Below are 54,775 nucleotides of genomic sequence, written 5' to 3'. Positions count from 1 at the left end.
GCGCGGCCGCCTGGGCCGCCGTCTGGATGGTGCCGCCCACGAGGTTGCCCGCCCCGCCGAGCGCGCCCGAGACCGTGCTGAGCGTGCCGCCGACCAGGCCGCTGGCGGCCGAGGTGAGCAGGTACAGGACGACCAGCGTGGTCAAAGCCCAGGAGACCAGCCCGTGCAGCGCGGCCGCGCCCGGCAGGGGCTTGCCCGAGAGGCGGCCGGCGATCAGGCCGCCGGCCAGTGAGGCGACGATGCCCGAGCCGACGAACCACAGGCCCGCGCCCATCGACACGGTCGAGGCGGAGGGATTGTCGGCGGCCTGGGTGCCGACCGAGGCCAGCCCCACGCCGACCCCGACGAGGTTGACGATCACCTGCGTCACCAGCGCCGTTACCGCGCCGGCAAAGATCGCGCCCCATGACACTTGCTTCAGCAGGACGGCGCGCGTGTCGGCTTGCGCCTCGGCGACGGTCGGTGTTGCAACGGTCTGGATGCTGGTCACGCTTTTACTCCGGTTCAGGGTTCGTCGAACGGTGGTGAGACTCAGTCGCGGGTCGCGTTGACCAGCAGTGCGAGGCCGAAACCGACGGCGCCGGCGATGAGCAGCGACGCGAGCGGGTATTCTGCAACCTGATGGCTCACGTCGCGGGTGCCCCGGCGCAGGACGTGGCCGCCGCGCTCATAGGCGTCCTCGGCGAAGTCGTAGGCCGCATCGGCCGCGTCCCGGAGGCCGTCCTTCGCCTGGCCGTAGACGTTCTCCGCCACGCCCTCCGCCTGACGGACGCGTCCCTCCGCGGAATGGCGGTGCGATCCGGTGAGATCGCCGACCGCGCTCTGGACCTTGCCGCCCAGTTCCTTCGCAGACCCCGTGATCCGATCCGTATCAACCATGTCGTTCTCCCGTTTGTAGAAGTGGTCCGCAGCGGCGTGATCAGAGTTCTGCCGCTCGCCGCTTGAACTTGGCACCGCCCCTCGGCTTGGCCTCGCGCCTCTCGCGCTGCCCCTCGGTCACCGTCCGACCGTCGCTGGTCAGCTTGCCGATGGCCTCCTTCGCCGACGCCGTCGAAGGGTTCCCCGCGTCGCGGTCCTCGTTCTGGGCCATCGGCGCATGCCTTCGGTCCGATCACGATTGCTGCTGCGAAGATGTGCTGCCAACCCGACCGTTCAATGATCGATTTGTACTGGTACGGTAGTCATTTCCCATCATGAGAGTTCAGCGGAAAGCCATTCTCCCGGCCCCAGATCACGGCTTCGCTGCGTTTATGGATGCCCAATTTGCGGTAGAGCGCGGCACCGTGGTTACGCACCGTGTTGCGGGACAAACTCAGCTTTCGCGCGATCGCGTCGTCGCCGAGGCCGGAGCAGATCAGGTTAAGGATCTGCCGCTCGCGCACCGTCAGGTTCGGCGTCGATCCATCCGCGTTGTCCCGCCCGGGACGACGCAAATTGGCGAGCTTCTCGATCAGGCCGCGGCTGAACCAGGAGGTGTCGGCCATCACCGCCTCGATCGCGTCGAACAGTTCCCGCTCGGTGTGCTTGCGATCGGTGATGTCCTGCAGCACCATCAGGACGAACTCGGTGTCGTCGATGGTGACCCGCTCGGCCGAGACCAGGCAATCGAGGCCGCTCCCGCTCTGGTGGCGCAGGCAAACTTCGACGCCGAGCACGAAGCCGCTGCCGGCCAGGGCGGTCTCAAAGCCCGCGCGCTGGGCCTCCTTCATCCACAGACCAGCCTCATCGAGGCTGCGCCCGACGATCTGGTCCTGACCGAAGCCGAAGACGCGTCCGAAGGCTTCATTGACGCCGGTCACACAGAAATTCTTCGCCCGCGCCAGGACGGTCGGCACCGGCGTCATGCGGAACGCCGTGGCGAAGCGCGCCTCGCTGTGGCGCAGGGCCGTCTCGGCTTTCCGGCGCAGATCCAGGTCGGCAAAGGTAAACAGCATGCACGGCGCCTCACCCAGCTCGATCGGCTGGCCGGCCACGATCACGAAGCGCGAGCCCCCTTCGGGCAGGTCGAGGCAGGCCTCCATCTGCGGGATCGTCCCGCCCTCGTGCAGCCGCGAAACCGCCAAGTCGCGATTGCGCGCATTGGCCAGAACGTCGAGTTCGTAGACGCTGCGGCCGATCACGGCGTCGCGGGTGAAGCCGGTCATCTCGAGGAAGCCGTGGTTCACCTTCACATGGCGCAGATCGGAGAGCCGCGTGATCACGGCCGGTGCCGGGTTTGCGTTGAAGGTGGCTTCGAAGCGCTCCTCGGCCTCGAACTGATCCGAGACGTCCTTCAGGATCAGCGCAAGGCAGCTCGGCCTGCCGTCATGATCGGTGGCGACCAAGCTCCGCAGGGAATGGACGTAATCGATATCCGGCCGGTCGGCGCGCTTCACCTCGACCACCACGTCGTGGAAGGTCTCGCCATTCACGACGCGCTCGATCGGGTAATGATTGGGCCGGTTGTTATTGCGGTATCGCAGCGAGAAGCGATCACGATAGGCGTCCACCGTCGGGCCAAGCTCGTCGAGCGTCCGAACACCATGCATCGCGAGTGCTGCCTCGTTGGCATACGCGATGGTCTGGTCGGGCTCGACCAGGATCACGCCCTCGCTCAGGCCGGCGATGATCTGCTGGAGTTCATGCCTGTCCACGCCCGCCGTCACGACCGATCCGGTTCCCTTCGCTACGCACCGTCTTGGCGGCGCACGGGCTCAAACGGATTGCGCGCAAGCGGGTTCCAGTCACGGCGAACTTTTCACTGGTATACACGCATCATTGACGCCGTCGATAAGGACCAGAGATAAGTCGCAACCTCTCTGAAGGCGGGACATGCGCAGCAGAGGGGATGACCATTCATGGCAACTGCCGATTCTGACATGCGACCCGTCGACGAACTGCCAGCCGGGGCCGACGGCACCGGCGCTCTTCATACTTTTGTCCATGCCGAGCTGGGACAGAGGCTGCGCCAATACTACCCAGAAGTTGCTGAGATTGATCCGCGCTCGCCTCTTGGTGCGGTGTTGGAACGCCTGTCGATTGCACTCGATGCGGGCGATGCGAACCGACACCTTCCGGGTGCCTTCAAGGACGACTTGATCAGCTTGGTTCCGCGGCTGCGCCGCTACGCACTGTCCCTGACGTTCGACGGCAACGAGGCCGACGATCTGGTCCAGTTCACACTTTTGAAGGCTTGGGAGCACCGCGGCCGTTTCCAGCCTGGGACCAGCTTGGTGGCATGGCTGTTCACGATTTTGCGCAACACCTTCATCAACGGGCGGCGCAAGCGCAGTCGCGAACTGCCCGATCCCGATGGCGCATATGCCGCCGTCCTGGCCGAACCGGCCCGACAGGATCATGCGCTCCAGCTCCGCGATCTGCAGGCTGCCATCAGCCGGTTGGACCCTGCACACCGGGAGGCGCTTGTACTGGTCGCCGTCGAGGGCCTTTCCTACGAAGCGGCGGCCGTCGTGATCGGCTGTCCAGCCGGTACCGTGAAGAGCCGCGTCAGCCGGGCCCGCGACCGCCTGCTTCAGGATTTGGGCGCATCGGCGTGAGGCCCAACACTCCTTCAACGCCCCTTTGGGCGCCACCTATCGCTCCAACGCTGTCTGCCCGAGGCGTGTGGGGTGATCCAGGAGTCGGGCGAGGGAGTTCGCCCTCACCCCGCCCGGCTCCTGCGCACGATTTCGGGTTTTGCAGACCGCGGGCGATTCAATGTGGCATGGCGCCGGACGGCGACGAACCGCGGAAGCCGGAACTGCGGCCCCGCGAGCGCCCCCTCGGTGCTGACGAGCCATCGGCTCCGGACGAGCGCCCGACCGACACCGACAGATCCAATCCCGGTCCCGATGTTCCCCCAGGGGATCCGGCCGGCCCCGACCTCCCTGGCTGAGGCCGTGCCGCGACGCGTTGCCGTTTGCGAGGGTTCGTGGCGGACGGCGGCAACCCGTCACCAAGCTGGGCAGCGCGCGTCCGATTTTAAATCGTTCGAAAGCTAGCAACCGAGTGAAGAGACACGCGACGGCGCCGTGGCCTCATGGGCCGGGATCCGGAAACACCAATACGGCTTACGATTTCCTAATCGTCAGCAAGTCGCTGCCCGTGATGGGTAGTGATGCACCTGCAAAAGTGATGGCGCTCCCAAGGGGAATCGAACCCCTGTTTTCGCCGTGAGAGGGCGACGTCCTAGACCGCTAGACGATGGGAGCTTTCCGGCGGCGCGGGGGTGCTATAGCCACGACCCGCCGGGGGAGCAAGAGCCTTCCCAGGAAAATCGCGTCGGCAAAGCGGATCGGGCGGCGAATCGGGGTCGTGGTGGATAAAAACAACGCAGAACGCGTCGGCATCGTCGCCGAGGGCGGCGCTCGACTCGACCGCGCGCTGGTGGCCCTGTTTCCGGATCTGTCGCGGGCCCGATTGCAGGATCTCATCCGCACCGGTCACGTGAGCCGGGACGGCGTGCCGATCCGTGATCCGGCCTCGAAGGTCGGGGCCGGTGCCAGCCTCCTTCTCACCCTGCCCCCACCGATGCCGGCCGAACCGGCGGCCGAGGCCGCGGATCTGCCGATCGTCTACGAGGACGATGACCTGATCGTCATCGACAAGCCGGCCGGTCTGGTGGTGCATCCGGCCCCCGGGCACGAGAGCGGAACCCTGGTAAATGCGCTGATCGCCCATTGCGGGGCGAGCCTGTCGGGAATTGGTGGCGTGCGGCGGCCCGGCATCGTCCATCGCCTCGACAAGGACACGAGTGGCCTGATCGTCGTCGCCAAGAACGATGCGGCGCATCAGGGCCTCACCGCCCAGTTCGCCGACCACGGCCGCACCGGGCCATTGGAACGCGCCTACGCGGCTGTGGTCTGGGGTCTGCCACAGCCCCGCACCGGTACGATCCGCGCGAACCTGGCACGCTCCCGCTACCATCGGGAGAAGATCGCGGTTGTCTCGGACGAGTCCGGGCGCCATGCCGTCACGCATTACGCTGTGGCGGAAGCCTATCCGGAGGCCGCCCTCGTCCAATGTCGGCTGGAGACCGGGCGGACGCACCAGATCCGCGTGCACATGGCGCATTCCGGCCACCCGCTCCTGGGCGACCCGGTCTATGGCGGGGGATTCCGCACCAAGGCGGCACGCCTCCCGCCCGATGCACGCGCCGCCCTATCGGCCCTAGGGCGGCAAGCGCTTCACGCTGCCATGCTCGGTTTCAGCCACCCGCGGACCGGCGCGACGCTGCGATTCGAGAGCCCGTTGCCGCCGGACATGACCGCGCTGGTGGCGCGGCTGCGCGGGGGTACAGCGGACGATCGCGCCCTGTAACCCGCCGCTGACGGCGTGCGAAACATCACCCCGTACCGCGTCACATCGTGCCATGGTACGATCCGATTTGGCCGATTGCGCGTTGATGACGACGTGGGTGTCCTCGATCGCGATCGGCTCCCGGCGACCCGGATGAGATGGGTGGCCGGCAGGGTCGGCTCAAGAGCGGCCCGAGTGGACGGCACTGTTGCCCGTCGCGTCCGCCCGTCAGGGGGACTAGGTCCAGGAGAATGTCATGGCCGGTACGCTGCCCGTGCTCGCCAACGAAGGTGGCCTGTCGCGCTACCTCGATGAGATCCGCAAGTTCCCGATGCTGGAGCCGACGGAGGAGTTCACGCTGGCCAAGGCTTGGCGGGACGCCGGTGACCGTGAGGCCGCGCATCGCCTCGTGACCTCGCATCTGCGTCTCGTCGCCAAGATCGCCATGGGCTATCGCGGCTACGGCCTGCCGATCGGCGAAGTCGTGTCCGAAGGCAATGTCGGCCTGATGCAGGCGGTCAAGCGCTTCGATCCCGACAAGGGCTTCCGGCTCGCCACCTACGCCATGTGGTGGATCAAGGCGGCCATTCAGGAATATATCCTGCGCTCGTGGTCCCTGGTGAAGATGGGCACCACCGCCAACCAGAAGAAGCTGTTCTTCAACCTGCGCAAGGCCAAGGGCAAGATCTCGGCCCTCGACGAGGGCGATCTCAAGCCCGATCAGGTGAAGCAGATCGCCACGCGCCTCGGCGTACCCGAGCAGGACGTGATCGACATGAATCGCCGCCTGTCCGGCGACACGTCGCTCAACGCGCCCCTGCGCGAGGAGGGCGAGGGCGAGTGGCAGGATTGGCTGGTGGACAATTCGCCCAGCCAGGAGACCGTGCTGGCGCGCGAGCAGGAGGGGCAGAACCGCCTTTCGGCCCTACGGGACGCCCTCGGGGTGCTCAATCCGCGCGAGCGCCGCATCTTCGAGGCGCGGCGCCTCGCCGAGGATCCGATCACGCTGGAGGATCTGTCGGGCGAGTTCGGCGTCTCGCGCGAGCGCGTGCGGCAGATCGAGGTCCGGGCCTTCGAGAAGGTTCAGGAGGCGGTCAAGCGCAACATCGCCAGCCGCGAGCTGCCCCGCACGGGCATCGAAGCGCACTGACGCCACGGGGCGGGTGCCTTCATCGAGCGCCCGCCCGTCGTTCGGGCCTTATTGCCAAGCCGCGAACGCGTTCTGCATCACCTGGGCGCCCGTCGATCCCTTCTCGAAGGTCAGCACCGCGCGCCGGCCGGACGTGTAGCGGATCGCCAGATCGAACCAGTTCTTGTGGAGCAGAAGGTCCGTGTTGCGCTCGACATCGTTCGGCAGCGACGAGAGGCCGATCAGGAACAGATTGTCCCGGACACGGACCGGAAGCCCGGACACGGGTGAACCGCGGGCGTTCTGGTCGTCCTTCGCCTGGAGCAGGCCGACGTCCTGAACCGTGCGCGCGCTCCCGGTCCCGGTCTCGCTGAAGGTCAGGTTCACGGTGTGCGAGGCCGGCAGGGTCGAATCGAGATTACGCTGGATCGTCATGACCAGGGTGAGGCCCGCGTCAGGGATCGTCACCGTGGCCACCACGGCGTTCTGGAGCGGCTGTCCCTGATCCCCGTTGACCGTGTCGAGCCGCCACGTCACCCGGCCGGTCAACAGCGTCGGCTGCGCATTCTCGGGGGTACCCACCTCCTCGATCAGCTCGGCCCGCTGAGCCACCGAGACCGTGGGCTCCGTGGACGGGGCCGTCGCACGTGGCGGCGCGGCGCTTTCGGAACGCGGTTGGGCGCGCGGAGCCGGCGCCGCCGCATCGCCGCCGACGCGGTCGCCGAACTTGGTGTCCGCTTCGGGCTGCTGCGTGTCGGCCGTCTCCATGCCGCTCGACGGGAGGATCTGGGGTCGGTCCCGGAGCAGGAAGGCCGCGACGGCGATCATGGCGATGACCACCGCCAGCATGCCGCCGACGAAGATGTTGCGCAGCAACCGTGAGCGGCCAGCTCGCGGCGGCACCACCTCGATGCGCGGTCGCTGCCGACCGTTGCCGGCATCCAGGGCCGCGGCGGCAAGATCGGGATCGTCTGCCGACGGTGCAAACTCGGCGGGCTCGCCAGGCTCCGCGACGGTCGGCTGGGGCGAACCCGGCCGCGGCGGGGCAATCGGAATCGGAGCCTCGCGCGGCTCCGCTCCGGGCTCCTGTGCGATCACCGGCGGCTCGTAGCGCGATGCGAAGGGCGCACTGGCGGGAGGGAGCGCAGGCTCGGCGACCGTCTCGGGCGGCGACGGCTCCGGCACCATTGCAGCAGGAAGGGGTTCTGGGCCGGCCGCCAGGGCGGCATCGTTGGCCGGCGCCGGAAGCCCCCCGTGATCCACCTCGAGCCGCTCGATGGCCGCATCCAATGCCCGGCGTTCGAGGTCGATATCGGCCTCGGACAGCGGCGGATCGAGGGATCGAAGCTGGCTGATCAGGGCGTTGCGCGCGCGATCATAGACCGCCTTGCGCAGGGCGGGCGTTCGATCCGGCAGCGCATCGAGTGCGCGTGCCAGAAGCGGGTAGTAATCGGCCATGTGCCCCTGATCCGCCCCCTACGGCCGCCGGCCGGCGCGCCGGTCGATGGCCGGGAGCCGAGGGACGCGGCCGTTCCGGCAGGATCGGTCGCGGCCCTCGGCCGGTGATGTCGTGTTCCCGCTGCCCGCGGCTGCGGCCGCGCGCTGGTCGTCCTGTCGCTGCCCGCCCGCCGCGAAGCCGCGCGTCGAGCCGCGTTTCCGTTCTAGATCACGCCGGCACGGTGTGGATATGGGCGGAAGGGCCAAACTGGTGCGTCGTCAACGGGATAGCGTGCGTGACGTCAATCCTCGAATGGGTTGTGCATGAGGATCGTGTCGTCGCGCTCCGGCGATGTCGAGAGCAGCGCCACAGGGGCGCCGATCAATTCCTCGATGCGGCGGACATACTTGATCGCCTGCGCGGGCAGATCGGCCCAGGATCGGGCGCCCGCCGTGGTCTCGGACCAGCCCGGGATCACCTCGTAGACCGGCTCGACGCGGGCCTGCGCGGCCTGGCTCGCCGGAAGGTGGTCGATCGCCTCGCCGTCCAGCATGTACCCCGTGCAGACGCGGATCTCCTCGAAGCCGTCGAGGATGTCGAGCTTGGTCAGCGCGATGCCGTGGATGCCGGAAGTCCGCACCGTCTGGCGCACCAGCACGGCGTCGAACCAGCCGCAGCGACGCTTGCGCCCGGTATTGACGCCGAACTCCCGTCCACGGCTTCCGATGGTCTCGCCGATCTCGTCGAACAGCTCGGTCGGGAACGGCCCCTCGCCCACCCGGGTGGTGTAGGCCTTGGCGATGCCGAGCACGTAGCCGATCGCCCCCGGGCCGAGGCCCGACCCCGTCGCGGCCTGCGCGGCCACGATGTTCGACGAGGTGACGAAGGGATAGGTGCCGTGATCGACGTCGAGCAACGCGCCCTGCGCGCCCTCGAACAGGATGCGCTTGCCGGCTCGGCGCTCCTCGTCGAGCAGCGACCAGACGGTATCGGCGTAAGGGAGGACCTTCGGGGCGATGGCCTTCAGCTCGGCGAGCAGCGCCTCGGCGTTCACCTCGTCGATCCCAAGGCCGCGGCGCAGGGCGTTGTGGTGGGTCAGAACGCGCTCGATCTTGGCGGGCAACGCCTCCGGATCGGCGAGATCGACGACGCGAATCGCCCGGCGCCCGACCTTGTCCTCGTAGGCCGGCCCGATGCCGCGCTTGGTGGTGCCGATCTTGAGGCCGGCATTGGCGGTCTCACGGAAATGATCGAGCTCGCGGTGGAGCGGCAGGATCAGCGTGGCGTTGTCGGCGATTCGCAGGGAAGCGGGCGAAACCTCGACGCCCTGCGCCTTGATCCGCTCGATCTCGTCCACGAGGTGCCAGGGATCGACCACCACGCCGTTGCCGATCACCGAGAGCTTGCCGCCGCGGACGACGCCTGAGGGCAGCAGCGCCAACTTGTAGGTCACACCGTCGATGACCAGCGTGTGGCCGGCATTGTGCCCGCCCTGGAACCGGACCACGATGTCGGCCTGCTCGGAGAGCCAGTCGACGATCTTCCCCTTGCCCTCGTCGCCCCACTGGGCGCCCACAACGACGACGTTGGCCATGTCTGCCTGCTTACCCGCGACGGAAACCGGGACGGCGCCACCCACGGGTGCAGGCGGCGCACGTCGTCAGCCGTTTCCGCGATCCGGGCAGCGAAATCAAGCAATGCGCCCGCATGGCGCTCCCGTTATCCGGTCCGGACGGACTATTTCGCCTCGGTTCCCGGGGTGCGCCCCGGCAGTTCGCTGGGCTTGATCACCGGCATGGAACCGGACTGATCCGGTTTCACCACCGTTCCGGTGGTTCCATTGGCGGGCGGCTTGATCACCCCGTCATTCTGCTGAAGCTTGTCGCTGAGCGTCTGATCCTTCGGCGGCGCATCCGCGCTCGGGCGGACGCGCTCAGCCGGCGTCTGGGTTGCCGGCGGCAGGGCCGGATCCGTGTCGCGGCCCTTCAGCGGGGCATCGGGATTCTGCGCGTAGGCGGGGCCCGCCAGCACGATCGCGGCCAGCATGGCGAACAGGAAATTCTTCGGCACTGTCACTCTCCCCTCGATGATCGGATTTTGGGGAGGAACAGCCGGAGGCGGCATCCGTTCCGGTACGGAGCCGCTTCCAGGCTCGGGCGCGGGGCTTCTCAGCCCTGGCGCGCGGCCGCGATGTACAGTTCGCGCAGGCGCCGGGTGAGCGGGCCGGGACGGCCCTCGCCGATCGTCCCGTTGTCGATCTCGACCACCGGCATCACGAAGGCCGAGGCGCTGGTGTAGAACGCCTCCTGCGCCTCGTAGGCCTCCGCGACCGTGATCAGCCGCTCCTCGATCCGCAGATCGGCTTCCTGCGCGAGGCGCAGTACCGAAGCGCGGGTGATGCCGGGCAAGAGCGCCGTCGAGAGCGGCCGGGTAACGAGCACACGCTCGCGGCTGACGATGAACGCTGTGGACGAGGACCCTTCGGTCACCGCCCCATCCTCCACCATCCAGGCCTCCGCGACCCCGGCCTCGGCCGCCTGCTGCTTGGCCAGCACCTGGGCCAGCAGGGCAACCGACTTGATGTCCCGCCGCTTCCAGCGCAGGTCCTCGACGGTGATCACGCGAGCGCCGGTCTCGGCCAACGGGTTGGCCAGCACCGTCTTGGCCTGCGTGAACATCATGACGGTCGGCGCAACATCGCCTTTGGGGAAGGCGAAATCGCGCTCGGCTACGCCGCGCGTCACCTGCATGTAGACGAGGCCCTCGGTGACGCCGTTGCGGGCGACCAGCTCCGTCTGCAACCGCTCCCAGCCGGCCGCGTCGTGTGGGTTCCGTATGCCGATCTCGCCCAGAGACCGGTCAAGGCGCGCGAGGTGAGCGGCGTTGTCGACGAGCTTGCCGTCGAGAATCGCCGAGACCTCGTAGATCCCGTCGGCGAACAGGAAGCCGCGGTCCATGATCGGCACGCGCGCCTGCTCGAAGGGGAGGAATTCGCCGTTTAGGTAGACGGTGCGAGGAGCGGTCACGGGCAGCCTTCCTGTGTTCGTCGCTGGCCTGAAGCAAGAATCGTGCGGCGCTGTCAGGCCGCGCCGAAGACCCGCGCAAAAATCGTGTCCACGTGCTTGAAGTGATAGCCGAGATCGAAGCATTCCTCGATCTGCGCCGGCGAGAGCGCGGCGGTGACCTCGGAATCCGCCTTCAGAAGCGCCAGGAAGTCGCCCTCCCCGCGCCAGACCGGCATCGCGTTGCGCTGGACGAGGCGATAGGCATCCTCCCGCGAGACGCCGGCCTGCGTGAGCGCCAGCAGCACCCGCTGCGAGTGGACGAGGCCGCCGAGCCGGTCGAGGTTCTTCTGCATGTTGGCTGGGTAGACCAGCAGCTTCTCGATCACCCCGGTCATCCGCGCCAGGGCGAAGTCGAGGGTCACGGTGGCGTCGGGGCCGATCATGCGCTCCACGGAAGAGTGCGAGATGTCGCGCTCGTGCCAGAGGGCGACGTTCTCCAGCGCCGGGGTGACGTAGCCGCGGACCATCCGGGCGAGGCCCGTGATGTTCTCGGTCAGCACCGGGTTGCGCTTGTGCGGCATCGCCGAGGAGCCCTTCTGCCCCTCCGAGAAGAATTCCTCCGCCTCCAGCACCTCGGTGCGCTGGAGATGGCGGATCTCGATGGCCAGGCGCTCCAGCGAGGAGGCGACGACACCCAGCGTGGCGAAGAACTGCGCGTGGCGATCCCGCGGGATGACCTGGGTGGAGACCGGCTCGGCCGTCAGGCCCATCTTCTCGGCCACGTAGACCTCGACCCGGGGATCGATGTTGGCGAAGGTGCCGACGGCGCCCGAGATCGCGCAGGTGGCGACCTCCTCCCGGGCCGCCACCAGACGACGGCGGTTGCGCTGGAACTCGGCGTGGGCCTGGGCGAGCTTCAGCCCGAAGGTCACGGGCTCGGCGTGGATGCCGTGCGAGCGGCCTATGGTCGGCGTCATCTTGTGCTCGAACGCCCGGGCCTTCAGGGCGTCGAGCAGCGCGTCCACATCCGCGATCAGGATGTCGGCGGCCCGCACGAGCTGCACGTTGAGGCAGGTGTCGAGCACGTCCGACGAGGTCATGCCCTGGTGGACGAAGCGCGCCTCGGGGCCGACGATCTCTGACAGGTGGGTCAGGAACGCGATCACGTCGTGCTTGGTCACCGCCTCGATCGCGTCGATGCGGGCGACGTCGAACACCGCGTCCCGACCCTTGGCCCAGACGGTCTCGGCGGCCGCCTTCGGGACGACGCCGATCTCGGCAAGGGCCGTGGTGGCGTGGGCCTCGATCTCGAACCAGATCCGGAAGCGGCTCTCGGGCGACCAGATCGCCGTCATCGCGGGGCGGCTGTAGCGGGGGATCATGGGGCCTCGGCGCGGTCTGGAACGGGTTCGAGGCCGGTAGCACGCGCTGCCCTGCCCGCTCAATGCGGATCGGGCATGCGCGGACCGCTTCGCCCGGGCAGATCAGTCCGCCCGGACCCAGCCCTGGCCCATCAGACGCTCCTGGGGCAGGAAGCGCGACTTGTAGTCCATCTTGCGCGAACCCTCGACCCAGTAGCCGAGGTACAGGTACGGCAGTCCGAGGCGCCGGGCCCGGAGGATGTGATCGAGGATCATGAACGTGCCCGGCGAGCGGGACGCCTCCGTCGGGTCGTAGAACGAGTAGACCATCGACAGGCCGTCGGCGAGGACGTCCGTCAGGCAGAAGGCGAGCGGCGGGCCGGACCCCCGCCCCGTGATCGCCGTATCCGGCCCGTGGCGCCGGTAGGATACGAGGTGTGTGTCGACATGGCTGTCCTCGACCATCATGGCGTAGTCGAGCACCGTCATGTCGACCATGCCGCCATCGCCGTGGCGGGCATCTAGGTAGCGGCGGAACAGAGCGTATTGCTCGGAGGCCGGCCGGTTCGGTTCCGGTGTCCCGACCCAGTCGGCGTTGCGGCCGAGGATGCGCCGCTGGCTCGCGCTCGGCTCGAATTCGTCGACCACGACGCGGACCGAGATGCAGGCGCGGCAGGTCTCGCAGGCGGGGCGATACGCGATCGTCTGCGAGCGGCGGAAACCGCCCTGCGTCAGGATCTCGTTGAGGTCGCGGGCACGCCGCCCGACGAGGTGGGTGAACACCTTCCGCTCCTCCTGCCCCGGCAGGTAGGGACAGGGCGAGGGCGCTGTCAGATAGAATTGCGGTGTGTCGCGCGGGTGGCTGGTCACGCTGCTGATTGACCCTGCACCGGGTGCTTCCTGTCGGCGCCGGCACACCAATGTACAGGCGCAACGCCGGGGCTCAATGGCCTCGGCCGCCGCTCTGCGCAATTTTCACCGCGACACGGCGACCTCAGCGGGCGTGGATGACCGCAAGACCCAACAACAGGTCGTGACCGAGCCGCCGGTCGGACCGAGCGAGGCCGAACGCGACGTCGACGCACCAGAGCAGGAAGGTCGAGATGGCCACGTAGAACAGGAGCGCGTGGACCGCCGCCGTGATGATGTCGACCCGCGCGCCGCTCTCCGGCGCGACGACGCGCAGACCCATCAGCCTCTGCCCGATCGTGCTCTGCCGCGAACCGCCGACCGTGATCGCGCTGTAGATGATGCCGCTCGCCGGGAGGACCGCGAACAGCGTCCAGCCGAGCCCGAAGGTCACGACGCCGACGACCGTGATCAGCAGCGTCAGCAGCACGGTGAAGCCGAAGATGAACAGGATGTCGAGGAGGTAGGCCACGGCACGGGCGCCGAGGCTCGCCCGCACGAAGGGCACGGGCAGCGCGGTGGCGTAGCCGGGCGCGTCGAAGCGCGGTGCGTAGCCGGGTTGGGGGTTCTGCATCATGTCGCGTCCTGCAAGCGAGGCTGCGCGGCAAGAAGTGGTGGCGATCCGCCGGGGCCGCAAGAGGTGTTCGCGGGGCGAGCCCGTTCAGTGCGAGGCCGGATCGCCCGCCGCCGCGTCGGGCGTATCGAGGTAGAAGCGCCGCAGCATGTAGAGGGCGGGCCCCGACAGGCTGCGGCTCTCGGTGGCGAGCGCCAGGAGCGTCGAGCCCGCATCGAAGCGGCAGGTCAGCCAGTGCTGCTGGTTGCCGTCGAGATAATCGACCCGGACCATATCGGCAGCCGGCCCCGGGGCCGCCCGCAGCAGGCGGATGCCGGCCTGCGGTGCGATGGCCGGCAGGGCCCGACGGCAGGTGGCGACCCGCTCGCGCCGCAGGGTGTCCTGGCAGGTGGCGAGTCCGCCGAGGAAGCCGGCCGCACTCGCCGCCGCGAGCAGCCAGCGATGCGCCGGCCTCACGGATGGTTGCGCAGGCGCTCGGCGACGCGCGGGGCGTGATAGGTGAGGACGCCGTCCGCGCCCGCGCGCTTGAAGGCCAGCAGCGCCTCGACCATCGCCCGGTCGCCGTCGAGCCATCCGTTCCGGGCGGCCGCCTCGATCATCGCGTACTCGCCCGACACCTGATAGGCGAAGGTCGGAACCTGGAATTCGTCCCGCACCCGGCGGATGATATCGAGATAGGGCAGGCCCGGTTTCACCATCACCGAATCGGCACCCTCGTCGAGGTCGAGACGCACCTCGCGCAGGGCCTCGGCCGAGTTGCCCGGATCCATCTGGTAGGTGCGCTTGTCGCCGATCAGGGCCGCCTTGGTGCCGATGGCGTCGCGGAACGGACCGTAGAAGGCACTCGCGTACTTCGCGGCATACGCCATGATCTGCACGTCGAGGAACCCGGCCTTGTCGAGCCCGGCCCGGATCGCGCCGACCCGCCCGTCCATCATGTCGGAGGGCGCAATGATGTCGGCCCCGGCCTCGGCCTGGACGAGACTCTGCTCCACCAGGATCGCGACGGTCTCGTCGTTGAGGATCGCCCCGTCCCGCATGAGCCCGTCATGGCCGTGGCTGGTATAGGGATCGAGCGCGACGTCGGTCATGATGCCGACCTCGGGGACCGCGCGCTTCACGGCGCGCACCGCCTGACAGACGAGGTTGTTGGCGTTGAGCGCCTCCGAACCCGTCGGATCGCGCAGCGACGCCTCGGTGAACGGGAAGAAGGCCACCGCCGGGATCCCGAGCCGGGCCGCCCGCTCCGCGTCGCGCACGATCTCGTCCACCGACAGCCGCTCGACGCCCGGCATCGAGGCGATGGGCTCGCGCCGCCCCGAGCCGTCGATGACGAACATCGGCCAGATCAGATCGTCGACCGTGAGCGTATGCTCGCGGACGAGGCGGCGCGACCACTCGGCCTTGCGGTTGCGGCGCGGGCGCTGGGTGATCTTCAAGCCCTCGACCCGGGCGCCCTCCCGGGCGGCCTCCAGGGCGATGGGACGCGGCTCGGGCAAGGTGTCTGACATGCGGCTTCGCTACCGTTCGCGCGGCCGGCGCCGCGGATCGCTCGGCGCAGGTGCGCCGGAGGCGCCGGACTAGCACACGGCGACGAGCCGGCGAAACCCGACCGTTGACGCAGACTCGCCAAACCGCTTCAACCCAGCCTTCCCGATCCGATCAGCAGCGCGGACTCGATCATGTACCGGCCCCTCCCCGTCCCGAGCGTGCCGTAGTGCCGGGCTCCTTCCCGATCCGACGCAAGATGCCGCGTCCCGGCGAGATCCCGACCGACCGGATCGAGCGCGCGCAGGGCCCGTCCCCCGGGACCTGGGATACGGCGCTCATCTGGTTCATGCGGATCACGGCGCTGGTCTGGCTCCTGAAGAGCGTCGCGTCCTGGGCGACCATCCTCGACGTCGTCCCCGGCGCGCGCCCGTTCGAGGCCGAGCCGTTCGGCAGGCAGGCCGCGATCGTCTACTTCGCGGTTGTCGATGCCGCGGCCGCGATTGGCCTGTGGCTGACCAGCGCCTGGGGCGGCGTCATCTGGCTGCTGGCCGTCACCTCCGCCATGACCTTGGCGGTCCTGACCCCGCAACTCCTGCCGATGCCGCTCTCGCTTCTCGTATTCGGGGGCTGCGTCGTACTGTTGTACTTCCTGCTCTCCTGGCTGGCCGCCCGGGAAGCACGGTGAACGAACCGTTCTGATCTTCGCTTCAGTTTATCTTTACCTCAAAGCGTAAATCGGCAATTCATCCTGTCGCTTAAATCGCCTTTCATTCCCGAGCGGTAGCTTAGCCATCATCAGCGGCACCGCATTGAACGGATACCGCAACAACTGACGGCGAGGCAGAGATGAAGACGCAGAGCGCCCGGGCCACGACGATCGAAACCGCCGACGAGGCCGCGCCCGGCAAGGGCTCCTATCTGGAGGCCCTCCACTTGGTGGAGCGCCTGCACCGCCGGCTCCTCGACGTGATCAAGGACGAGTTCGAGCGCCGCGGCCGCGAGGACGTCAACAGCGTCCAGGCCCTGCTCCTGTACAACATCGGCGACAAGGAGCTCACCGCGAGCGAACTCCGGACCAAGGGCTACTATCTCGGCTCCAACGTCTCCTACAACGTCAAGAAGCTCGTCGAGGCCGGCTACCTGCACCACGCCCGGTCGAAGACCGATCGCCGCTCGGTCCGGATCAGCCTCACCGACAAGGGCCGGCAGGTGCACGAGATCATCCAGGGCCTGTACGACAAGCACGCCCGCACGATCGCCCCGATCGGCGGCATCTCGGACGACGACTTCGGCCGGCTCAACCAGGCGCTCGGCCGCCTGGAGCGCTTCTGGACCGATCAGATCCGCTACCGCCTCTGAGACGCGACGACGCTCCGACCCGCGTTACCAGACGTTCAGGAGGCTCAGGATCCCGGCGATGACCGCGTAGGCGAAGCCTGCGTTGATCGCGACGCCGAACAGGCCGATGACGAGGCCGCCCATCACCACGATGCCGTCGCGCTCGACGAGGCCGAGGCCTACGAGGCAGACGGCGAGGCCCAGCGGGATCTGCCCGACGATGGGCGCGGCCACGATGAGAGCGAGCGCCAGGGCCAGCAGCGCGATGCCCATGCCGCGCATGCCGAGCGCGGTCTCGAACACGCTCAGGCGCGGACGCGACCAGCGCTCCAGGCGCCGCAGGATCGGCACCGCGCGCGTGACGGCACGACGGACATCGGCCAGCGCGATGGAGCGGCCGAGCAGCATCCGCGGCAGCCAGGGCGCCGACATGCCGGCCGCGATCTGGATCGCCACCAGCAGCAACAGCAGGCCGCAGATCAGGGGGATCGGCGGCGGCATCGGCAGGCAGTTCGGCAAGCCGAGCAGCACCACGAGCAGCGCGAAGGCGCGATCCCGCAGAACTGCGACGATGTCCCCTACGGTGAGGCGCTCGCCTTCCTGGCTCGCCAACACGGTAAGGACGTCCGACGTTCGTGCACCGGAGGTCAAGGATCCGCCAACCTTCGCTTTCCCGCGGGGGCTCTAGCCGAGAACCGGTGGCACGCCAAGCACGGCGGCCGTGCGACGGGACGGCCGCGGGTCGCCGAAAGCCCGGTGCCGGCAGGCGGACGGTTCAACCCACGGCGTGGCACGACGTCCTTGCGCTGGAATGGCGAGATCAGCTCGAAGAGTTGCCAATTCTTCTGCGCACACCCCAAGTATGCTCTCAGAAGTTCCGCAGTCTATGGATTCGACTCCAACGGCGTTTTGCCCAATCTTATCGTGATCCGAGGCGAAAGCTCCACGATTCGCACATGATCAACGCTGGGCACAGCGGCCTTTTCACTTGCGCCGCTGCTGTAATGTTCTGCTGCTGCGGTTACTTCGATACCCCACGCGCCGGCGAGCTCGATACCCCACGCGCCGGCGAGCTCGATACGCTGCTGTTCAGCAGCCTCGACGCGGGGGCCACCACCTTCCTGACGGCTGGGGCAAAGATCGGTCTGCCGACGCTCAAGGGCGATGGCGCGGTCGCGCTGATGAGTCTCGGGCTCGGCCGACAACGGGAGCGTGGTCCGGATGGTCGGCACGAGCGCTACACGGCCCTCGGAGCGATCACGGTCGGCTACCAGTAATTGTTCGAGTGGGGCGTGGCTGCCGTCTCCGCGGGCTCGGAGCTGACGACGCAGATGCTGGCAGACCGGACCGGGTCGAGCCTGATGCCCACGCGCCTGGGCTTCCGCCTGCATGGCGAGATCTGGGCCCGCCCGACGGAAGAAACGCTGGTCCAGGGAACCGTGATCGCCGGGACTGCACGCGACAGCGTCTGGGCCCGTATCGCCTGGGGCCTGCGTCTCTGGGGTCCCTACATCGGCCCTGAAGCGAGCCTGTACACGGACGCGTCCGGCTTCAAGAAATTCGCTTTCGGATTGCACGCGACGGACTTCGCCCTCGGCGACTACAGCTTCCGGATCGCAGCCGGCCTTCAGGGCGAGACCGACCGGCGCTCCCTCGCCCCCTATCTGGCCCTCTGCGTCTGGTCGCCCTTGTGAGGCGCTTGCGGCTCACTTGCGAGCGAACCGAGAAACGCCGTCGCGTCGCGGCGGATCTCGGCGCGTCGCTTGTCCCCGAAACCCTGCAGGGTTCTGTACGGCATCGTCATGCGTGGGTTTCCCGCCAGCTTCTCTTCGTTCTCGATCAGAAAGTTCCAGTACAGGTAGTTGAACGGGCATGCCGCCGGACCCGCCTTGACCTCCACGTCATACGCGCAGGATCCGCAGTAATCCGACATCCGGTCGATATAGGCACCCGAGGCCGCATAGGGCTTCGAGCCCATCACGCCGCCATCCGCCCACAGCACCATGCCGTGCACGTTAGGCAGTTCGACCCACTCGTAGGCATCTGCGAAGACGATCAGATACCAGTCCTCGACCTGCGCGGGATCGAGACCCGCGATCAGGGCGAAGTTGCCCGTTACCATCAGGCGCTGGATGTGGTGGGCGTAGGCATGGGCCCGCGTGTCGGCGACGACCTGGGCGATGCAGTTGAGCTTGGTCTCGCCCGACCAATAGAACCACGGCAACGCCCGGTGGGCCTTGAGCGCGTTCGTGTCCCGATACTCGGGCATCCGCGCCCAGTAGAGGCCGCGCACATATTCCCGCCAGCCCAGGATCTGGCGGATGAACCCCTCCGTGCAGTGGAGCGGCGCAGCGCCCTCGCGAAACGCCCGCTCGGCAACCCGACAAACCTCTTCGGCCGTCAACAGGCCGGCATTCAGCGCCGGCGAGATCAGCGCGTGATACAGGAACGGCGCACCCGTCTTCATGGCATCCTGATAGTCGCCGAAGGTCGGCAGGCAGGTGTCGATGAAATGCCGGAGGGCCGAGAGGGCGTCGGCGCGCGTGACGGGCCAGGAAAAGCTGGTGCAATCGCCGAAATGATCGGCGAATTCCCGTTCGACCAGGGCGATGACCTCGCGGGTTAGCGCATCCGGCTGGAAGCCGATCCGATCGGGCAGGCGGTGCCCCTTGGGCAGCTTCTTGCGGTTCTCCGCATCGAAGTTCCAGCGCCCACCCACCGGCTCTCCGCCATTCATCAGCAGGCCGGTGCGGCGGCGCATGCCGCGGTAGAAGGTTTCCATCCGCAGCTGATGCCGCCCTTCGGCCCAGTCGGCAAAATCCTGGCGCGGGCAGAGGAAACGGTTGTCGGGTCGAATCTCGACGGGCACGCCAAGGGTTTCGCGCCAGTCCTGCATCATCTGCCAGACCCGCCATTCGCCGGGCTCGGTGACCACCACGCGTTCCGGGCCGTGCCGGACGATTGCCCGTTCCAGCTCGCCGGTGAAGCTCCCGGTGTTGCCGGCGTCGGTCAGGCGCACGTAGTCGACGCGGACACCCTCGGCCTTCAGCTCGGCCGCGACATGCCGCATGGCGGCGAACAGGAAGGCGATCTTCTGCTTGTGGTGGCGAACATAGGTCGCCTCATCCCGCACCTCGACCATCAGCACCACGTCGTGCTCGGGATCGAGATCGGTCAGGCTCGAAATCCGCCGGGTCAGCTGGTCGCCGAGGACGAAGCGCAGCGTCCCACAGGAAGCGGCGCGGTGCTTGACCGGCATCGGCTCAGCCCCGCATCCGAACGATGCCGCGGTCGATCTCGATTCCCCAACCAGCGATCCGCGCCGCCGCCTCGGGAAGCAAATCAGTCGCAAGACCGATCAGGCCGGTCCCGCCGTCACGCATCACCCGCCGCATGCGCAGACCCTCGCTACACAACGCCACCGGCTCTAGGTAAGGCCGGAGGCGGCATCGGGCAGGCGGCAGGCTCGGGTGCTGCACAAGCACAAGGTCGCAGGCGGGAAGCATGAAGTTCGCGTTCGCCGGCATTGATTTCCTGGGCGGCGTCTTCGAGGGGCTGCTGGAAGCCGGCTGGACACCGGTGAAGCTGTTCACCCGGCCCTGCGACGGCATCTATGACCACAACGACGTGACGGTCGCCCGCGCCCGGACGCTGCGGATTCCGATTCAGCTCTCCCGGATCCGCGAGCGGGACATCGAGGCGATCCAGGCCGACCACGGCAAGGATTGGGCGCTCGTGGTGGCGGGCTATCCCTGGCTGGTGCGCGGCTGGCGCGGGCGCGCGGCCTACGGGCTCAACATCCATCCCTCGCCGCTGCCGATCGGACGGGGCCCCTATCCGCTGTTCCGCGCGGTCCTCGACCGCTACGAGACCTGGGGCGTGACCGCCCACGTTCTGGCCGACGGCTTCGACACCGGCGACATCCTCGCGCAGGAGATATTTCCGTTGGGCCCGCAGGAATCGCACGAGACCCTCCTGGCCAAGTGCCAGATGGCGGCAAGGCGCCTCGTCGCCGGGCCGCTGGCCCGGGACCTGCCCGGCCGCTGGCGCTGGGCGGAGCCGCAGGGTGACGGCTCCTACTGGCCCCGCGCCACCGACGGCGACCGGACCCTCGATTTCCGCCAGGACGTCGGCACGATCCTGCGGCGGGTGCGGGCCTTCGGCACGGTCGAGACGATCGCGCGCCTGGGCGACACGCGCATCTACGTCGCGGAGGCCCAAGGCTGGCAGGAGCGGCACACGCATGCCGCCGGCGCCGTGGTGCATCGCCACCGCCGTCACATCGTGATCGCGGCCCTCGACGGTTACGTGCAGATCACCCGCTGGTCGCCGCTGCCGTTCACCGAGGCGAGTCAGACCGGCCGCTGAACGCGTCGGCAGAGGAACCGAACAGGGTGCGGCCGTGTTTCCGGCGACCTTGACCACGGAGCCCGACATGTCGACACGCGCAAGCCTCGCCGCCGCCCTCGGGTTCGCCGCGCTGTTCACCGGCTCGGCCTTCGCGCAGGCCGTCATCGTCGCCCCCGATGATTTCGGCCCCGACGATGACGTCGTCGTGCGGGACTACATCGTGCGGCGCCCGGTCGGCCCCGGCCCGATCGTCGGGTCGATCCCGCTTCGGCCCGGCAGCATCGTGCCTGAGGATGTCCGGCTCGCGCCCTTCACGGACGCCCCGAATCCGCGCCTGCGCCGCTTCGGCTACTTCGTGGCGCCGGGCGACAAGATCGTGGTGGTCGATCCGGCCACCCGCGCGGTGGTGCGCATTTTCGATCGCTGATCGCCCGCCGGCACGAGCCTCACCAATCGCCGAGCGAGGCCCGCTTCCAGTGGTTGGGGGCCACGCAGCGATACTCGTAGGCCTCGTCCCACGCATGATCGCCGGGTTCACACGGATCGCTGCTGCTCCGCGGCGGTTGCGGTCGTGCCTCGCGCAGTGAGCCTGCCTCGACCCGGCCGTCATCGCTCACGCGGAGCGCTGTCCCGCCTGCGCCCGCGTACACCAGATCGCGCCCGTCGAAGCCCAATCGGCGCGAGAAATTACCGTCGCGCGTGCCATCGAGCCCGATCATCTGCCCCGGACCCAGCAGGATCGGCACGCCTGTGAAGCGGGCTGCGGCGGCGTCGATCCCGATGCCGTAAGTCCCCTCCCCCTGGAACGAGAGTCCGCGATCGGTGACCGATCCGGTAAGATTGCCCATCAGGATGCCGTATCCGGTATGGGCACCCGCGACGCCGCCGGTCGAGATCTGCAAACCGACCCGCTGACGGTTGCGGTCCGTCGTCGGTGACTGCGCCGAGACATCGATCTCGGCGCCGATGCACGAGGCCACGGGATCGGCCTCGCCGGTCATGTCCACGCAGTTGAAGTTGCCGGCCCAGGACGGACCGACCGGGCCGATCCCGTTCGATTCCTTGAAGATCGTCCCGTTCACCGCAACGTTCTGAGCACCTGTGCTGGCCAGGGCGCGGTTGTGCAGTTCGCCGGTGATCGTCCATTCGTAGCCGGCATTGTGCGGTCCGGTAGAGCCTAGCGCCCACAACGCCTTGTAGGTATGGGTCGGCTCGCCCGATCCGTTCGGAACATGCCGGTCGACTCGCAGCGTCGAGGCCGGGTCGAAATCCTGCGGCTGGTTCCAGAGGAATATGTGTCCGCCGTCGATGCCGGGCAGGCCGGTGCCCTGGACGTTGCGTGAGAAGTTGGGCGGCCAAGCCGGAGCGGGCGCCTCGGCGGCGGCGGCGGTCGCCACCAGGAGCAGACCACAGAGGACCGGCAATGGCATCGGACCGGTACGCAGAAGCATCGTCGTCTCCCAATTTTATCAAGTAACTTGTAAGCCTATTTCAAAATCGGGGCCGCCAAGCTTTGGACGACAGCTTGCCCCTCATTTGCAATTCGAGCGGTTCAAGCGTTGCTCTGCCGGAACGGATCCGCAGAGCGGGTTCAGGATTCTCGCGATCGGCCATGCCCTGCAAGGAGCGTCGGGGCTGGCGGGGTCGCGTCTGAACAAATTGCGCCGCGCAGCGTAAGTCCCTTGTGGCGCCAATCGACGATTCGGCCGTCCGCTCGGATCGGGGAGCATGCACGATGAAAGCCCTGCGGTTTCTGAGAACCTGGTCGTTGGTATCCATCCCGCTCGGCCTGCTCGTGGCCCAGTTCATGAAAGCCGGAAAAGGGCCGCCCCTTGTCGACGAGAACCAGCCGTCGGATCGGCGGTAGATCTGCGCCTTCCCCGAACCGCCGGGCGATCGGGCCGGTACCAACCCGCGCCACGACAGGCTCTCACCCCGCCTCCGGTTGTCCGTAGCGACAAGGGCGACGCGTCAGGCGGGATCGTCAATTACATATTAGTAAATCATCCGCATTTTTACTGAACTCGTGCCATGTTGGCCGACATGGGCAGGAAGTTCGGCCATGTCCCGCTATGCAAGTCCCCTGAGCGGGCATTTGGAGAGACGTTCCACACCGCGCAAACCCACGGCGCTCCTCGCCTTCGCCCTGAATCCGGATGGGACGCGCTTTCCCTGCCAGGTCAGAAACATCTCTGATCGCGGCGCGATGCTGGAATTCCTCGGTCACCACGCGACCATGGTGGAGAACGCCTTCGATCTGGTGCTGGCCGACGCAAAGGTCCGCTACGCGGTCAAGGTCGTCTGGCGGAAGGAGCGGACGACCGGCGTGCTGTTCAGCCTTGAGCAGGAATGAGGCGCGAGGCGGCCCAGGAGTGTCAGCCCGCCGCAACCCGGCGTTTCACAACGTCCATGCGGCGGTGGTCATCGACCAACCAGGGTATCCATCAGCGTCTTGCTGACCGCCTGTCCTGATCGCGGCCGGGATGTTCGCCTGACCAAGTCGATCACCGCAAGACAAGGTCTGCTTGCTTTCCCCGCGGACCGGGTCGGACTTTTTCGTCCCGTGACGGGTGCGGGGCGCCGAATGGGCCAGGGGTTGCAATCCATCGCGGTTCCGTCGACGCCACCGATGGGCGGCGCCGGATCAATCGGCCTGCCCCACGAGGGATGCGCGGATTTTTATATGGCGAGCGGCAACGGCGTGGCCGTCGGGCAGGATGGCTGGTTGTACTGGGTCGGCCGGGCCCGCGAGGTGGAAGTCTTCTACGGCGACAGCCGCCTCTCGCGCCGGATCCTCGGCCGATGGGCACGTCTGATCGCCCGCCGGAGCCGCCGGCTCGATGCCATGGGGATCCGGCACGTTCATGCGGTCGTACCCGACAAGCTCGCCGTCTACCCCGATGCGCTCGGCCGTTCCTTCCCGGGCCTTGACGATCCGCCCGCCATGCGCCTCGCCCGGCTCCTCGAACGAGATCGCGCAGCCCGAATGGTCGACCTGCTGACGCCCCTCGTCGCCGCGCGGGTCGATGAGCCGGTCTATCTCAGGACGGACACGCACTGGACGTATCAGGGTTATCTCACGGCCTACCGCGCGCTGTGTGAAGCCCTCGATGCGCCGGAGGCCGCGCATGTCTTCTCCGGCACGCGGGCGCGGGAGCGCTTCACCTTCGATCTCGGCGAGAAGCTTCGACCTCCGATCGACGAAGAATATGTCGCGTACGATTTCCAGCGTCGTGCGGAGCGGATCGACGCGAACGCGCTGGTTGAAGTGCGTGAGAGTGGTCGGGCGATCAGGCCGCGCGGCCTATTCGTGGGTTCGCGCGTCGTGATGCGCAACGAGGCCGCGCCGGACCCACGCCGGGTCGTGCTGTTCGGCGATTCTTACATCTACAGCCCCGGCGCGCGCCTGACTGCGATGCTCGCCGAAACCTTCGCCGAGGTTCATGCGATCTGGTCGGCCAACCTCGACTGGCGCTACATCGAGGCTGTCCGGCCCGACGTTTTGATCTTCGAGATCGCCGAGCGCTTCCTGCGACAGGTGCCGAATGACCGGATCCGGATCGATGCCTTCGCGGAGAAACGGGCTCGGCGCGCGGTCCGGCCGACATTGCGTGACTGGATTCGGCAGCGCCTGGCCTGAACGCACGAAGCCCGGCCGCATGAACGGGCCGGGCTTCGCTGGATCCGATAATGCGATCAGTATCCGCGGCCGTAATAGCCCGGGCCGCCACGATCGAACGCGCCCGCTGCCGCTGCTCCAGCCGCTGCGCCGGCGATGCCGAGGCCGATCGCGGCACCGGTCGAGAGGCCGCGGTGACGGCGGTAGCCGTAGTCCCGGTGACGCCCGTAAGCGCGATCATAGCCGCGGCCATAGCCGTCGCGGTACCCATAACCCTGGGCCTGCGCGACGCTCGGACCGACTGCTCCGAGGCACAGCGTTACGGCGGACAGAAGAACAAGCTTACGCATCTCAAAACCCTTTGCACTTGTGTTGGAGGGCCAACACGAACCGGATTGATGGGTTCCGGATGCACCAGACGGGTTTGCCGTGCTGAATTGCCTGGCTTCGTCCAGACGGTAGCCTGAGCGGTACCGCTTCAGGGGTTGAGGACAGGGTCGGCGTCGTCCTTCAGGACAACGCGATCAGCATCCAGGCGCGCGCCTTCGCCTCGATGTCGGCGGGGGCCGCATCGGGATCATCGGCGATCGCGCGCTCGACGATCCGCCGCGCGTCCTCGACGCTCAGGCCGATGCCCTGGATGAAGGCGCCCAGGCGAACCACCAGCCGCTCGCGGAGCTGCTCAGCGTTCGTGCTCATCCCCGAACCGGAAAGCCCAGGATCACGGCGGTCTTCACCATCGTACGGCGCAAGCCCGGCTCGATGGCTGCGTCGGCGAGGATCGCCCTGGTCTGCGGGTGCATCGCGATCGCCTTGGCGACGTCGATGGTGTGGCCGGATTTGAAGGCGTAGGGCTTGGCCGACTCGTCCGCGAGATAGGCAGCGGTCGCGGCCTCGATCTCGTCGTCCGACACCTCGGACTTGCGGCGCAGGTCGCCGACGGATGGTATTGCTGTGGCCATGATGCGCTGCGTGAGTCTGAGGGTTCCGGGGGACGATCGTGACCTGTTCCGGTCAAGTTCGCCGGACGCAAACCATTCTACCTGACGGGCTCGACCTCGATGTTGACGGCTTGAATGCCGAGGAGCTCTTCATCCGGCCCTTCGACGCCCCACACCACGCGCGTCACCCGGTAAGCGCTGCGGACATCGTTTTTCTCGCCCAGCATGACTTCCTCGCCTTGGCGCGGGACCTGCCGCCAGAAGCGGGCGCCCCACGGCTCTCCCCCAAGGAAGAACCTGATGCTGACCTCGGGATCGCGCATACGTCGACTCTTTATCCCTCTCCGCTCCCTGCGCCCTCCGGTCACGCTCCGAAGATGCCGGGGCCCTTTGGCCATGGGTCAGGACACAGCCTCCCGATCCTCAGACACAGGATGGCCGCAGCGGCCAGCGCGTCTAACGTATTGCAAGTCTTGGATAACGTGGTGAGCGCGCTGGGACTCGAACCCAGGACCTACAGATTAAAAGTTTGCGATTTTTATTTCCTCAGATCTCCCTACAAACCCCGCTGCTACTTGTTCGCTCGCGAGCGATTACCCGTGATTGCCTTGGCGAAGCCTTTATGTCCGCCTATGATGGTTGCTAGTATAGCCCCTAGCTACCAGCCATGTCCGACGCTAAGCGCATCACCAAATCAGCAGTGGAAGCAATCCTGCCGGGCCAGACCCTATGGGACGCTGAGCTTAAAGGGTTCGGCGTGCGCTGCCAGCGTCGCGACCGGGTCTACGGCCTTAAATACCGGCTCCAAGGTCAGCAGCGGTGGTTCACCATCGGCAAACACGGCTCACCGTGGACTGCCGATCAGGCGCGGCGCGAGGCAAAACGGTTACTCGGTCTCGTAGCCTCCGGCGAGGATCCAGCCATGAAAAAAGCGACGGATCGCAGCGCCCCAACGGTAGCCGAACTAGCCGATCTGTTTCTAAGCGAGCATGTCGCGGCAAAGAACAAAGGCAGCACCTACGCCGAGTATGCGCGGCTTGTGAACCGCATCGTCAAGCTGCGCTTGGGGCGTCGCCGGGCGAACGACGTTACGCATGAAGATGTGCGCCGCCTACATTTCGAGTACCGGGCTACACCCTATCAGGCGAACCGGCTGCTCGCCTTGCTCTCGAAGATGTTCGCGTGGTCGGGCCGGCGGGGCGAGCGTAACCCGTGCACAGGGGTAGAGCGTTTCGGCGAGAAGAAGCGCCGCCGCTACCTTTCTGCGGCCGAGATTCAGCGCCTCGGCGCGGTGCTCGATCAGTGTGAGTGTGAAGGGGGCGTATCGCTCTACCCGGTGGCGGCGATCCGGCTGCTGCTGCTCACCGGCGCGCGGTTAAGTGAGATTCTGGCCCTTAGGTGGGCGTGGGTTGATCAAGAACGAGCCTGTCTTAGCCTGCCGGACAGCAAGACTGGGGCAAAAGAGATCCATCTAAGCGACCCGGCGCTGGCGATCTTGGCCGCGCTTCCGCGTGTGGTCGACAATCCCTTCGTCGTGGTCGGTCAGCGGCCGGGCAGGCACCTAGTAAATCTGGAGAAGCCATGGCGGTATGTGCGGGCTCAGGCTGGTCTCGACGATGTCCGCCTTCATGACCTTCGGCACTCGTTCGCGTCGATTGGCGCCGGTGCCGGCCTCGGCCTGCCGATGATCGGTGCCCTTCTCGGCCATACTCAGGCTGCGACGACGGCGCGTTACGCTCATCTCGCAGCCGATCCCCTGAAGGTGGCTAACGAGGTCATCGGGCAAAAAATATTGGCGTTAATGTCAGGTCCCCCAGCCGAGCCAAAAGATCCGACTTAGACCATGATCTGAGGCGTTTAATCGCTTTATTTTGTAAGTCACAATCCTGATTTTTCACTTTGGTCTTGAGTTAAATGTTGCTTGGGTCATCTTCCAACCTATCAAAAAATTCGAGAATTTTGGAAATCATCTTCGGTTCAAGCGTTATACTAGTCATCGTAACCTCTTTTCCATTACGAAGGCAAGTCCATGTCAAAATATTTGTACAATGCTTAAATCCATCCGCCAGTCGACTAGGTTTCAGTTCATTTTTACTGGTGTTTTGCTCCTGTATATTACGACGATCTTCGATAGGATGTTTATCTCCAACAGATTGCGTAAGCACCGGCAGTGGACCTGCGTCAGCACCAGCGAGCTTCTCTACAGCTTCATTTTCAGTTGCTCGCCAGCGGACCCATTCATTTAAACCTTCACCTTTATTTTTACTCAGCTCTAGCACTTCATCCGGCGGGATGCCCCGCTTAATTAGATTTGAAATCGCAGTAACATCTCGGCTGTAATTCTTTTCAGCCTGACGCTTGCTCGTCTTGTCTTCTTCATCGCCGTAAGCGATATGTAGCTCAATAATAAGTCGCAAAATCGACTTGCGTGCCGTAACTTTGACGCCTAGTCGATGTGCCGCCTCAGCGATTGCTGCTTGTAATGTCTGATTGTAGACAGAGGCAGCGTAAGTTGCATAAGCATTTACTATCGTTTCTAAATGTTGTTTCCGATTTTGTTTGTTAAAACTGACCACAAGTCGAGCTAACCAATCTATTTGTTCCTCTTTATGATCCCCAATAAATTTAGGTGTTCCTGGCAAAGAAAATAGATGGTTTTCAGCGCCATTGATAATTGCGCTGGTGACAGGTGGTCCACTTGCGGCAACTTCGATAGATGCTGGGGAATGAGGCTTGCGTTTCCTTATAGCCTCTGATGCGCCTACTCGAGCGAATCGACTGCGGTGAGGGACGGGCGCGCGGCGAGTGGGAGGCATGATATCACATCGGGTAAGTCTGCTGGCAGATCCGTCTGTTTAACAGACGAAACGTGCGAGGCCAATGCCTTGTGGGACATCGCCGCGTGACGATGGATGTTACGGACCTGCTGCTACGCCAGCTCGGCGGTGATGAGGTCCCGCCGCACCTACCTCTTCATGTCAGCGATGGAAAAGTGGACCCGGCAGCCAGTTGAAGAAGTCGGTCGGCGGCGAGCGATGAAAGGGATTTCGTCACCGGCATGGAAGCCGATACTACCACGAAGCGAGCGGTGAGCCCGAGGTTCGGCCCAACCGGAGCCGCAGGCCTCGCCCATCTCGTGGTTCCCGTTTCAGTCGCATTCAACAGCGGCGTGATCGCTTCTACCAGCGAAGCTCCCAGTGCCGTATCCGAAGGCGAACTCGCCACCGGTGGCCGCGGAGAGGATGTAGGCTGGCCAGACCATGTCGGCATAGTCGTCCGCATAACCGAGCAGCTCGACGATCCGCCACTTGCCCAGTACGCTCACGCCAAAGCTCCGAGCAGCTTGGGCAGGCGGATCAAGTGGAGGCTGCCGCGGTGAAGGCGAAGGCCCATCCGACCCCTTCGCGACCTTTGAATTGGTTTTTTCGCTGGCCATCTACCGCCTTAATCCATCCAACGCCCTCCTAAATGCGCATGCGGACCTTCTGGCTCATGCCGTAGCCGGCATGGCGGATGGTTCGCCTATCGATGGACGAGCGGCGGCCGCTGGTGCTCTGGGCCACGTGCGCGCGGACATTCATCGACCTAAGCTCGTTGACAAAGTCTTCCGCGTCATAGGCCTTGTTGGCGGCCACCGAGATCGCCCTGGGTCGGTCCGCCCCCGGCTCGATCATCGCCAAGGCGGCAATGCGTTCGGCGTGGCCGTCCCCGGACGTCAAGCAGGTGTCCACGATCAGCGTGCCATCGACGGTTAAGCGGTCGCTGGAGAGGAGCCGCTTCACTCGGGGCTGGGCTAGCAAGGCTGCCAGGAATGTGGCGGCGATTGCACCGACCAGCAGCCGGTCCCGACCTTTGCGTGCACACACGCCGCAGCGCAAGGCTTATCCAGAACGATTGGGTTGCTGATTGGCGAGGTTGGAGGGTTGCCTAGACCGATGCTGCATAGGCAGCGACGAATTTCGCCGAGATCTAGAGTTCTTACAGCTTCATGAATGACTATAGTAGGCGCACGAGCCGGCGGCGGCGCGATGGACGATACTATTGTGAGGTGGACCCAATAATTTTTAGATTATGTGACAATCGCTCCGGCAATAAGTTCTGCTTGCGTAAAGAATCGCCGTCATGTGACGGAGAGTTTTACCATGATCCCGAAAAGCGAAGTCACGAGCCACAGTGACGACCTGCTTGACGAACATGCTGTTGCGAAGCGCCAACGCCGTTCGGTCAAAACGTTGCGGAATCAGCGCGTGGCCGGCGACGGTATTCCCTACCTCAAGCTTGGCAGGAGTGTCCGCTACCGTTTGTCTGACGTGATCGCGTGGGAACAGGCCCGCCTCAGAACGAGCACGGGCGACGTAGGTGAAATGTCGTAGCAAACACAACCTTTCGGTCGCCTCAAAATCTGCCGAGTAAACGCTGAAGCTCATCCGAGTAGTTAGGTGAGCTTCGCGCTTTTGTAATACACTTCCCAGCTCGAAAGACCCCAACCATGCCGACTTTCAGCCGTTCGCAGGCGTTAACCCCCACCCAGACGCCACCTACAGGCCCAAAGCCACCCTGCACACCTCAAACTTGCACCAGGGCACGAGCAGGTACACGCACCCCCCTCATCAGCCACGAGGCAGTGGAGGCTGCTATCTGCGAAGGTGATGAGCGATTGCAGACGTACCTGCACCGTGCTCGTCGGGGGTCAGTGCGGCTCGAAAGAGATGTCGCGACCGAACTTGAGCCAGCCGCCGCACTCTACCTGTTCGCCAACAATCGCGATGCGCGCCTGCGCTACGTCGAGATTGCCGCTCGGCACCTCGGCGATGCCATCGGCGATCTACCAGCGAATGCGCCCGTTTTTTGGGTTACTCTCATCAATCGAGAACACGCCGTGCGCGAGGACGAGGCCGGCGCATTCCAGATCAAGCGGCTGCATCGTTGGGCTCACCGGCTGTTGCGGGGCTGTAACTACGTTGGGATGGTCGAGGCCGCCCTCTTCACCAATCTCGATGTCGTTGCTGCCGGTTACAAGCGTACCGTCTCATGGCACTGCCATTTGCATGTCTGGGGCGTTTCTGAGGAGGTCATCGCCGAGATCTGCACGAAGGCGAACACGCGCTATCGCACCCTCGTACCCGGCGTCACTGTCGCCCACTACCGGCCTGTGACCTATGCAGAGGCGTGCGAGCGCGCCTTCTACATGCATAAAGGTCAGATCTCCGAATATCGGGTGTGGCAAAGGCGACGTGTGTCGATGGATGATGATACTGGCGTGATCACCATCGTCGGCACCGGTCGTTTCAGCCAGGGCAAGCGCCCGATGCGGCCGGGTGACATGGCTCGCATGTGCCGCGTGTTCGCCGGCCGGACGCTCGACCGCCTTGCTTTCGCTGGCGGAGCTGGCCGCAAGGTGCTCGACGCCATCCGTGTCGAAGCCTTGGGCCCTCGTCGTGAACAGGATCACCGAGAGGCGGCGCGCCGTGCCTCGCAGGAGGCCCTTCGCCACGCTCACAGATCAGCGGCCGCTCGCAAACTCATCCCGCATCGGTTGGGGTCGCGGCGTTAGCCAATGTGAGGGTCTTGGCCTTGGCTTCGAGCTGAATGAGATGCCGTCTTGACGAACCATTTTGGTGATCTCAGGCTGTCGCATTCGAACCGTCAGCCTGCCTGATGCACCGAAAGCCGCTTCAAGCCTCAGGCGAGGGCGCTGAGCCCCTTCCAGCCTTAACTGGTGGTTGGGTGGGGGCAAGGCTGTGCTAAAGGCGCTGGCAGGGCCGATTAGCCCCGTTAGCGAGGCCCCGCCGACTGGCCCTTCGAGCGGCATGAGCATTGGCAGGCATAAGCCGTCCGGCGTCGCCTCGGGCGGCCAACCGTTGAAAATGTTGTAATAATTCAAACTGGTCCCGCGGAAATTGCGCTTCGTTACGTAAAGGCTCCGTGATGGCACCCCGCCGTCAGCGGAGAGAAGCTATGACCCGACTTGAGCAAGCACGCAGGCGTCGCACAAAACTGCGCGTGTCGCAGAACCAACTCGAAACTGCTTTGGACGTTGTCATCCCGCAACTACCGATACCACCCTCAGCAGCGTTCGAGGCGGTGCTCGCCTACGCCATCGAAGGTTTAGTGGCGCAAGGGACGCTTCATAACAAGGAACAGGCCCTCGTGTGGGTCTCGCGTGCGCTCACGAAGCACGGAATGATTGGCTGAAGAAGATGCCCCGGGCTCTGCCTGTGCCCGGGGTCACCGTGGGCGACGAGATCAGCTCGAACGATCTCGTTGGCACAATGCGGGCTCGTTGATGATCCGGGTCAGGCGCGGCGCAGTTCGGTTGTGCGAAACGGTTCGAGCGTGTCGATGGCCTCAACCGGATCCTTTTTTTGGTTCCAGCGGAAGTAGCGCAGGGTCACCGCCGCGGGCGTGAAGTCCATGATCAGGAAGCCGTTCTCCTCGAGTGGCTTCAGGGTCTCTTCCATGTCCAGGTGGTTCGGCGGCAGCGCCCCCACCCCGCGGAACTCCGAAGGCCAGCCGCCGGTGCTCGTACCGAGCGGACCGGGCAGCACTGTCACCACTGGTTTCGCCGAGAAGTCGAGCCGCCCGCTGCGTCGCATGTAACCCTCAGCGATGTCATGCAGGTCGCCGCTCACCACCAGCGGAATCCGTTCAGGCATCTCGGCAAGCGACTGCATCAACCGGTCGTGCTGGGCAAGCCAGCCTGACTGCCAGTAGGGCTTCGGTTTGGCCACTGACAGCTTGCCGTCCGGTCCGAGCAGATCGGGGTACCACTCGCCCCACTTGCCCGCGCTCCAGCCCGGCGGATTTGAGGGCACGCTGACGACGTGCGCGACCTCGCGCGCCGCGGCGCGGGCTTTCAGCCAGCCCTCGACCTCGGGTGCGACGAAGACCGCGGTGGGGCCGGCTAGCGTCAGGGTACGGCGCACATCGTAGAGCAGCACCTCGGCGAGCCGCCCGTAGCGCAGCGTCCCAAAGCTCTCCGAGAGGCCTGAGGGGCGTGCAGCCTCGCGGTCGGGGCGGTCGGCGCCGGGCAGCCCGGCTGGCCGGTTCGGGTCGGGCAGGAACTCCGGGTACCACAGGCGCTGCGTTGCCCGTGCAGCCTCCAGCATGAAGGAGTCGGGCGGGAAGGTGACGGCGGCGTCGGTCGCTTCGTCGTTATCGAAGTGGTCGTGGTCGTCCTGAGGGAGAAGACCGGCGTCGAGCGACACAGGGTGCTGTAGAGCGGCGCGATCTGCTCACCCGCCGCCCGCAGCAGCGCCGCTTCGTTGGCGCCGCCGAGCAGTGGCGCCGAGCGGTCGAAGCGAGCGTAGGCGAGCGCGGCCGGGTTACCTCGAGCTTGGGCGCAGCGCGCGGCGCGAGCAGGTCCCAGTAGACATGGTCGCCGTTGGCGATCAGCGCGTCGGGAGCGAACGACAGGCCACGGCGCAGCAGGCGCTGGCGCACCGCGATGGGCAGGAACTCGAAGCCGGTGCTAGCTCGCGCGAACAGGTCGTGACCGCCCGCGCAAGAGTAGATGAGCAGGCGCAACTTTTCGGGTCGGTCGTCAGGAGCTGGCATCGTGGCGAGGCTCCACGGCTCGCACAGCGCCTTGCCGTCGCCCCCGACCAAGGCGAGGCGGTATTGGGTACCGGGCTTCAGATCGCCAGCCTGGAACTGCCAGAAGCCACCGCGGGTGTCGGTGCGCTGACCGGGGAAGCGTTGCTGGTCGATCAGCAGCGCGGGGACGCCGTCAAGGGGCTGGCGGAACGACGCCTTGATGAGGATGCGGTCGTGACTGCTGGTCGGCAGGAGGTGGGCGACCGACCCGGGATCCCACTCGGGCGAGGCGGCCGACCCAGGCTGCGCGGTTTGCGCGCCAGCGCCGTTTGGGAGCGTCCCGAGCGCAAGGGAAGCGGCCGGCACCGAGCAGTTCACGACGCGTCGTCGGCATGCTCTTCCTCCCTATCCGCGTCGCGCGGCTTATAGTTGGTGTGAACTTTCCTCCTTCGGCTGCGTCGCCGTCAACAGGCGGTGCGAGCATGCGGCAACGGCTCATCGGCTTGGCCGACGGCGAACTGTGCAGAGCAGGATGGCCGCCGAGCTTGCAGGCTTCCGTTGCGGGATGGCAGCTGTCAGCCCCCTTCTATTGTTCCGCAAGGACCGCGTCGGCTCGGTGACAAGCCCGGCCCAGCCCGCCAGACTTCCGGCAGAAGGTCATCAGGGAGGTGACGGTGAAGGTTCTGTCGGCTGTGTCGCTTGCGCTTGGTATGCTCTGGGCGATTCAGGCTCAGGCAGATTGGTCGAAGCCGGAGGGCGCCCAGCGGGTCGAGGTGAATGGATACCCGCTCACCTACCTAGAGACCGGTGCCGGCGAGCCCCTCGTCCTCGTGCACGGCTCGCTGAATGACTACCGGATCTGGTACGCGCAGGTGCCGGAATTCGCCAAGAAGTACCGCGTCATCACGATGAGCCTACGCCATTACTACCCCGAGAAGTGGGAAGGCAAAGGCGACGATTTTTCAGTCAGCCAGCATGCCGAAGATGTCGCGGCCCTGATCAAACAGCTCGGGTTGGGCAAGGTGCACCTGCTCGGACACTCACGTGGGGGCGCCGTCGTGTTGATGGTCGCCAAATCGCACCCCGAACTGATTAGGTCTCTGGTTTTGGAGGATGCGAGCGGCATGGAGGGCTTGCTGCCCGACACGCCTGAAAGCAGGAAGATGGCCTCCGAGACGAAGGAGTTGGTCGGTGGGCTGCGTCGCAATTTGGCCGACGGCAACGTCGAGAAGGCGGCCCAGGAATTCACGGATGGGCTTGGCGGACCCGGGACGTGGGCCAAGCGCTCGCCGGCCCAGCAGCAGATCCTGCTCGACAACATGGGCACTGGGGTTGATAGCGGCGAGCGCGGCAACATCACCTGCGCCGACATCGCGAAGTTCGACTTCCCGGTTCTAACGCTCACCGGCGAGCGCAGCCCGAAGCGCTATGCCGAGGCCTTCGCCGCGGCCCACCGCTGCAACGCCGCCATTCCGGCACCCATCGTCATCCCGAACGCCGCCCACGCCATGAACCGCGAGAACCCTGAGCCGTTCAACGCAGCGGTGCTGGAGTTCCTGGCGGCGCATTAGCCCGCACCCGCGCTCAGACCACGGTCGCGACCTTCGCCCCGTCCATCGTCACCGTTACGCCGGTCACGTAGCTGGCCCGCGCCGAGGCCAGGAACGGCACCATCGCCGCCACTTCCTCGGGCTCGGCCATGCGCCCGAGCGGGATGCCGGCTTCGGCCTGAGCCTGCGCCTCGGCGATGCCGACACCAGTCAGTGCCGCCTCGGCCTGCATGCCCTCCGCGACCCGGTCGGTGCGCGTCAGCCCGGGATTGACCACGACAACGCGCACGCCGCGCCCGGCGTAGGCCTGCGCCAGACCGGCCGTGGCCAGCATCAGGGCCGCGTTTGCTGCTCCGCCCACGAGATGCGTGGGTGCCGCCATCTTGCCTCCGTTGCCAATCACGTTGACGATCACGCCGCTGCCGCGGCGCGCCATTCGCTTCACAGTTGGATCGAACATGTTGGCGTAGGTGAAGAGCTTCGCGTCGAAGGCGGCACGCCAGTGTTCGGGGGGCAGGTCGTCAGGCGGGGTGCGGCGTGTCGCACCGGCACTGTTGACGAGCACATCGACCGGGCCAAGTTCGCCCTCCAGCACGTCGAGGGTGGCAAGCGCCGCGGCCGGATCGCTGAGGTCGGCGGCGTACCCCGCGACGTTGCCAAGCAGCTCGCGCGCTCGGTCGAGGTTGGCCTGTGAGCGCGAGACGATCCCGACTTTCGCGCCCTCACGAAGGAAGGCGCGGGCGCAGGCCAGCCCGATCTCCTTCGAGCCGCCGGTGATGAGAACGACCTTGCCGCCGAGGTCCAGTTCCATCGCCGCCTCCCCTGCCGCCGCTTCTTCCCACTTTGCTCGCGCTTAAGCCTGCCTCGGCAAGGGTGCAGTGCCTGCGAGGGTCTTGGGTGTGGGACCGGTCTGCAGGACGGCGTGCGGCGGACATGAGCAATTCCGAGTCGCTGAGCTCCTGCCCTTCGGCTCCAGCACTGCAACTCGCGCGGTCCACGTGCATCCCACCCTCTCCCATCTCCGTCGCGTAAAGGTGCCGGCACGGCGAAGGGCGTCGTGCGCTACGGAGCCACGCTGATGGACAAGCAAATTCTTCTCAAAATCGACGACATACCCGACTGGGCTTGGGAGATCGCCGAGCGATACGACCTCATCCCGCATAGCGACTCGCCGTATACGGGTGCGATGACGTTGATAATGGATGCGGCCTACGACCTAAAAAACAAGCGGTAGAGTTCGTCGCGAAACTCGTCTTACGAACGAGATGGGACAGGAAGTCGCCGCCTGTGCCGCCATGCTCGCCAATACTGTCAAACTCGCGTCACTTTGTCCTGAACAATCAAGCACCAAAGAGAACACTAAGTAAGATGAATTTTCAATGATTTCGGCCCGGGCCACACGCAAATAGAACTGCTTTAAGGCGGCCGCCTGCAAAAGAGGCGCGAGCGGTAGCTACGCGGCCTCTTTCAAGCAGAGCGATCTCAGGGATTTACGGCAGGGTTTGGCCGTAAGCTGAATGACCGTTTCAGAGAGGGCCCGCGGGAAAAGCATACGGACTTCCATCGACCCAACCCGGTCGTCCAGGGAATGCATACGGGCTTGCTCAAGCAGACACGCGTCCTGGTCAACACCATGGGACAGAGGGACGACGACGCGGGCCCCTGGCTGGCATGGACGTGGAACGAGCATGACAGCCGCCGCCGTCGCTGCCGACGCGCGAGGGGTTCGGCACGCGGCTCCTCAACAAGATCCTGACGGCTCAGGTCGCGGCCAAGGTCGACATCGCCGGGCTAGACAGACGGGCTGTGCATCAACGTCAGGGTACCGCTTGAGCGCGGCTGATTGGACATCGGCCAGCCCGGGGGAACGATCCCTGCCACGGGCACGGGGGCTATCCCCGACCTGAACTCGGACGAAACCTTAAAGGCCGACCGCCCGGAGAGCTAGGTCCTCCTCGCCCAGGGGTGGAACTCCCGGTCGATAAGGTGCATTGGACCCGCCGTGTCGTGCGCAAGCGACCGCTACATCCGCTGGCGTGCCCGGCCCCGCAACTTCCCCAGGCTCGCACGCAGGGTGCCGGCCCGATCCGCGCGAAAGGTCGTGCCCGTGCCGAACTCGCGGCAGCCGCTGCAGTCGAAGGCCGCCGCCAACACGCCGTTGGCCAGCCTGCGGCGCGGGAGCGGGCAGCTTTTCGAGACAGAGCGTCGTCTCAACGCCGTCCTGAACAACGCCTCGGTCTCCATCTTCTTGATGGATGACCGCCAGCACTGCATCTACATGAACCGGGCCGCCGAGGCGCTGACCGGCTGGACGCTCCCCGAGGTCCTGGCCCGCGACTGCCCGCTGCACGACATCGTGCACCACACCTACCCGGACGGACGGCCGTTCCCCCTGGAAGAATGCGCCATCGACCGCGCCTTCCCCGAGAACAACCAAGAGCGCGGCGAGGAGGTGTTCATCCACCGGGACGGGCATTTCTTCCCGGTTGGGTTCACCGCCAGCCCGATCCGCGACGACGCGACTAACATCATCGGCACGATCATCGAGGTCCGCGACATCAGCGAGGAGAAGGCGGCGGCCGAGCGCCAGCGCCTGCTGATCAACGAACTCAACCACCGGGTGAAGAACACCCTGGCGACGGTGCAGTCCATCGCCGCGCAGACCTTCCGCGGGCAAACGGACCAGGCCGTGCGCGCCGTGTTCGACGCCCGCATGGCCGCGCTCTCGAACGCCCACAACGTGCTGGTCGAGGACAACTGGGAGGGCGGAAGCCTCCTGCAGGTGATCGAGCGGGCGCTCGCCCCCCACCTTCTGTCGGAGGTCGACATTAACCGTTTCCAGCTACAAGGGCCGGACACCCGTTTGCATCCCAAGGTGGCCGTGACGTTGGCGATGGCGCTGCACGAGCTGATGACCAACGCCGCCAAGTACGGCGCCCTTTCGGTCCCGGAAGGCCAAGTCGCGGTGACGTGGTCCCTGCGTGTCCTCGACAAGGGGCGCCAGCAGCTCGACCTGTTGTGGGAGGAGCGCGGCGGCCCGCCGGTCACGCCGCCGACTCGCAAAGGCTTCGGCTCCCGCCTGATCGAGCGGCAACTGCCCATGGAGTTCGACGGCAGTACCGTGATCACCTACGCCCCAGGCGGCGTCACCTGCCGGCTTGAGATCCCGCTGACTACCCTTGGATGGGTCGGCCAGGAAGCCGTCGAAGAGCGGCGTGAACCATGACGTCGCTGGTCGGACGCCGGGTCCTGCTGGTCGAGGACGAGAGCCTCGTCGCCATGCTCGCGGAGGACATGCTGCTCGACCTCGGCTGCGAGGTTACCGTCGCCATGCGGCTCGACAAGGCGCTCGGGCTGGTCCGGTCCGAGACCTTCGACCTCGCCGTGCTGGATGTGAACCTGGGCGACGCGCGGAGCTACCCGGTCGCCGATCTGCTCCACGAGCGGGGCACTCCGTTCCTGTTCGCGACCGGCTACGGCCGGAAGGGACTGGATCGAACCTACCAGGACGTCCCTGTCCTGCAGAAGCCCTATCAGGCCGAGCCGATGGAGCACCTGCTCGTCCGCCTGGTGACCGGTGAGATGACCCCGCGCGAAGGCGGCAGGAACTTACCGTCGCCATGCCGATGCCAGGACATGCAGGCTGGCGGCAGCCTGTTTCGCGCCGATCAGGTTCGCTGAGGCACCTCGGTCCGAGGACGTCCCGGCACAAGCTCTGGGTCCAGGCACCAAGTGGAGAAGTAGGGGAGGCAGGACCTAGCCCTTCGTCGCAACTTGTCCTTCGGGCAAGCGAGGTTACGGTGTGGTCTCGGCCCGTCGATAGCCATGGGTTTTCGGTGGATCGAACCTGAAGGCGGCGTCGCGCGAGGTGCCCGAGACGTTCGGTTCAACCGTCCGCACACGGGCTGTCGCCCCTACGGCTTGCCGCTTGGCGCCACGAAGGGGTTCCTTTCGGTGGCCGAGCCGTTCTTAGCGTAACACGCCTCCAGCCGGTCCAGGGCGGCCGCGCTCTTGTCCAGCGCCACCTTGATGGTCGCGCCCTCGCCCTTCACGTCGAGGCCGTCCGCGAGCTTGAGCGACCGGAGGAACTTCTCATCCTTCACCGGCAGCGACACTGCGTTGCCCGAGGCAGCGACGTCCGCTTGCAGCGTCGAGGACCCGGCGGCCAGCTCGACCGGGTAACTCTTCCCGCGTCCGAGCTTCCACTTCGGCGAACTCATCGTCAGGTCGAGCCCCTCCGCGTCGCGGGTGAACCTAACCTCAACCCCGTCGTCCGTCGTCCGGGTCATCGTGCACCGGTCGAACTTCTGGCCGTTCGAGACGGCATCGACTTTCCAGGGGCCGATGGCGACGGCGTCCGCCGGCGCCTCGGCACGGGCGGCGATGGACATGGCCGACAGGGCGAGGGCGGCGAGGGCAAGGCGCATGTGGGTCTCCCGTTTCTTTGGACGGGACCAGCTCCTGAGATGGCCGGGGGTTCCCGAACGACCCGCCGCCCGCGGCGGAGCGCACGAACGACAGGGTGAGGAGGCAACTGGTCGGACGCTGCGCTGTCCCCTCCGCGGCCCCTCACGCGCCGTCTCGGCGAGCGCCTCCCATTGCCGGCTCGTCCGTCCCTCCCACATCGGATAACGGGTCGCGCCTGTTCGGAGGCGGCGGCAGGTGGGGCGGCGGCAACCGCCCCGGGCTGGGCGGCGTCGGCAGGCCGCCCCCCTCGTCCGCCGCCGGCAGTTCGTCATGTTTGGGCCCGGCGCTCATCGTGATATCCCCAATGGCCGCGCCCACGCGACGGACGGCACGCGGTGCCGCCATGGAGCGGTTGCTGCCCTTGCTTCCGGGCCGCCGGGCTTCTCCACCTCAGATCTTCGGGACCTCCATGCCGCGCTTCACCGCCGGCCGCCCACCGACCCGCTCCAGCCACGCGTGCACATTCGGGACGCCGACCAGGGTTTCCTCAAGCGGCCCCTTCAGGAAGGTCGTGGCTGCCAGCGTCCAGGCGTAGCAGGCGATGTCGGCGATGGAATAGTCCGCCCCTGCGAGGTAGGGCCCCTCGCCGAGACGCCTGTCCATGACGTGCAGCAGGCGGTCGGCCTCGTCAGTGAACCGCTTGATGGCCAAGGGCGCCTTCTCGTCGGAACGAACCGCGAAGAAGCCGAGCTGGCCCAGCATCGGACCGAGGCCGCCCATTTGCCAGTGCAGCCACTCCAAGGCCTTGTATCGGGTGGGGCCGGACGGGGCGAGGAATCGACCCGTCTTCTCGGCGAGGTAGGTGAGGATCGCCCCGCTCTCGAACACCGAAAGGGGCCCGCCCTCGGCCTCGTCGTCGACGATGGCCGGGATCTTGTTGTTGGGGGAGACCTTCAGGAAGTCGGGCGTGAACTGCTCGTCCTTGCCGATGTTCACCGGCACCACCGTGTAGGGCAGGCCGCACTCCTCCAGCATAATCGGGATCTTGCGGCCGTTCGGGGTCGACCAAGTATACAGTGTGATCATGCGGTCCCTTTCGTCTCGCGGCTTCCGTCGGTCCCGGCCCCTATCGCAAGGTGGGGGATTCGCCGGGCTTGAGATGCGGGTCGCCACCGTCGGGACCGCTCAGGGAGACGTGGTCGTTCAGGCGTCCCAGGTGTTCGAAGAGGTGCTCGAAGGCCGCCGTCACGGCCCGCTCGAAGGAGCCATCCCCCTTGCCCTGCGCATCCCTGAGGGCGCCCAGCAGCGCCCTGTGCTTCTCGGTATCCGTCGACATCGCGTTCCTCCCAATCGGTTGCAACCCCGGCTCGGGAAGCCAATCTGCCCACGGTATGCCGGTTCCCGGCGTACCGGTCCCGCGATGCGGCCCTTGCAGGGTGCGGTGACGGGCATGCCGACAAGGGATATTCGAGTTCGGCCACATTCCGAGCCCATCGCCAAGGAGACCCGCGCGTGGAGCGTGCCGCGAACCTGACCACGGACGACTTCCGCGCCCTCGCGGACACACTGCCGCAGATGGCTTGGGTCGCCGAGCCGAGCGGCGACATCATCTGGTACAACCGTCGCTGGTACGACTACACCGGAACCACCATCGAGCAGATGAGGGGTTGGGGTTGGCGCGACGTCCACCACCCCGACCACGTCGAGCGCGTGGTGGACCGCATCGGCGAGGCGTTCCGAACGGGCGAGCCGTGGAAGGACACATTCCCGCTCCGCGGCGCCGACGGCGAGTACCGCTGGTTCCTGTCGCTGGCCCAACCCCATCGCGGGCCGGACGGACGCATCCTGCGCTGGTTCGGGACCAACACCGACATCACCGAGCGCAAGGGGATGGAGCGCCGGCTCGCGCGCCACGCCATCGACCTGCGCCGCTCGAACGAGGAACTGGAGCAGTTCGCCTATGTCGCCTCCCACGACCTGAAGGCGCCGCTGCGCGGCATCGAGAACCTCGTCGGGTGGATCGAGGAGGACTTGGAAGACTCCCTGACCGGCGACGTCCGGACCAACATGGAGCTCCTGAAGAGTAGGGTTCGGCGGCTCGACAGCCTACTTGACGACCTCCTCGCCTACTCGCGGGCGGGGCGGGCCGACGCGACGATGGACACGGTGGACACGAAGGCCCTCGTCGAGGAACTCGCCGTGCTGGTCAGCCCGCCAGAGGGCTTCGCCATAACGGCGGATGCTTCCATGCCGACGTTACAGGCGGCACGGGCCCCGTTGACCCAGGCCTTGCAGAACCTGATCGGCAACGCCATCAAGCACCACGACCGACCGGCCGAGGGACACATCCGGGCCGAGGCGAGGTCGGCAGGGGACGCGGTCGAGTTCGTCGTGACAGACGACGGCCCCGGCATTCCCGAACAGTTCCGCGAGCGCGTGTTCGGCATGTTCCAGACGCTCAAGCCCCGCGACGAGGTCGAGGGCAGCGGCATGGGGCTCGCCATCGTGCGCAAGCTGGTCGACCGTCAGGGCGGAAAGGTCTGGCTCGCCGATGGGCCGGACGGGCGCGGGCTGGCGGTGCATTTCACGTGGCCGCGCGACGGCCGGAAGGGACAGGCGGATGGGCTCGACGGTTAACATCCTGCTGGTCGACGACGACGAGGTCGACGTCCAGGGGCTCAAGCGCGCCTTCAAGAAAAGCAAGATCGGCAACCCGATCACGGTCGCCCGCGACGGCATCGAGGCGCTTGAGATCCTGCGTGGCGAGAACGGACGTGAGCGGCTGCCGAAGCCGCACCTGATCCTGCTCGACCTGAACATGCCGCGCATGAACGGCATCGAGTTCCTGGAGGCGGTGCGCGCCGACGAGGACCTGCGCTCGGCGGTGGTGTTCATGATCACTACATCGAAGGCGGACGAGGACCGGATGCGCGCCTACGGGCACAACGTGGCCGGCTACATCGTCAAGCGCGATCCGGCCAACACCTTCATGGAAGCGGTGGCGTTGCTGGAGCACTACTGGAAGGTCGTCGAGTTTCCTGCATAGTCTTCGCTGTGACGAACCCGACCCGCATCCTCCTGATCGACGACGATGCGGTCGACCGTGCGGCCGTCCGGCGGGCGCTCGCCAAGTCGGGGCTCAAGCATACCCTGACCGAGGCGTCCGGCGGCGAGGAAGGCCTGCTCCTCGCCTCCGAGGCGACCTTCGACTGCGTGCTGCTCGACTACAGGCTGCCGGGCATCGACACCTTCGCTCTGCTCAAGACGTTGCTCGCGGCGGAGGGCGAGGCGCGGGCGGTGCTGATGCTGACCGGCGAGGCCGATCCGGAGCTCGCGACCCGGCTGATGCGAGCCGGCGCGTTGGACTACCTCGACAAGGCCGAGGTCACGCCCTCAGGCCTCGCCCGGGCGATACGCTTCGCCGAGGCGCGTCGGGCGTTCCAGGACGAGCTCGCCGCCGCGCGGCGCGAGGCGGAGGCGAAGTCGCTCGAGCTCGACACGCTGAACAGACAGAAGTCGCTGCTGTTCTCGATCATCGCCCACGACCTGCGCAACCCGTTCCAGGCTCTCCTTGGCCTGTCGGAGGTTCTCGGGAAAGCTGTTGCGGCGCGCGAGCCCGCCTCCATCGAGCGTCGGGCGAAGGGTATCCACGAGGCAGCGACGCAAGCCTACGCCCTGCTGGAGAGCCTGTTCTCCTGGGCGAGCCTGCAGATGGATACGATGGCGGTCACCCTGACCGACGTCGACCTCGAAGCCGTGACCAACGAGGTGGTGCGGGGCGCGGCGGAAGCCGCCTCGGACAAGGGGCTGACCATCGAGGTTTCCTGCGGCGGGATCATCGTCCGTGCGCAGCGGGACATGCTGACCACGGTGTTGCGCAACCTTGTCGGCAATGCCGTCAAGTTCACGCTGCCCGGCGGGACTATTTCCGTCGCGGGCCGCAAGGATGGGGGCGACGTCGAGATCTCCGTCACGGATACCGGGGTCGGCATGCCGCCGGGCAAGGTTGACGACCTGTTCCGTCTGGACAGGCGGACCACCACGAACGGCACGGCGGGCGAGCGGGGAAGCGGGCTAGGCCTGCTACTGTGTCGCGACCTCGTCGAGCGACAGGGCGCCGTGCTGACCGTGACGAGCGCCGTCGACCGGGGCACGAGCTTCCGGTTCCGTCTGCCTGCACCGCTTGTGGCTAGACAGATTCCCGCCTCCGCGGCGTCGGCTTCCTGACCTCAACTGACAACCCTGACCGTTCGGAGGTAACGAAGCCTCCGTCAGCTCGGGAAAAACGGCGCCTCCCTGGACGACTTTGGCGTCACTTGTCAGGTATCGGACATCTTCGCGCCAGGAAGTCCGCTAGTGGACAACCAACGGCCAGCACTGCGACCATCCCCCGTGAACATCCGACCTTCGCCTGCCATCGACGGCAACCTGCTGCTCGAAGCTCTCGACGCGGCTGACCGCGCCCGCCTGGCACCGCACGCCGAACGCCGAGAGGTCCGGCGCGGCGACATGTTGTTCCGTGCCGGCGACGACGTCAGCCACGTCACCTTCCCCGCGCACCATTGCGTCGTCACGCTGGTGGTGCCGCTCATGGACGGGAAGTCGGTCGAGACCGCCACCGTGGGCCGCGAGGGCGCGATGGGCGGGGTCGTCAGCCACGGCTACCTGCCGGCCTTCGGGCAGGCCGTCGTCCAGGTCGGCGGCCCGGTCATCCGGATCGACGCGGCGCGTCTGTCCGAGGCCAAGCAGGCATCGAAGGGCATCCGCGACCTGTTCGTGCGCTACGCCGACTGCCTGCTGGCGCAGGTTCTGCAGTCGGTTGCCTGCAACGCCGCCCACACCATCGAGCGGCGATGCCTGCGCTGGCTCCTGACCCTGCAGGACCGGATCGGTACGCCCGAACTCCCCGTCACCCACGAGCTCCTGGCCGACATGCTCGGGGTGCGCCGCGCCTACCTGACCGAGGTGCTCGGGCGCATGCAGCGCGACCGCCTAATCACCATCGGCCACGGACGCATCACCCTTCCGGACCGGGAGCGCGCCGAGGCCGGCTCGTGCGAGTGCCACGCCGCCGTGCGGAAGCACTTCGAGGAGGTGATGGGCGCCGTCTACGCCCCGAGCGGCCGCATCGTCGCCGTCGACGTCGGCGAGCCGGAACGGCTGCGTCCCCCGTCCGTGCTCGTGAAGGACGCGACCCCGTGAACCAAGTCATGCGGCCCGCCCGGGTCGAGGAGGACGCGCGGTTGGCCGCGCTCGCCGCGTTCGACATCCTCGACACCCCGCCCGAGCGCGGGTTCGACGACATCGTCCATCTCGCTCGTCGCCTCTGCGCGGCGCCTGTGGCGCTCGTCAGCCTGGTCGACCACGACCGCCAGTGGTTCAAGGCCCGCGCCGGCTTCCCATCCTGCGAGACTGACCTCGACCGCTCGGTGTGCAAGTTCGCGCTGACCGAGCCCGGCGTCCTGCAGATCCCGGACCTCACACGCGACGCGCGCACCCGCGCTAATCCGCTGGTGACCGGCGAGCCTCACCTGCGCTTCTATGCCGGTGCACCCCTTCGTACGCCCGACGGGCAGGTGCTCGGCAGCCTGTGCGTGATCGACCACGTCCCGCGCCCGGGGGGCCTTTCCACGGAGCAGGTTGCAGACCTGGAGGCGCTCGCCCGGCAGGTCATGGACCAGCTCCTGCTGCGCCGCTCCAGATCGGACCGGGACCGCGCCGGGCGTCAGGGCGAGGCTGTCGCCGTGACCCTGGCCGGCGTCGCTGCGGCGGGTGGCGACCTCGACGAGAGCTTCCGAGCCGTGCTTGCCGGCGCGATGCGCGCCGTCCCCGCCGCCGAGGCCGGCACGGTCGAGATCCGCGAGGGAGATGCCCTGGTTTACCGCGCCGTCACAGAGAGCCTCGTGCCGCATCTCGGCCTCCGTGTCCCGCTTCGGGGAAGCCTCGCGGGTGCCTGCTACCGGGAAGGGGTCCCGCTCCTCGTCCCCGATGTCCTGGGCGATGACCGGGTCGATCCTGAACTGGCCGAGCGGCTTCGCCAGCGCTCGTGCATGCTGGTGCCCGTCCGCCGCGGCGGGGTCGTGGTCGGTGTCCTGAAGCTGCAATCCAGCCGCCCAGGCGCGTTCGCGGAGGAGGATCTGCAGGTGCTCGGCGTCCTCGCCGGCTCCGTCGCCTCCGGCCTTGCCGAGGCCGGCGAGCGCGCCGCCAACCGAGCGGCAGCCCTGACCGAGTACCGACGCCGCGCCGTGTTCGACAGTGCGCAGGACTATGCCATCATCCTGCTCGACCTCGACGGCCGGATCACGGACTGGAACGCGGGCGCGACCCGCATCCTCGGCTGGCGTCCCGAGGAGATGTGCGGCGAGACCGCCGACGCGTTCTTCACGCCCGAGGACCGGCGCGATGGCATCCCGGCCAAGGAGATGCAGTCGGCCTTGGAGACTGGCACTGGCGTCGACGAGCGCTGGCACCTGCGCCGCGACGGCGAGCGCTTCTGGGCCAATGGCGAGATGATGGTCCTGCGAGACGAGGCAGAGGCCGCCATCGGATTCGTGAAGATCCTGCGCGACCGGACAGAGCAGAAGGAAGCCGCCGCACGCCTCCAGGAAAGCCAGGACCGCTACAGGCTAGCGGCCCGGGCCACGAACGACGCGATCTGGGACTGGGACCTCGCCACCGACCACGTCCTTTGGAACGAGGCACTCACCGAGGCCTACGGCCACGCAACCGAGACGGTCGACCCGACCGGCGACTGGTGGATCGCGCACATCCATCCCGAGGACCGCGCACGCATCGACGCGTCGATCCACGCGGTCATCGACGGCATCGGTACGACCTGGACGGACGAGTACCGCTTCCGACGCGCGGATGGCTCCTACGCCAACGTTCTAGACCGCAGCCACGTTATGCGCGACGCCGAGGGCCGGGCCTGCCGAATGATCGGCGCGATGCTCGACCTGACCGAGCGCAAGCGGGCCGAGGACGCCATGCGGGAGAGCGAGCGCCGCCTCGGGCTTGAGCGCGGCTTGCTGGAGTCCATCTTCCGCCAGGCCCCCGTCGGCATCTCCATCGCCGGGGCCGAGGCAGGCATGCCATCGTCACTGAACGCCAAGGCCGAGGAGATCCTCGGCCATGGGCTCGAGACGGAGGGCGACGCCCGATACGTCTCCTACGGCGCCCTGCACCCGGACGGTCAAAGGTACGAGCCGGCCGAGTACCCGACCCTCCGCGCCCTGCGGGAGGGCGAGACGGTGCGGGGCGAGGAGATGCGCTACCGCAACGCCGCGACGGGCGAGGTTCGCCTCCTGGAGGTGTCGAGCGGACCCGTGCGCGATGCCGAGGGCGCGATCCAGGCCGCGGTGACCGTGCTGGTCGACGTCGGGGACCAGCGCCGGGCCGATGCCGAGACACGCCGCCTCGCCGCCCTGGTCGAGCAGAGCCAGGACTTTATCGGCTTGGCCGCCCCCGACGGGAGCGTCGACTTCGTCAACGAGGCCGGCCGCCGCCTCATCGGACTGCCCGACCTCGCCACGGCCAGGGCCATGCCCATCGTAGACTACTTCGTGCCGGAGGAGCGCGCGCGCGTCCTCGACGAGGTGCTGCCGGCGGTAGAGCGGGACGGCTTCTGGGAAGGTGAACTACACTTCCGCCACGTGGTCACCGGGGCGGCGGTCCCGGTCTTGTACAACCTCTTTCCCGTGCGCGACGCTGACGGGCGCAAGCTCGGCTACGGCACCGTCACGCGCGACCTCACGGAACAGCACCGCGCCCGCCAGGCCCTGCAAGCCAGCGAGGCGACGTTGAGGGCCGTGCTCGACACGGTACCGGTCGGCATACTGTTCGCGGAGGCGCCGTCCGGTCGTATCGTCGCCGGCAACCGGCGGCTGGAGGAGATCCTCCGCCATCCCATCCTGCCGTCGCCCAACGCTGACAGCTACGGCGAATGGGTCGCCTTCCATGAGGACGGCCGGCCGGTCGAGGCCGCCGAGTACCCGCTCAGTCGCATCATCCGAGAGGGAATGGAACACGCCGAGATGCGCTGCGAGTACCAGCGTGGCGACGGCACCCGGCTCTGGATCGAGATCGCGGGTGCGCCGATGCGCGACGAGGCCGGCGCGATGGTCGGCGCGGTCGTCGCCGTGTCCGACATCGACACCCGCCGCCGGGCCGAGGAACGGCAGGACCTGCTCAACCAGGAGCTCTCGCACCGCATGAAAAACCTGCTGGCGATGGTGCAGGCCATCGCCGCCTCGACCCTGCGCGGCGCCACCGACATGGAGGCAGCGCGCGAGGTTCTGGGCAGCCGGCTGGTCGCGCTCGGCAAGGCGCACGACGTGCTCCTCGGCGGCGCTGCCGAGAGCGCCTCCCTGGCGGCAGTGGTCCGGGAGGGGGTCGGTGTCCAGGAATCGGCGGGGCGGCGCGTCGCGTTCGAGGGGCCGGACGTCGAGATCGGCGGCAAGGCCGCCTTGTCCCTTGCCCTGACCCTGCATGAGTTGACCACCAACGCGGTCAAGTACGGCTCCCTGTCCGTACCCCACGGCAGGGTCGCGTTGACGGCCTCGCTGGTTGGGCCGGGAGATGCGCCGCGGCTGCGCATCGCATGGATAGAAATTGGCGGTCCACCGGTCGTGCCGCCATCGCGAAAAGGGTTCGGGTCGCGGCTGATCGAGCGTGGGCTGACGGCACAAGTTAACGCCAGCCTTGCCCTCGACTACCGCCCGGAGGGTGTGGCATGCGTCGTCGAGGCGGCGCTGGCTGATTTCCAGGCGGTCGTTTGACGGGGCGACGCAACGAAGGATCGCGCGGGCCGTTGCCGCTCGCCATGACGGATGCCCCGGACGCGAAGAAGGCCTTGGTGGTCGAGGACGAGATGCTCTTCCGCTTGGAGGTCCGCGACCTCCTCGAAGCGAAGGGCTACGCCGTTGTCGAGGCCGGAAACGCCGCCCAGGCGCTGGAACGTCTGGACGGCACGGTCACCCTGATGATTACCGACGTGCGCATGCCGGGCACGATGGACGGCCTGGCGCTCGCGCGCGAGTTCACCCGCCGTCGGTCGGACGTGGCCGTCGTCGTCGTGTCGGCACAAGTGACGCCTCGCCCAGAGGCCTTGCCCGGGCACGTTCCCTTCGTCGAACGCCCATTCATTGAAAGCCGCTTCCACGCCGCCATCGACCGGGCCGTGTCGGCGAGGACCGAAAGCCGATGATGACGTCGATTTCCTGTTCGGCCAAACCGCACGAGGCCTCGACCCGACCAAAGGCCGCATCCGATTCCCGTTCTGTCGCCCCCGAGGGCGTTGGTTCCCGAATGGACGCCCTTTAGAGATCCAGGCCATGAGCATCGAGGATCTTCGGGGGGAGGTCGAGCGGCTGCGCCGGCGCGAGAGCGAGTTGCTGGCGGAGGTCGCCCGCCTGCGTGCCGGTCAGGAACCGCACGCACCTTCGACCGCCAGCGAGGCCGGCGTCGGGACCCTCAGGCCCGATCTGCTGTTCACCGCCGCCGACAAGACGCGGATGGCGATGATCGTCACCGACCCGAACCTCCCCGACAACCCCATCGTCTTCGCCAACCGCGCCTTCCTGGAACTCTCCGGCTACGCGGCGGAGGAGTTGATCGGACGTAACTGCCGCTTCCTCCAGGGTCCGGAGACCGACCCAGCCCACGTCGCCCGCATCCGGGATGCCATCGCGGCACGGCGGGACGTGGTCGTGGAGTTGTTGAACTACCGGCGCGACGGCAGCCCCTTCGTCAACGAGCTCTACGTCAGCCCGGTCTTCGGCCCGCGCGGCGAGCTGCTGTTCTTCTTCGGCAGCCAACTCGACCTCACGCGTTTCCGGGGGCAGGAGGGCAACGCCGTCCGGCGGGGCGCCTCCTTCCGCAGCCTGCTGGAGGACGGCGAGGCCGGGTTTTGCATCATCGAGATGCGGTTCGACGGGGAAGGCCGGGCCGAGGACTACCGCTTCGTCGAGGTCAACGCCGCCTTCGAGCGCCAGTCCGGGCTCGCGAACGCGGAGGGCCGATGGATGCGCGAGCTCGAACCCGAGCTTGAGCGGCACTGGTTCGACACCTACGGCGAGGTCGCCCGCACGGGACGCGACGCGCGGTTCAGGGGCGCGGCGTCCCGGCTGGGGCGCGTGTTCGACGTGCATGCGGTGCGCATCGGCAGCCAAGCGCAGAACCGGGTCGCCGTGCTGTTCGAGGACGCCACCGTCAGGCAGGAGGGCGAGGAGCGGCGGGAGGCCCGGGACCGCGACAACCTGGTCGAACGCGACCTGGTCTGGCGGACGAGCCGCGACCTGCTCGTCGTCTGTGGTCTCGACGGGAGTATCCGCGCCGTCGGCCCGGCCTGGACCGAGACGCTCGGCTGGCCGGCCGGCAGCCTCGTCGGGGTGCGCATCGACAGCCTCGTGCATGCGGACGACCAGGAGGCCGCGTCACGCGCCTTCGAGATGCTGCGCGCCGGCCTGCCCCTCTCCGACCTGGACGTCCGCTTCAGGACGGCGGACGGCGGTTACCGCTGGATTTCGTGGAACGCCATCCCGCAGGGGGACCGCTTCCACGCCACCGGCCGGGACGTGACCGAGCGTCGGGCCCTTGAGGAGCAGTTGCGGCAATCGCAGAAAATGGAAGCGGTCGGGCAGCTGACAGGCGGCGTCGCGCACGATTTCAACAACCTGCTGACCGTCATCAAATCCTCCACCGACCTCCTGAAGCGACCGAGCCTGAGTGAGGAGCGCCGGAGCCGCTACGTCGACGCCATATCCGACACGGTCGACCGTGCCGCCAAGTTGACCAGCCAGTTGCTCGCGTTTGCGCGACGGCAGGCGCTGCGCCCGACCGTATTCGATGCCGCGCAGTCGGTGGCCGCCATCGCCGACATGGTGCGCACGCTCACCGGCGCGCGCATCCGCGTCGAAACCGACACCGATGCAGGCCAGGATGCGGACGGCGAGCGGCTGCCCTGCCACGTCGACGCCGACCCGAGCCAGTTCGACACCGCGCTGGTGAACCTCGTGGTGAATGCCCGCGACGCGATGCAGGGCGAGGGTCGGTTGCGCATCGCGGTCAGGCGCGCCGACCGCATCCCGACCTTGCGCTCGCACCCGGCAGTGCCGGGCGACTTCGTGGCCGTGTCGGTCTCCGACACCGGCGGCGGCATCGAGCCTGACTTGCTCGAACGCATCTTCGAGCCGTTCTTCACGACGAAGGGCGTCGGCCACGGCACCGGGCTGGGTTTGAGCCAGGTGTTCGGCTTCGCCAAGCAGTCGGGCGGCGACGTCGCGGTCGACAGCGAGGTCGGCGTCGGGACCACCTTCACCCTGTTTCTCCCCCGCTCCGCCGATGGCTCGGCTCGGGAACCCGTGCGTGACGATCCTGGACCGCTGCCCGAAGGCCACGGCACCCCGGTCCTGGTCGTCGAGGACAACGTCGAAGTCGGCGCCTTCGCCACGCAAGCGCTCGGCGAACTCGGTTACCAGGCCGTCTGGGGGAAAGACGCCCAGGCCGCCCTGGCGGAGATTGAAGCCTCAGGCCAGCGGTTCGAGGTGGTCTTCTCCGACGTGGTGATGCCCGGCATGAACGGGGTCGACCTGGCCAGGGAGATCCGGCGGCGTTGGCCCTATTTGCCGGTCGTTCTGACCTCCGGCTACAGCCACGTGCTGGCTTCCGAAGGCACCGACGGCTTCCCGCTGCTGAGCAAGCCCTATTCGGTGGCCGACCTCAGTCGGGCCCTGCGCAAGGCCCTGCGGGAGCGGTTGGCACTGACGTTCGGCTGACGGGTAATGCACGCGGTTGAAAGCGTCGGGCGAGTGCGCATCCGCCAGGGACCGCGCGCGTTATCTTTCGGCGCCAGCCGGACGCGCCAGCCGGACGCGCCAGCCGGACGCGCCAAGGGGACAAGGTAATGCAATCGGACACGCCACGCCCGGGGGACGAGCCGTTGCCACCAATCGGCGACCCGCCGCCGGACCCGGCGCCGCCCGAGGGCGATCCGCCGACGGAGCCGCCGGCACCGCAGCCACCCGGTCCGATCAACGCGTTCTGACCGCACGCGCCGCTGCGGTCGGCCGCCATTTCCGACCGTGCCACCACATCATTGAGTTTGCATCTTCCGACCCGTCGCGGGCGAAGCGGTCGGAAACTATCGAGCCAGCATGCACGCACCCACACCGGACCCGGGAACGATGTCCCGCGAGGAACTGGAAGCCGAGGTTCGCCGGTTGCGTGGGCATTCGGCTTCCCTCGCGCAGATGTTCGAGCAGGCCCCGAGCTTCATCGCCCTCCTGAGCGGCCCCGAGCACCGCTTCACGCTGACCAACGCCGCCTACCAACGCATCGTCGACGGTCGCGACGTGGCCGACCGTACCGTGGCCGAGGCACTGCCGGAGGCTGCCGCCCAGGGTTACGTCGACCTGCTCGACGAGGTGTTCCGCACAGGCCAACCTCACACGGCGACGGGTGCCAGGCTCGATCTCGAGTCCGTCGCGGGAGGGGCGATCACGGAGCGCTACCTTGACTTCGTCTATCAACCGGTCGCCGGCCCGGACGGGCGGGTCGAGGGCATCTTCGTCGAGGGCCACGACGTCACGGAGCGTACACGCGCGGAGGTCGCACTGCGCGAGAACGAGGCGCGCTACCGGACCCTGTTCGAGAGCATCGAGGTCGGGTTCTGCATCGTCGAGATGAAGTTCGAGGGCGAACGCGCCATCGACTACCGCATCGTCGAGGCCAACCCCGCCTTCGTCGCGCAGACCGGAGCAGACGTCGCCGGCAGGTGGGTGAGCGAGTTCGCGCCGGACCTGGAGCGGCATTGGTTCGACACCTACGGCCAAGTCGCGCTGACCGGCGAGCCCGCCCACTTCGAGCATTACGCCGACGTGTTCGGGCGTTGGTTCGACGTCAGGGCCCTGCGCACCGGCGAACCCTCCGCGCACCGGGTCGCGATCTTCTTCTCGGACATCACCGAGAGGCGCCGTGTCGAGCAGCGCGCCGAGGCCGGCGAGCGCGAGTTGCGCCTGATCGCTGACGCTCTTCCAGTGCTTATCGCCTTCATCGGCGCGGACCACGTCTACCGCTTCGCCAACGAGGCCTATGTCGACTGGTTCTTTATCCCCGCCGGCGAGATTGTCGGCCGGGACGTCCGGGACCTGCTCGGGCCGGACGCCTACGCGGCACGTCGGCCGTACATCGACCGGGCCCTCGCGGGTGAACCCGTCACCTTCGAGATGGACTGGCCCCACCGCGACGGGCGTCCCCGCGTCGCCGAGATCCGATACCTGCCGCGCCGGGACGCCGACGCTCGCGTCGACGGCTTCCACATCTTCGTGCAGGACGTGACCGTCCGGGTGCAGACCGAGGCCGACCTCGCCCGCCAAGTCGCCGCCCGGACCGCCGAGCGCGACCAGATCTGGCAGGCCTCGTCCGACCTGCTGTGCGTGGCCAATTTCGAAGGCTACTTCGTCGGCCTCAACCCGGCCTGGCCGCAAACGCTCGGCTGGACCGATGCCGAGATGAAGGCGCGCCCGTTCCTCGATTTTGTCCACCCCGACGACGTCGAGGCGACCGTGGCGGCGGCGGAGGGTCTGTCGCGCGGGGAGGCGCAGCTCACGTTCGAGAACCGCTACCGCCGCAAGGACGGCGATTACGTCTGGTTGTCCTGGAACGCCGTGCCGCGCGACGGGCTGATCTACTCGTCCGTACGCGACGTGACCGAGAGCAAGCGGCAGGCCGAGGCCCTCGCGAAGACGGAAGAGGCCCTGCGGCAGTCGCAGAAGATGGAGGCGGTCGGACAACTCACCGGCGGCCTCGCGCACGACTTCAACAACCTGCTCGCCGGCATCTCGGGCTCGCTGGAACTCATGCAGACCCGGATGTCCCAAGGGCGGATGGGTGACCTCGACCGATACATGACCGTCGCCCAGGGCGCGGCCAAGCGGGCTGCCGCCCTGACCCACCGCCTGCTCGCCTTCTCCCGCCGCCAGACCCTCGACCCGAAGCCCACCAACGTGAACCGCCTCGTCACCGATATGGAGGAGCTGATCCGGCGCACCGTGGGCCCTGCCGTCCACCTTGAGGTCGTCGGCCTCGCGGGCCTGTGGCCGGCGCTGATCGACCCGGGGCAATTGGAGAACGCGCTGCTCAACCTATGCATCAACGCCCGCGACGCGATGCCGGACGGCGGTCGCATCACCATCGAGACCGCCAACAGGTGGATCGACGAGGCCGGCGGCCGCCAGCACGATCTCGCTCCCGGCCAGTACCTCAGCGTCTGCGTGACCGACACCGGCACCGGCATGGCGCCGGACCTGATCGGAAAGGTGTTCGAGCCGTTCTTCACGACCAAGCCCACCGGCGAGGGCACCGGCCTCGGCTTGTCCATGGTCTACGGCTTCGCCAAGCAGTCCGGCGGGCAGGTGCGGATCTACTCGGAGGTCGGCGAGGGCACGACCGTCTGCCTGTACCTGCCGCGCCACTACGGCGAGGCCGACGAGGACGCGGTCGCGCGCAGGCTTGCCGAAGTGGAGCAGGCCGGCCAGGGCGAGACGGTGCTGATCGTCGACGACGAGCCCTCCGTGCGCATGCTGGTCACCGAGGTGCTGGAGGATCTCGGCTACACCGCCATCGAGGCCGCCGACAGCGTCGCCGGGCTGAAGGTGCTGCAGTCGGACGTGCGCATCGACCTGCTAGTGACCGACGTCGGCCTGCCGGGCGGGATGAACGGGCGGCAGATGGCCGATGCGGGCCGCGAGCGGCGTCCCGACCTGAAGGTGCTTTTCATCACCGGCTACGCCGAGAATGCCGTTCTGGGGAACGGCTATCTCCGACCCGGCATGCAGGTCCTGACCAAGCCGTTCGTGCTGGAGACGCTCGCCACCCGCATCAAGGAGCTCATCGCGGAGCGCTAAGCGCGGCGTCTGACCGGTCGTCCGTTCGCCGCAGGAGATCAGATTCCGGCATACCAGGCGTAGCCCTGGTCCTCCCAGTAGCCGCCCTTGCCCTCGCCGATGTCGGCGAAGCTCTCCACCACCTCGACGCGCATCACGTACTTGGCCTGCTTGTAGCCGAGGTTGCGTTCGAGGCGAAGCCGCAGGGGGGCACCGTTCGCCACGAGCAGGGCTTTTCCGTTCAACTCGTAGGTGAGGATGGTCTGGGGGTGGAAGGCATCCACCAGGTCGATGCTCTCGTAGTAGCGAACGGGGTCTTCCTCGCCGGTGGAGGCTCCCTCGGCGCCCTGCTGGCCTCCGGAATCCCGCTTGTCCTCACCCCCGCCCGATTGCTTCGTCATCGCAGGGTTGGCGTTGCCGCCGGACGAGACGTCCTCCGTCCCATCCCCTTCGGCGCCCTCGTCTTCGCCCTGGTCCATCGTGTCGGCGCAGCGGAACACGACGTAGCGCGCCTGCGGTTTGAGCCGTGCCCGGTCCAGGATCTCGGACAGGGGCACGCCGGTCCACTTGCCGATGCAGCTCCACCCCTCGACGCAGTCATGCCGGGTGATCTGCGTCCGGGAAGGAAGCTTGCGCAGCTCGGCCAGGGAGAGCTTCAGCGGGGTCTCGACGAGGCCGCCCACCTCCAGCCGGTAGTCCGCGAACTTGCGCCGCGCCAGCGCCTTGTAGGCCTTGTCGGGCGGGTCCTCGGTGCCGTTCGGCTTGAACCAAGGCGAGATGTCCGCCTCGGCGTACTCGGGCGCGAGCGTCCGCTCGGTCAGGAGCAGCCGCTGCACAAACAGGTTGGCGTCCTCGCCGGTCTTGAGCGTGCGCCGGAACCAGTCGGTCTCGCTGAGGCGGTCGCAGCCGCCAAGTATCGCGGTGCCGGCCGCGGCGGTGGCGCCGAGCAGGAGGGAACGTCGGCTGGG

The 54,775-nt window shown here is 67.0% G+C and carries 56 protein-coding genes, 2 tRNA genes and 2 pseudogenes; 27 read left to right on the top strand and 33 right to left on the bottom strand.

Annotated features, from left to right (window positions below):
* The 4 genes and pseudogenes from AAHG09_RS28385 to AAHG09_RS28370 form a co-directional block, all read right to left on the bottom strand.
* A pseudogene (locus tag AAHG09_RS28385) lies at positions 1-490 on the bottom strand (PhnA-like protein); the annotation flags it as partial.
* Positions 491-531: 41 nt separating this feature from the next.
* Entirely contained in the window at positions 532-879 is a 348-nt protein-coding gene (locus AAHG09_RS28380; RefSeq protein ID WP_342111088.1) for a CsbD family protein, read from the bottom strand.
* Positions 880-919: 40 nt separating this feature from the next.
* Positions 920-1,090 (bottom strand): CsbD family protein, encoded by a 171-nt coding sequence (locus tag AAHG09_RS28375; protein ID WP_342111086.1) that lies wholly within the window; start codon positions 1,088-1,090, stop codon positions 920-922.
* 91 nt (positions 1,091-1,181) lie between these two features.
* Positions 1,182-2,645 (bottom strand): helix-turn-helix transcriptional regulator, encoded by a 1,464-nt coding sequence (locus tag AAHG09_RS28370; RefSeq protein ID WP_342111084.1) that lies wholly within the window; start codon positions 2,643-2,645, stop codon positions 1,182-1,184.
* Between the two features lie 192 nt (positions 2,646-2,837).
* Between AAHG09_RS28370 and AAHG09_RS28365 the strand changes: the two genes are divergently transcribed.
* A complete protein-coding gene (locus AAHG09_RS28365) occupies positions 2,838-3,536 on the top strand; it encodes a sigma-70 family RNA polymerase sigma factor (protein WP_342111082.1) in 699 nt (232 codons plus the stop codon).
* Positions 3,537-4,114: 578 nt separating this feature from the next.
* On the opposite strand, the gene AAHG09_RS28360 is transcribed toward AAHG09_RS28365, so the two are convergent.
* Positions 4,115-4,190: transfer RNA gene (locus AAHG09_RS28360), tRNA-Glu, on the bottom strand.
* Between the two features lie 103 nt (positions 4,191-4,293).
* Here AAHG09_RS28360 and AAHG09_RS28355 point away from each other — a divergent pair.
* Both AAHG09_RS28355 and rpoH read left to right on the top strand, forming a co-directional pair.
* Positions 4,294-5,298, top strand: coding sequence for an RluA family pseudouridine synthase (locus tag AAHG09_RS28355; protein WP_342111080.1), 1,005 nt, complete (start codon positions 4,294-4,296; stop codon positions 5,296-5,298).
* A gap of 235 nt (positions 5,299-5,533) precedes the next feature.
* Positions 5,534-6,427: an RNA polymerase sigma factor RpoH gene (gene rpoH, locus AAHG09_RS28350; RefSeq protein WP_342111078.1), complete on the top strand. Its 894-nt coding sequence runs from the start codon at positions 5,534-5,536 to the stop codon at positions 6,425-6,427.
* Positions 6,428-6,475: 48 nt separating this feature from the next.
* On the opposite strand, the gene AAHG09_RS28345 is transcribed toward rpoH, so the two are convergent.
* The 9 genes from AAHG09_RS28345 to hemB form a co-directional block, all read right to left on the bottom strand.
* Entirely contained in the window at positions 6,476-7,864 is a 1,389-nt protein-coding gene (locus AAHG09_RS28345) for a histidine kinase (RefSeq protein WP_342111076.1), read from the bottom strand.
* Between the two features lie 281 nt (positions 7,865-8,145).
* A complete protein-coding gene (locus AAHG09_RS28340) occupies positions 8,146-9,438 on the bottom strand; it encodes an adenylosuccinate synthase (protein WP_342111074.1) in 1,293 nt (430 codons plus the stop codon).
* Between the two features lie 143 nt (positions 9,439-9,581).
* Positions 9,582-9,914 (bottom strand): hypothetical protein, encoded by a 333-nt coding sequence (locus tag AAHG09_RS28335; RefSeq protein ID WP_412760104.1) that lies wholly within the window; start codon positions 9,912-9,914, stop codon positions 9,582-9,584.
* A 98-nt stretch (positions 9,915-10,012) separates the two neighbouring features.
* On the bottom strand, positions 10,013-10,870 hold the full coding sequence (locus AAHG09_RS28330) for a D-amino-acid transaminase (protein ID WP_342111071.1): 858 nt from the start codon (positions 10,868-10,870) through the stop codon (positions 10,013-10,015).
* Positions 10,871-10,923: 53 nt separating this feature from the next.
* Complete coding sequence (purB, locus tag AAHG09_RS28325) at positions 10,924-12,231, bottom strand: adenylosuccinate lyase (protein WP_342111069.1); 1,308 nt, start codon at positions 12,229-12,231, stop codon at positions 10,924-10,926.
* A 102-nt stretch (positions 12,232-12,333) separates the two neighbouring features.
* Complete coding sequence (locus AAHG09_RS28320) at positions 12,334-13,080, bottom strand: arginyltransferase (RefSeq protein WP_342111067.1); 747 nt, start codon at positions 13,078-13,080, stop codon at positions 12,334-12,336.
* Positions 13,081-13,204: 124 nt separating this feature from the next.
* Complete coding sequence (locus AAHG09_RS28315) at positions 13,205-13,693, bottom strand: RDD family protein (RefSeq protein WP_342111095.1); 489 nt, start codon at positions 13,691-13,693, stop codon at positions 13,205-13,207.
* Positions 13,694-13,780: 87 nt separating this feature from the next.
* Positions 13,781-14,149, bottom strand: coding sequence for a hypothetical protein (locus AAHG09_RS28310; RefSeq protein ID WP_342111065.1), 369 nt, complete (start codon positions 14,147-14,149; stop codon positions 13,781-13,783).
* Positions 14,146-15,204, bottom strand: a complete 1,059-nt coding sequence (gene hemB, locus AAHG09_RS28305) for a porphobilinogen synthase (protein ID WP_342111063.1) — start codon at positions 15,202-15,204, stop codon at positions 14,146-14,148. The genes AAHG09_RS28310 and hemB overlap by 4 nt, the downstream gene beginning before the upstream one ends.
* Positions 15,205-15,440: 236 nt before the next feature.
* Between hemB and AAHG09_RS28300 the strand changes: the two genes are divergently transcribed.
* Both AAHG09_RS28300 and ldtR read left to right on the top strand, forming a co-directional pair.
* A complete protein-coding gene (locus tag AAHG09_RS28300) occupies positions 15,441-15,869 on the top strand; it encodes a DUF6163 family protein (RefSeq protein ID WP_342111061.1) in 429 nt (142 codons plus the stop codon).
* Between the two features lie 161 nt (positions 15,870-16,030).
* The gene (gene ldtR, locus AAHG09_RS28295; RefSeq protein WP_342111060.1) at positions 16,031-16,543 is read left to right on the top strand and encodes a transcriptional regulator LdtR; all 513 of its coding nucleotides are present in this window, start codon (positions 16,031-16,033) and stop codon (positions 16,541-16,543) included.
* A 24-nt stretch (positions 16,544-16,567) separates the two neighbouring features.
* Here the strand turns inward: ldtR and AAHG09_RS28290 are convergent, their stop codons facing one another.
* A complete protein-coding gene (locus AAHG09_RS28290; protein ID WP_342111059.1) occupies positions 16,568-17,173 on the bottom strand; it encodes an exopolysaccharide biosynthesis protein in 606 nt (201 codons plus the stop codon).
* A gap of 305 nt (positions 17,174-17,478) precedes the next feature.
* Here AAHG09_RS28290 and AAHG09_RS28285 point away from each other — a divergent pair, with 305 nt between their 5' ends.
* Together AAHG09_RS28285 and bcsS are read left to right on the top strand one after the other, a co-directional pair.
* Positions 17,479-17,799 (top strand): hypothetical protein, encoded by a 321-nt coding sequence (locus tag AAHG09_RS28285; protein ID WP_342111058.1) that lies wholly within the window; start codon positions 17,479-17,481, stop codon positions 17,797-17,799.
* A gap of 15 nt (positions 17,800-17,814) precedes the next feature.
* The gene (gene bcsS, locus AAHG09_RS28280) at positions 17,815-18,216 is read left to right on the top strand and encodes a cellulose biosynthesis protein BcsS (RefSeq protein WP_342111056.1); all 402 of its coding nucleotides are present in this window, start codon (positions 17,815-17,817) and stop codon (positions 18,214-18,216) included.
* Here bcsS and AAHG09_RS28275 read toward each other — a convergent pair.
* Positions 18,183-19,781 carry a cryptochrome/photolyase family protein gene (locus tag AAHG09_RS28275; protein WP_342111054.1) on the bottom strand — a complete coding sequence of 533 codons (1,599 nt, stop codon included), beginning with the start codon at positions 19,779-19,781 and terminating at the stop codon, positions 18,183-18,185. The genes bcsS and AAHG09_RS28275 overlap by 34 nt on opposite strands.
* Positions 19,782-19,785: 4 nt before the next feature.
* Complete coding sequence (locus AAHG09_RS28270) at positions 19,786-19,917, bottom strand: hypothetical protein (protein ID WP_342111052.1); 132 nt, start codon at positions 19,915-19,917, stop codon at positions 19,786-19,788.
* Positions 19,918-20,026: 109 nt separating this feature from the next.
* Here AAHG09_RS28270 and AAHG09_RS28265 point away from each other — a divergent pair, with 109 nt between their 5' ends.
* Positions 20,027-20,890 carry a methionyl-tRNA formyltransferase gene (locus tag AAHG09_RS28265; protein ID WP_342111050.1) on the top strand — a complete coding sequence of 288 codons (864 nt, stop codon included), beginning with the start codon at positions 20,027-20,029 and terminating at the stop codon, positions 20,888-20,890.
* 67 nt (positions 20,891-20,957) lie between these two features.
* Entirely contained in the window at positions 20,958-21,299 is a 342-nt protein-coding gene (locus tag AAHG09_RS28260) for a hypothetical protein (protein WP_342111049.1), read from the top strand.
* 19 nt (positions 21,300-21,318) lie between these two features.
* Here the strand turns inward: AAHG09_RS28260 and AAHG09_RS28255 are convergent, their stop codons facing one another.
* Positions 21,319-22,269 carry a hypothetical protein gene (locus AAHG09_RS28255; RefSeq protein WP_342111048.1) on the bottom strand — a complete coding sequence of 317 codons (951 nt, stop codon included), beginning with the start codon at positions 22,267-22,269 and terminating at the stop codon, positions 21,319-21,321.
* Positions 22,270-22,934: 665 nt separating this feature from the next.
* On the opposite strand from AAHG09_RS28255, the gene AAHG09_RS28250 reads away from it, so the two are divergent.
* Together AAHG09_RS28250 and AAHG09_RS28245 are read left to right on the top strand one after the other, a co-directional pair.
* Positions 22,935-23,225, top strand: coding sequence for a PilZ domain-containing protein (locus AAHG09_RS28250; RefSeq protein ID WP_342111046.1), 291 nt, complete (start codon positions 22,935-22,937; stop codon positions 23,223-23,225).
* Between the two features lie 330 nt (positions 23,226-23,555).
* On the top strand, positions 23,556-24,512 hold the full coding sequence (locus AAHG09_RS28245; protein ID WP_342111044.1) for an alginate O-acetyltransferase AlgX-related protein: 957 nt from the start codon (positions 23,556-23,558) through the stop codon (positions 24,510-24,512).
* Between the two features lie 56 nt (positions 24,513-24,568).
* Here AAHG09_RS28245 and AAHG09_RS28240 read toward each other — a convergent pair whose 3' ends face one another.
* The 5 genes from AAHG09_RS28240 to AAHG09_RS28220 all read right to left on the bottom strand — a co-directional run bounded on the left by AAHG09_RS28240 (position 24,569) and on the right by AAHG09_RS28220 (position 25,989).
* Positions 24,569-24,841, bottom strand: a complete 273-nt coding sequence (locus tag AAHG09_RS28240) for a hypothetical protein (protein WP_342111042.1) — start codon at positions 24,839-24,841, stop codon at positions 24,569-24,571.
* Between the two features lie 160 nt (positions 24,842-25,001).
* Positions 25,002-25,190: a hypothetical protein gene (locus AAHG09_RS28235; RefSeq protein ID WP_342111040.1), complete on the bottom strand. Its 189-nt coding sequence runs from the start codon at positions 25,188-25,190 to the stop codon at positions 25,002-25,004.
* Positions 25,187-25,453 carry a hypothetical protein gene (locus AAHG09_RS28230; RefSeq protein ID WP_342111038.1) on the bottom strand — a complete coding sequence of 89 codons (267 nt, stop codon included), beginning with the start codon at positions 25,451-25,453 and terminating at the stop codon, positions 25,187-25,189. The genes AAHG09_RS28235 and AAHG09_RS28230 overlap by 4 nt, the downstream gene beginning before the upstream one ends.
* 77 nt (positions 25,454-25,530) lie before the next feature.
* Positions 25,531-25,755, bottom strand: coding sequence for a hypothetical protein (locus AAHG09_RS28225; protein ID WP_342111036.1), 225 nt, complete (start codon positions 25,753-25,755; stop codon positions 25,531-25,533).
* A 160-nt stretch (positions 25,756-25,915) separates the two neighbouring features.
* Positions 25,916-25,989: transfer RNA gene (locus tag AAHG09_RS28220), tRNA-Lys, on the bottom strand.
* Positions 25,990-26,099: 110 nt separating this feature from the next.
* On the opposite strand from AAHG09_RS28220, the gene AAHG09_RS28215 reads away from it, so the two are divergent.
* On the top strand, positions 26,100-27,272 hold the full coding sequence (locus AAHG09_RS28215; RefSeq protein ID WP_342111035.1) for a site-specific integrase: 1,173 nt from the start codon (positions 26,100-26,102) through the stop codon (positions 27,270-27,272).
* Positions 27,273-27,342: 70 nt separating this feature from the next.
* Here the strand turns inward: AAHG09_RS28215 and AAHG09_RS28210 are convergent, their stop codons facing one another.
* The 3 genes and pseudogenes from AAHG09_RS28210 to AAHG09_RS28200 form a co-directional block, all read right to left on the bottom strand.
* Positions 27,343-28,248, bottom strand: a complete 906-nt coding sequence (locus AAHG09_RS28210) for a hypothetical protein (protein WP_342111032.1) — start codon at positions 28,246-28,248, stop codon at positions 27,343-27,345.
* A gap of 332 nt (positions 28,249-28,580) precedes the next feature.
* Entirely contained in the window at positions 28,581-28,757 is a 177-nt protein-coding gene (locus tag AAHG09_RS28205) for a hypothetical protein (protein WP_342111031.1), read from the bottom strand.
* A pseudogene (locus tag AAHG09_RS28200) lies at positions 28,754-29,286 on the bottom strand (transposase); the annotation flags it as partial. The gene AAHG09_RS28205 and the pseudogene AAHG09_RS28200, both read right to left, overlap by 4 nt.
* Positions 29,287-29,574: 288 nt before the next feature.
* On the opposite strand from AAHG09_RS28200, the gene AAHG09_RS28195 reads away from it, so the two are divergent.
* From AAHG09_RS28195 to AAHG09_RS28185, 3 genes are all read left to right on the top strand, one after another.
* Positions 29,575-29,805, top strand: a complete 231-nt coding sequence (locus AAHG09_RS28195) for a helix-turn-helix transcriptional regulator (protein WP_342111029.1) — start codon at positions 29,575-29,577, stop codon at positions 29,803-29,805.
* Positions 29,806-30,089: 284 nt separating this feature from the next.
* Positions 30,090-30,986: a hypothetical protein gene (locus tag AAHG09_RS28190; RefSeq protein ID WP_342111027.1), complete on the top strand. Its 897-nt coding sequence runs from the start codon at positions 30,090-30,092 to the stop codon at positions 30,984-30,986.
* 404 nt (positions 30,987-31,390) lie between these two features.
* Positions 31,391-31,627 carry a hypothetical protein gene (locus AAHG09_RS28185; protein WP_342111025.1) on the top strand — a complete coding sequence of 79 codons (237 nt, stop codon included), beginning with the start codon at positions 31,391-31,393 and terminating at the stop codon, positions 31,625-31,627.
* Positions 31,628-31,728: 101 nt separating this feature from the next.
* Here the strand turns inward: AAHG09_RS28185 and AAHG09_RS28180 are convergent, their stop codons facing one another.
* Entirely contained in the window at positions 31,729-32,640 is a 912-nt protein-coding gene (locus tag AAHG09_RS28180; protein WP_342111023.1) for a DUF1997 domain-containing protein, read from the bottom strand.
* Positions 32,588-33,346: a hypothetical protein gene (locus AAHG09_RS28175; RefSeq protein ID WP_342111021.1), complete on the bottom strand. Its 759-nt coding sequence runs from the start codon at positions 33,344-33,346 to the stop codon at positions 32,588-32,590. Before AAHG09_RS28175 ends, AAHG09_RS28180 begins: the two co-directional genes overlap by 53 nt.
* A gap of 296 nt (positions 33,347-33,642) precedes the next feature.
* Here AAHG09_RS28175 and AAHG09_RS28170 point away from each other — a divergent pair, with 296 nt between their 5' ends.
* Positions 33,643-34,539, top strand: coding sequence for an alpha/beta fold hydrolase (locus AAHG09_RS28170; protein WP_342111019.1), 897 nt, complete (start codon positions 33,643-33,645; stop codon positions 34,537-34,539).
* A gap of 13 nt (positions 34,540-34,552) precedes the next feature.
* On the opposite strand, the gene AAHG09_RS28165 is transcribed toward AAHG09_RS28170, so the two are convergent.
* Positions 34,553-35,329 (bottom strand): SDR family oxidoreductase, encoded by a 777-nt coding sequence (locus tag AAHG09_RS28165; protein ID WP_342111018.1) that lies wholly within the window; start codon positions 35,327-35,329, stop codon positions 34,553-34,555.
* Between the two features lie 267 nt (positions 35,330-35,596).
* Between AAHG09_RS28165 and AAHG09_RS28160 the strand changes: the two genes are divergently transcribed.
* From AAHG09_RS28160 to AAHG09_RS28150, 3 genes are all read left to right on the top strand, one after another.
* Entirely contained in the window at positions 35,597-35,752 is a 156-nt protein-coding gene (locus AAHG09_RS28160) for a hypothetical protein (RefSeq protein WP_342111017.1), read from the top strand.
* 873 nt (positions 35,753-36,625) lie between these two features.
* Entirely contained in the window at positions 36,626-37,744 is a 1,119-nt protein-coding gene (locus tag AAHG09_RS28155) for a sensor histidine kinase (RefSeq protein ID WP_342111093.1), read from the top strand.
* On the top strand, positions 37,741-38,199 hold the full coding sequence (locus AAHG09_RS28150; RefSeq protein WP_342111015.1) for a response regulator: 459 nt from the start codon (positions 37,741-37,743) through the stop codon (positions 38,197-38,199). Before AAHG09_RS28155 ends, AAHG09_RS28150 begins: the two co-directional genes overlap by 4 nt.
* 233 nt (positions 38,200-38,432) lie before the next feature.
* On the opposite strand, the gene AAHG09_RS28145 is transcribed toward AAHG09_RS28150, so the two are convergent.
* From AAHG09_RS28145 to AAHG09_RS28135, 3 genes are all read right to left on the bottom strand, one after another.
* On the bottom strand, positions 38,433-38,945 hold the full coding sequence (locus AAHG09_RS28145; RefSeq protein ID WP_342111013.1) for a hypothetical protein: 513 nt from the start codon (positions 38,943-38,945) through the stop codon (positions 38,433-38,435).
* 430 nt (positions 38,946-39,375) lie between these two features.
* Entirely contained in the window at positions 39,376-40,011 is a 636-nt protein-coding gene (locus AAHG09_RS28140; RefSeq protein WP_342111010.1) for a glutathione S-transferase family protein, read from the bottom strand.
* 40 nt (positions 40,012-40,051) lie between these two features.
* A complete protein-coding gene (locus tag AAHG09_RS28135; protein ID WP_342111008.1) occupies positions 40,052-40,261 on the bottom strand; it encodes a hypothetical protein in 210 nt (69 codons plus the stop codon).
* Positions 40,262-40,437: 176 nt separating this feature from the next.
* Between AAHG09_RS28135 and AAHG09_RS28130 the strand changes: the two genes are divergently transcribed.
* The 8 genes from AAHG09_RS28130 (at position 40,438) to AAHG09_RS28095 (ending at position 53,828) form a co-directional block, all read left to right on the top strand.
* The gene (locus AAHG09_RS28130; RefSeq protein WP_342111006.1) at positions 40,438-41,562 is read left to right on the top strand and encodes a sensor histidine kinase; all 1,125 of its coding nucleotides are present in this window, start codon (positions 40,438-40,440) and stop codon (positions 41,560-41,562) included.
* Positions 41,546-41,971, top strand: coding sequence for a response regulator (locus AAHG09_RS28125; protein ID WP_043759363.1), 426 nt, complete (start codon positions 41,546-41,548; stop codon positions 41,969-41,971). The genes AAHG09_RS28130 and AAHG09_RS28125 overlap by 17 nt, the downstream gene beginning before the upstream one ends.
* A gap of 8 nt (positions 41,972-41,979) precedes the next feature.
* Positions 41,980-43,152, top strand: coding sequence for a hybrid sensor histidine kinase/response regulator (locus AAHG09_RS28120; protein WP_342111003.1), 1,173 nt, complete (start codon positions 41,980-41,982; stop codon positions 43,150-43,152).
* Positions 43,153-43,317: 165 nt separating this feature from the next.
* On the top strand, positions 43,318-44,127 hold the full coding sequence (locus AAHG09_RS28115; protein WP_342111001.1) for a Crp/Fnr family transcriptional regulator: 810 nt from the start codon (positions 43,318-43,320) through the stop codon (positions 44,125-44,127).
* Positions 44,124-47,702, top strand: a complete 3,579-nt coding sequence (locus AAHG09_RS28110) for a PAS domain S-box protein (protein ID WP_412760103.1) — start codon at positions 44,124-44,126, stop codon at positions 47,700-47,702. The genes AAHG09_RS28115 and AAHG09_RS28110 overlap by 4 nt, the downstream gene beginning before the upstream one ends.
* Positions 47,703-47,734: 32 nt before the next feature.
* Positions 47,735-48,130, top strand: coding sequence for a response regulator (locus AAHG09_RS28105; protein WP_342110999.1), 396 nt, complete (start codon positions 47,735-47,737; stop codon positions 48,128-48,130).
* A gap of 127 nt (positions 48,131-48,257) precedes the next feature.
* Positions 48,258-50,699, top strand: coding sequence for a PAS domain S-box protein (locus AAHG09_RS28100; RefSeq protein WP_342110997.1), 2,442 nt, complete (start codon positions 48,258-48,260; stop codon positions 50,697-50,699).
* A 408-nt stretch (positions 50,700-51,107) separates the two neighbouring features.
* On the top strand, positions 51,108-53,828 hold the full coding sequence (locus tag AAHG09_RS28095; RefSeq protein ID WP_342110995.1) for a hybrid sensor histidine kinase/response regulator: 2,721 nt from the start codon (positions 51,108-51,110) through the stop codon (positions 53,826-53,828).
* 38 nt (positions 53,829-53,866) lie between these two features.
* On the opposite strand, the gene AAHG09_RS28090 is transcribed toward AAHG09_RS28095, so the two are convergent.
* Positions 53,867-54,775, bottom strand: a 909-nt coding sequence (locus tag AAHG09_RS28090; RefSeq protein WP_412760102.1) for a molybdopterin-binding protein, incomplete at its 5' end; no start/stop codon positions are given.

This window comes from Methylobacterium guangdongense (assembly GCF_038442355.1).
Taxonomy (GTDB): domain Bacteria; phylum Pseudomonadota; class Alphaproteobacteria; order Rhizobiales; family Beijerinckiaceae; genus Methylobacterium; species Methylobacterium guangdongense.
The sequence above is the reverse complement of the archived record's forward strand: the minus strand, read 5'-3'. Positions and strand labels throughout refer to the sequence as shown.

Coding starts and splice junctions, on each gene's coding strand:
- purB (WP_342111069.1), bottom strand. CDS start 12,231: ATGATCCCCCGCTACAGCCGCCCCGCGATGACGGCGATCTGGTCGCCC.
- AAHG09_RS28375 (WP_342111086.1), bottom strand. CDS start 1,090: ATGGCCCAGAACGAGGACCGCGACGCGGGGAACCCTTCGACGGCGTCG.
- rpoH (WP_342111078.1), top strand. CDS start 5,534: ATGGCCGGTACGCTGCCCGTGCTCGCCAACGAAGGTGGCCTGTCGCGC.
- AAHG09_RS28125 (WP_043759363.1), top strand. CDS start 41,546: ATGGGCTCGACGGTTAACATCCTGCTGGTCGACGACGACGAGGTCGAC.
- AAHG09_RS28315 (WP_342111095.1), bottom strand. CDS start 13,693: ATGCAGAACCCCCAACCCGGCTACGCACCGCGCTTCGACGCGCCCGGC.
- AAHG09_RS28215 (WP_342111035.1), top strand. CDS start 26,100: ATGTCCGACGCTAAGCGCATCACCAAATCAGCAGTGGAAGCAATCCTG.
- AAHG09_RS28140 (WP_342111010.1), bottom strand. CDS start 40,011: ATGATCACACTGTATACTTGGTCGACCCCGAACGGCCGCAAGATCCCG.
- hemB (WP_342111063.1), bottom strand. CDS start 15,204: ATGTCAGACACCTTGCCCGAGCCGCGTCCCATCGCCCTGGAGGCCGCC.
- AAHG09_RS28365 (WP_342111082.1), top strand. CDS start 2,838: ATGGCAACTGCCGATTCTGACATGCGACCCGTCGACGAACTGCCAGCC.
- AAHG09_RS28195 (WP_342111029.1), top strand. CDS start 29,575: ATGATCCCGAAAAGCGAAGTCACGAGCCACAGTGACGACCTGCTTGAC.
- AAHG09_RS28380 (WP_342111088.1), bottom strand. CDS start 879: ATGGTTGATACGGATCGGATCACGGGGTCTGCGAAGGAACTGGGCGGC.
- AAHG09_RS28245 (WP_342111044.1), top strand. CDS start 23,556: ATGGCGAGCGGCAACGGCGTGGCCGTCGGGCAGGATGGCTGGTTGTAC.
- AAHG09_RS28225 (WP_342111036.1), bottom strand. CDS start 25,755: ATGCGCGATCCCGAGGTCAGCATCAGGTTCTTCCTTGGGGGAGAGCCG.
- AAHG09_RS28230 (WP_342111038.1), bottom strand. CDS start 25,453: ATGGCCACAGCAATACCATCCGTCGGCGACCTGCGCCGCAAGTCCGAG.
- AAHG09_RS28345 (WP_342111076.1), bottom strand. CDS start 7,864: ATGGCCGATTACTACCCGCTTCTGGCACGCGCACTCGATGCGCTGCCG.
- ldtR (WP_342111060.1), top strand. CDS start 16,031: ATGAAGACGCAGAGCGCCCGGGCCACGACGATCGAAACCGCCGACGAG.
- AAHG09_RS28165 (WP_342111018.1), bottom strand. CDS start 35,329: ATGGAACTGGACCTCGGCGGCAAGGTCGTTCTCATCACCGGCGGCTCG.
- AAHG09_RS28135 (WP_342111008.1), bottom strand. CDS start 40,261: ATGTCGACGGATACCGAGAAGCACAGGGCGCTGCTGGGCGCCCTCAGG.
- AAHG09_RS28265 (WP_342111050.1), top strand. CDS start 20,027: ATGAAGTTCGCGTTCGCCGGCATTGATTTCCTGGGCGGCGTCTTCGAG.
- AAHG09_RS28235 (WP_342111040.1), bottom strand. CDS start 25,190: ATGAGCACGAACGCTGAGCAGCTCCGCGAGCGGCTGGTGGTTCGCCTG.
- AAHG09_RS28150 (WP_342111015.1), top strand. CDS start 37,741: ATGACGTCGCTGGTCGGACGCCGGGTCCTGCTGGTCGAGGACGAGAGC.
- AAHG09_RS28285 (WP_342111058.1), top strand. CDS start 17,479: ATGATCAACGCTGGGCACAGCGGCCTTTTCACTTGCGCCGCTGCTGTA.
- AAHG09_RS28095 (WP_342110995.1), top strand. CDS start 51,108: ATGTCCCGCGAGGAACTGGAAGCCGAGGTTCGCCGGTTGCGTGGGCAT.
- AAHG09_RS28250 (WP_342111046.1), top strand. CDS start 22,935: ATGTCCCGCTATGCAAGTCCCCTGAGCGGGCATTTGGAGAGACGTTCC.
- AAHG09_RS28270 (WP_342111052.1), bottom strand. CDS start 19,917: ATGCGGCGGGTGATGCGTGACGGCGGGACCGGCCTGATCGGTCTTGCG.
- AAHG09_RS28340 (WP_342111074.1), bottom strand. CDS start 9,438: ATGGCCAACGTCGTCGTTGTGGGCGCCCAGTGGGGCGACGAGGGCAAG.
- AAHG09_RS28300 (WP_342111061.1), top strand. CDS start 15,441: ATGCCGCGTCCCGGCGAGATCCCGACCGACCGGATCGAGCGCGCGCAG.
- AAHG09_RS28100 (WP_342110997.1), top strand. CDS start 48,258: ATGAGCATCGAGGATCTTCGGGGGGAGGTCGAGCGGCTGCGCCGGCGC.
- AAHG09_RS28240 (WP_342111042.1), bottom strand. CDS start 24,841: ATGCGTAAGCTTGTTCTTCTGTCCGCCGTAACGCTGTGCCTCGGAGCA.
- AAHG09_RS28260 (WP_342111049.1), top strand. CDS start 20,958: ATGTCGACACGCGCAAGCCTCGCCGCCGCCCTCGGGTTCGCCGCGCTG.
- AAHG09_RS28145 (WP_342111013.1), bottom strand. CDS start 38,945: ATGCGCCTTGCCCTCGCCGCCCTCGCCCTGTCGGCCATGTCCATCGCC.
- AAHG09_RS28210 (WP_342111032.1), bottom strand. CDS start 28,248: ATGCCTCCCACTCGCCGCGCGCCCGTCCCTCACCGCAGTCGATTCGCT.
- AAHG09_RS28160 (WP_342111017.1), top strand. CDS start 35,597: ATGGACAAGCAAATTCTTCTCAAAATCGACGACATACCCGACTGGGCT.
- AAHG09_RS28185 (WP_342111025.1), top strand. CDS start 31,391: ATGACCCGACTTGAGCAAGCACGCAGGCGTCGCACAAAACTGCGCGTG.
- AAHG09_RS28275 (WP_342111054.1), bottom strand. CDS start 19,781: ATGCCGGTCAAGCACCGCGCCGCTTCCTGTGGGACGCTGCGCTTCGTC.